Source organism: Gemmatimonadaceae bacterium (assembly GCA_020851035.1).
In the GTDB taxonomy this organism is placed as follows: domain Bacteria; phylum Gemmatimonadota; class Gemmatimonadetes; order Gemmatimonadales; family Gemmatimonadaceae; genus JACMLX01.
The window spans coordinates 1-57,289 of record JADZDM010000034.1 but is presented as its reverse complement, the minus strand read 5'-3'; the positions used below and the strand labels follow the sequence as shown (position 1 = coordinate 57,289).

At 70.0% G+C, this 57,289-nt stretch carries 53 protein-coding genes and 2 tRNA genes (1 of these 55 cut by a window edge); 18 read left to right on the top strand and 37 right to left on the bottom strand.

Annotated elements, in window-relative coordinates:
• The 3 genes in view from IT355_21015 to IT355_21005 are tightly spaced (at most 18 nt apart) and all read right to left on the bottom strand, a layout consistent with a single transcriptional unit that may run on beyond the window.
• On the bottom strand, positions 1-148 hold the 5' portion of the coding sequence (locus IT355_21015; protein MCC7055763.1) for a DUF4397 domain-containing protein. Its footprint begins 638 nt before the window's first position; 148 of the gene's 786 nt are visible here — the first part of the coding sequence; it begins with the start codon at positions 146-148; its stop codon lies off the left edge, out of view.
• A gap of 11 nt (positions 149-159) precedes the next feature.
• Positions 160-1,512: a RagB/SusD family nutrient uptake outer membrane protein gene (locus IT355_21010; protein MCC7055762.1), complete on the bottom strand. Its 1,353-nt coding sequence runs from the start codon at positions 1,510-1,512 to the stop codon at positions 160-162.
• Between the two features lie 18 nt (positions 1,513-1,530).
• Positions 1,531-4,566, bottom strand: coding sequence for a TonB-dependent receptor (locus IT355_21005; protein MCC7055761.1), 3,036 nt, complete (start codon positions 4,564-4,566; stop codon positions 1,531-1,533).
• A 233-nt stretch (positions 4,567-4,799) separates the two neighbouring features.
• Between IT355_21005 and IT355_21000 the strand changes: the two genes are divergently transcribed.
• From IT355_21000 to IT355_20985, 4 genes are read left to right on the top strand one after another with little or no spacing between them, the layout of a single operon-like run.
• Positions 4,800-5,399, top strand: a complete 600-nt coding sequence (locus tag IT355_21000; protein ID MCC7055760.1) for an RNA polymerase sigma factor — start codon at positions 4,800-4,802, stop codon at positions 5,397-5,399.
• Positions 5,392-5,991: an isoamylase early set domain-containing protein gene (locus IT355_20995; protein ID MCC7055759.1), complete on the top strand. Its 600-nt coding sequence runs from the start codon at positions 5,392-5,394 to the stop codon at positions 5,989-5,991. The genes IT355_21000 and IT355_20995 overlap by 8 nt, the downstream gene beginning before the upstream one ends.
• Positions 5,988-6,644 (top strand): hypothetical protein, encoded by a 657-nt coding sequence (locus IT355_20990; GenBank protein ID MCC7055758.1) that lies wholly within the window; start codon positions 5,988-5,990, stop codon positions 6,642-6,644. The genes IT355_20995 and IT355_20990 overlap by 4 nt, the downstream gene beginning before the upstream one ends.
• A 1-nt stretch (position 6,645) precedes the next feature.
• Positions 6,646-7,839, top strand: coding sequence for a hypothetical protein (locus tag IT355_20985; protein ID MCC7055757.1), 1,194 nt, complete (start codon positions 6,646-6,648; stop codon positions 7,837-7,839).
• A gap of 21 nt (positions 7,840-7,860) precedes the next feature.
• On the opposite strand, the gene IT355_20980 is transcribed toward IT355_20985, so the two are convergent.
• From IT355_20980 to IT355_20970, 3 genes are all read right to left on the bottom strand, one after another.
• Positions 7,861-9,501, bottom strand: a complete 1,641-nt coding sequence (locus IT355_20980) for a D-aminoacylase (GenBank protein ID MCC7055756.1) — start codon at positions 9,499-9,501, stop codon at positions 7,861-7,863.
• A gap of 4 nt (positions 9,502-9,505) precedes the next feature.
• A complete protein-coding gene (locus IT355_20975) occupies positions 9,506-10,033 on the bottom strand; it encodes a PepSY domain-containing protein (protein ID MCC7055755.1) in 528 nt (175 codons plus the stop codon).
• A 143-nt stretch (positions 10,034-10,176) separates the two neighbouring features.
• Positions 10,177-10,827, bottom strand: coding sequence for a hypothetical protein (locus IT355_20970; GenBank protein ID MCC7055754.1), 651 nt, complete (start codon positions 10,825-10,827; stop codon positions 10,177-10,179).
• Between the two features lie 339 nt (positions 10,828-11,166).
• Here IT355_20970 and IT355_20965 point away from each other — a divergent pair, with 339 nt between their 5' ends.
• The 3 genes from IT355_20965 to IT355_20955 all read left to right on the top strand — a co-directional run bounded on the left by IT355_20965 (position 11,167) and on the right by IT355_20955 (position 17,142).
• On the top strand, positions 11,167-13,590 hold the full coding sequence (locus IT355_20965) for a nitrate- and nitrite sensing domain-containing protein (protein MCC7055753.1): 2,424 nt from the start codon (positions 11,167-11,169) through the stop codon (positions 13,588-13,590).
• Positions 13,591-13,720: 130 nt separating this feature from the next.
• On the top strand, positions 13,721-14,863 hold the full coding sequence (locus tag IT355_20960; protein MCC7055752.1) for an FIST C-terminal domain-containing protein: 1,143 nt from the start codon (positions 13,721-13,723) through the stop codon (positions 14,861-14,863).
• Complete coding sequence (locus IT355_20955; GenBank protein MCC7055751.1) at positions 14,863-17,142, top strand: EAL domain-containing protein; 2,280 nt, start codon at positions 14,863-14,865, stop codon at positions 17,140-17,142. Before IT355_20960 ends, IT355_20955 begins: the two co-directional genes overlap by 1 nt.
• Positions 17,143-17,151: 9 nt before the next feature.
• On the opposite strand, the gene IT355_20950 is transcribed toward IT355_20955, so the two are convergent.
• From IT355_20950 to IT355_20905, 10 genes are all read right to left on the bottom strand, one after another.
• A complete protein-coding gene (locus IT355_20950; GenBank protein MCC7055750.1) occupies positions 17,152-17,988 on the bottom strand; it encodes a methyltransferase, TIGR04325 family in 837 nt (278 codons plus the stop codon).
• 195 nt (positions 17,989-18,183) lie between these two features.
• A complete protein-coding gene (locus IT355_20945) occupies positions 18,184-19,239 on the bottom strand; it encodes a hypothetical protein (GenBank protein MCC7055749.1) in 1,056 nt (351 codons plus the stop codon).
• Entirely contained in the window at positions 19,236-19,991 is a 756-nt protein-coding gene (locus IT355_20940; GenBank protein ID MCC7055748.1) for a hypothetical protein, read from the bottom strand. The genes IT355_20945 and IT355_20940 overlap by 4 nt, the downstream gene beginning before the upstream one ends.
• 93 nt (positions 19,992-20,084) lie before the next feature.
• Positions 20,085-20,582, bottom strand: coding sequence for a GxxExxY protein (locus tag IT355_20935; protein MCC7055747.1), 498 nt, complete (start codon positions 20,580-20,582; stop codon positions 20,085-20,087).
• A gap of 379 nt (positions 20,583-20,961) precedes the next feature.
• A complete protein-coding gene (locus IT355_20930) occupies positions 20,962-21,747 on the bottom strand; it encodes a hypothetical protein (GenBank protein MCC7055746.1) in 786 nt (261 codons plus the stop codon).
• A gap of 375 nt (positions 21,748-22,122) precedes the next feature.
• Complete coding sequence (locus IT355_20925) at positions 22,123-22,542, bottom strand: VOC family protein (protein ID MCC7055745.1); 420 nt, start codon at positions 22,540-22,542, stop codon at positions 22,123-22,125.
• 26 nt (positions 22,543-22,568) lie between these two features.
• Positions 22,569-22,895 carry a hypothetical protein gene (locus IT355_20920; GenBank protein ID MCC7055744.1) on the bottom strand — a complete coding sequence of 109 codons (327 nt, stop codon included), beginning with the start codon at positions 22,893-22,895 and terminating at the stop codon, positions 22,569-22,571.
• 93 nt (positions 22,896-22,988) lie between these two features.
• Positions 22,989-23,306 (bottom strand): hypothetical protein, encoded by a 318-nt coding sequence (locus tag IT355_20915; GenBank protein ID MCC7055743.1) that lies wholly within the window; start codon positions 23,304-23,306, stop codon positions 22,989-22,991.
• Positions 23,303-24,010: a HupE/UreJ family protein gene (locus IT355_20910; protein ID MCC7055742.1), complete on the bottom strand. Its 708-nt coding sequence runs from the start codon at positions 24,008-24,010 to the stop codon at positions 23,303-23,305. The genes IT355_20915 and IT355_20910 overlap by 4 nt, the downstream gene beginning before the upstream one ends.
• 1 nt (position 24,011) lies before the next feature.
• Entirely contained in the window at positions 24,012-24,833 is an 822-nt protein-coding gene (locus IT355_20905) for a DUF4198 domain-containing protein (protein ID MCC7055741.1), read from the bottom strand.
• Here IT355_20905 and IT355_20900 point away from each other — a divergent pair.
• The 7 genes from IT355_20900 to IT355_20870 all read left to right on the top strand — a co-directional run bounded on the left by IT355_20900 (position 24,832) and on the right by IT355_20870 (position 32,170).
• Positions 24,832-24,981: a hypothetical protein gene (locus tag IT355_20900; GenBank protein MCC7055740.1), complete on the top strand. Its 150-nt coding sequence runs from the start codon at positions 24,832-24,834 to the stop codon at positions 24,979-24,981. The two genes, IT355_20905 and IT355_20900, sit on opposite strands and share 2 nt — an antisense overlap.
• A 119-nt stretch (positions 24,982-25,100) precedes the next feature.
• The gene (locus IT355_20895) at positions 25,101-25,742 is read left to right on the top strand and encodes a HutD family protein (protein MCC7055739.1); all 642 of its coding nucleotides are present in this window, start codon (positions 25,101-25,103) and stop codon (positions 25,740-25,742) included.
• Positions 25,739-26,548, top strand: coding sequence for an N-formylglutamate deformylase (gene hutG / locus IT355_20890; GenBank protein ID MCC7055738.1), 810 nt, complete (start codon positions 25,739-25,741; stop codon positions 26,546-26,548). The genes IT355_20895 and hutG overlap by 4 nt, the downstream gene beginning before the upstream one ends.
• On the top strand, positions 26,545-27,912 hold the full coding sequence (gene hutF / locus IT355_20885) for a formimidoylglutamate deiminase (protein MCC7055737.1): 1,368 nt from the start codon (positions 26,545-26,547) through the stop codon (positions 27,910-27,912). Before hutG ends, hutF begins: the two co-directional genes overlap by 4 nt.
• Positions 27,913-28,305: 393 nt before the next feature.
• Positions 28,306-29,379 (top strand): histidine kinase, encoded by a 1,074-nt coding sequence (locus IT355_20880; protein MCC7055736.1) that lies wholly within the window; start codon positions 28,306-28,308, stop codon positions 29,377-29,379.
• On the top strand, positions 29,379-30,128 hold the full coding sequence (locus IT355_20875) for a response regulator transcription factor (GenBank protein MCC7055735.1): 750 nt from the start codon (positions 29,379-29,381) through the stop codon (positions 30,126-30,128). Before IT355_20880 ends, IT355_20875 begins: the two co-directional genes overlap by 1 nt.
• Before the next feature lie 110 nt (positions 30,129-30,238).
• Complete coding sequence (locus tag IT355_20870; GenBank protein MCC7055734.1) at positions 30,239-32,170, top strand: pyrroloquinoline quinone-dependent dehydrogenase; 1,932 nt, start codon at positions 30,239-30,241, stop codon at positions 32,168-32,170.
• Between the two features lie 170 nt (positions 32,171-32,340).
• On the opposite strand, the gene IT355_20865 is transcribed toward IT355_20870, so the two are convergent.
• From IT355_20865 to IT355_20855, 3 genes are all read right to left on the bottom strand, one after another.
• Positions 32,341-33,285, bottom strand: coding sequence for an NAD(P)-dependent alcohol dehydrogenase (locus IT355_20865; GenBank protein MCC7055733.1), 945 nt, complete (start codon positions 33,283-33,285; stop codon positions 32,341-32,343).
• A 71-nt stretch (positions 33,286-33,356) separates the two neighbouring features.
• Positions 33,357-34,082, bottom strand: coding sequence for a hypothetical protein (locus IT355_20860; protein ID MCC7055732.1), 726 nt, complete (start codon positions 34,080-34,082; stop codon positions 33,357-33,359).
• Positions 34,083-34,345: 263 nt separating this feature from the next.
• Positions 34,346-35,053, bottom strand: a complete 708-nt coding sequence (locus tag IT355_20855) for a hypothetical protein (GenBank protein ID MCC7055731.1) — start codon at positions 35,051-35,053, stop codon at positions 34,346-34,348.
• Positions 35,054-35,275: 222 nt separating this feature from the next.
• On the opposite strand from IT355_20855, the gene IT355_20850 reads away from it, so the two are divergent.
• From IT355_20850 to IT355_20840, 3 genes are all read left to right on the top strand, one after another.
• Entirely contained in the window at positions 35,276-35,926 is a 651-nt protein-coding gene (locus IT355_20850; GenBank protein MCC7055730.1) for a TetR/AcrR family transcriptional regulator, read from the top strand.
• Between the two features lie 365 nt (positions 35,927-36,291).
• On the top strand, positions 36,292-37,299 hold the full coding sequence (locus tag IT355_20845; protein MCC7055729.1) for a hypothetical protein: 1,008 nt from the start codon (positions 36,292-36,294) through the stop codon (positions 37,297-37,299).
• Between the two features lie 92 nt (positions 37,300-37,391).
• On the top strand, positions 37,392-38,009 hold the full coding sequence (locus tag IT355_20840; GenBank protein ID MCC7055728.1) for a hypothetical protein: 618 nt from the start codon (positions 37,392-37,394) through the stop codon (positions 38,007-38,009).
• A 521-nt stretch (positions 38,010-38,530) separates the two neighbouring features.
• Here the strand turns inward: IT355_20840 and IT355_20835 are convergent.
• Positions 38,531-38,604: transfer RNA gene (locus tag IT355_20835), tRNA-Met, on the bottom strand.
• Positions 38,605-38,762: 158 nt separating this feature from the next.
• Here IT355_20835 and IT355_20830 point away from each other — a divergent pair.
• A complete protein-coding gene (locus IT355_20830) occupies positions 38,763-39,299 on the top strand; it encodes an FKBP-type peptidyl-prolyl cis-trans isomerase (protein ID MCC7055727.1) in 537 nt (178 codons plus the stop codon).
• A 363-nt stretch (positions 39,300-39,662) separates the two neighbouring features.
• Here the strand turns inward: IT355_20830 and IT355_20825 are convergent.
• The 17 genes from IT355_20825 to IT355_20745 all read right to left on the bottom strand — a co-directional run bounded on the left by IT355_20825 (position 39,663) and on the right by IT355_20745 (position 56,930).
• A tRNA-Met gene (locus IT355_20825) sits at positions 39,663-39,736 on the bottom strand.
• Between the two features lie 57 nt (positions 39,737-39,793).
• Positions 39,794-40,165, bottom strand: coding sequence for a septum formation initiator family protein (locus IT355_20820; protein ID MCC7055726.1), 372 nt, complete (start codon positions 40,163-40,165; stop codon positions 39,794-39,796).
• Positions 40,166-40,254: 89 nt separating this feature from the next.
• On the bottom strand, positions 40,255-41,535 hold the full coding sequence (eno, locus tag IT355_20815; GenBank protein ID MCC7055725.1) for a phosphopyruvate hydratase: 1,281 nt from the start codon (positions 41,533-41,535) through the stop codon (positions 40,255-40,257).
• 86 nt (positions 41,536-41,621) lie between these two features.
• Complete coding sequence (locus tag IT355_20810) at positions 41,622-42,422, bottom strand: 1-acyl-sn-glycerol-3-phosphate acyltransferase (protein MCC7055724.1); 801 nt, start codon at positions 42,420-42,422, stop codon at positions 41,622-41,624.
• On the bottom strand, positions 42,419-43,381 hold the full coding sequence (gene thiL, locus IT355_20805; GenBank protein MCC7055723.1) for a thiamine-phosphate kinase: 963 nt from the start codon (positions 43,379-43,381) through the stop codon (positions 42,419-42,421). Before thiL ends, IT355_20810 begins: the two co-directional genes overlap by 4 nt.
• Complete coding sequence (locus tag IT355_20800) at positions 43,378-44,988, bottom strand: NAD(P)H-hydrate dehydratase (protein ID MCC7055722.1); 1,611 nt, start codon at positions 44,986-44,988, stop codon at positions 43,378-43,380. Before IT355_20800 ends, thiL begins: the two co-directional genes overlap by 4 nt.
• Before the next feature lie 262 nt (positions 44,989-45,250).
• Positions 45,251-45,607, bottom strand: coding sequence for a hypothetical protein (locus IT355_20795; GenBank protein ID MCC7055721.1), 357 nt, complete (start codon positions 45,605-45,607; stop codon positions 45,251-45,253).
• Between the two features lie 53 nt (positions 45,608-45,660).
• A complete protein-coding gene (locus tag IT355_20790) occupies positions 45,661-46,959 on the bottom strand; it encodes a serine hydroxymethyltransferase (protein MCC7055720.1) in 1,299 nt (432 codons plus the stop codon).
• Positions 46,959-47,414 (bottom strand): ribose 5-phosphate isomerase B, encoded by a 456-nt coding sequence (gene rpiB / locus IT355_20785; protein MCC7055719.1) that lies wholly within the window; start codon positions 47,412-47,414, stop codon positions 46,959-46,961. Before rpiB ends, IT355_20790 begins: the two co-directional genes overlap by 1 nt.
• Before the next feature lie 2 nt (positions 47,415-47,416).
• Positions 47,417-48,496 (bottom strand): Glu/Leu/Phe/Val dehydrogenase, encoded by a 1,080-nt coding sequence (locus IT355_20780; GenBank protein ID MCC7055718.1) that lies wholly within the window; start codon positions 48,494-48,496, stop codon positions 47,417-47,419.
• Between the two features lie 48 nt (positions 48,497-48,544).
• Positions 48,545-49,714, bottom strand: a complete 1,170-nt coding sequence (locus IT355_20775) for an acyl-CoA dehydrogenase family protein (protein MCC7055717.1) — start codon at positions 49,712-49,714, stop codon at positions 48,545-48,547.
• A 1-nt stretch (position 49,715) separates the two neighbouring features.
• Positions 49,716-50,570 (bottom strand): 3-hydroxybutyryl-CoA dehydrogenase, encoded by an 855-nt coding sequence (locus IT355_20770; protein MCC7055716.1) that lies wholly within the window; start codon positions 50,568-50,570, stop codon positions 49,716-49,718.
• On the bottom strand, positions 50,567-51,499 hold the full coding sequence (locus IT355_20765; protein MCC7055715.1) for a CPBP family intramembrane metalloprotease: 933 nt from the start codon (positions 51,497-51,499) through the stop codon (positions 50,567-50,569). The genes IT355_20770 and IT355_20765 overlap by 4 nt, the downstream gene beginning before the upstream one ends.
• Before the next feature lie 39 nt (positions 51,500-51,538).
• Positions 51,539-52,756 (bottom strand): acetyl-CoA C-acyltransferase, encoded by a 1,218-nt coding sequence (locus IT355_20760; protein MCC7055714.1) that lies wholly within the window; start codon positions 52,754-52,756, stop codon positions 51,539-51,541.
• Between the two features lie 549 nt (positions 52,757-53,305).
• Complete coding sequence (locus IT355_20755; GenBank protein ID MCC7055713.1) at positions 53,306-54,820, bottom strand: hypothetical protein; 1,515 nt, start codon at positions 54,818-54,820, stop codon at positions 53,306-53,308.
• A gap of 185 nt (positions 54,821-55,005) precedes the next feature.
• On the bottom strand, positions 55,006-55,983 hold the full coding sequence (locus IT355_20750) for a hypothetical protein (protein MCC7055712.1): 978 nt from the start codon (positions 55,981-55,983) through the stop codon (positions 55,006-55,008).
• Positions 55,980-56,930, bottom strand: coding sequence for a hypothetical protein (locus IT355_20745; GenBank protein MCC7055711.1), 951 nt, complete (start codon positions 56,928-56,930; stop codon positions 55,980-55,982). The genes IT355_20750 and IT355_20745 overlap by 4 nt, the downstream gene beginning before the upstream one ends.
• Positions 56,931-57,289: the final 359 nt, after the last annotated feature.

Below are 57,289 nucleotides of genomic sequence, written 5' to 3'. Positions count from 1 at the left end.
TCACCAGCCGCACGCGCCCCTGCGGGCCGGAGATCAGCGGATCGGCGGCATCCTTCGTCCCGCAGCCCGCGAACAGGGCGGCGGCGGCGAGGATGGCGAGGCTCGGGCGATGCACCACGCGCAGGACTCCGGAAGGGATGAGTGTCATGTCGAGGATCCTCACAGCGGGCACGTGGCGGGGAACGCCGACGGCTCGACGGGATCTGCCGGCACGTTGGGATTCGCGTTGCGGTCACCGATGGCGTACGGCAGCCAGCAGCGCTGGCCATCGACCGGCACGGCGGGGGCCGCCGCGGGGCCGCGGATGGCACTCCGGCGGCGCGTGTCCTCCCACCGCAGCCCGGTGCCGAGGAGCTCGTACCGGCGCTGCACGTAGATCTCGGTGAGGAGATCGGCGGCGGACAGCGGATCGGAGAGCGCCGAGAGACAGGCCTTCGGGTCATCCAGGCCGCGCCCTCCGGTGCAGTCGGTGCGCACGGAGTCGAGTGCAGCCTGTGCCCCGGCGAGGTTTCCCTGGTTGGCGAGGGCCTCCGCCTTGATCAGCAGCGCCTCGTCTGGGAAGTACACCAGCTGCGTGGCGGCCGCGATGGCGTAGCGGGTGCTGAACGGATCCAGCAGCGCGCCGACGCGGCCGGTGAGTGTGGTGGACGGGATGGTGAAGAAGGCGAAGCGCTGGTCGGCGGCCTGCATCGACGAGCGATACTGGCGCCGCACGGCGATGCCGTTCGTGCCACCGGTCACCACCGACCACGGGTTGGCCCCCGGTGCCGGGTAGGTGAAGGCCGAGATGGCCGACGCGCCACTGCGCGGAACGAGGTTGGCCGCCGCGAGGGCGGCGGCATCGTCATTGGCCATGCGTGCATACCGCGCACGGTACACCTGGATCATGTTCGGCAGGTTCACGCCCGGCGTCAGGATCGACGCCGTGAAGAATGCGCTGGCCGGCGTGCCGGCGAGCTGCGCCGCGGCCGAGTCGAGCAGGGCGCGGATGACGGGCAGGGCCTCGGCGCGACCGACGTAGGTGGGCGTGGTGATGTTGAACGTGTTCACCGGCGCCTTCTGGTACGACTGGAACGCCTCGCCGAGCGCCTCCGCCTTCATGGTGTAGGCCAGCGCCTTGAGGCCGCTGCGCGTGCCGGCATCGAACGAGCCCGCCAGCCGGTCGGCACCGGCGAGCAGTTCATCGGCCGTGCGCACGGTGCGATAGATCGAGTTGAACACGTTGTCGGCGATACCGGTGCCAGGCGCCACACTGCCCTGCTCCGCATCGCTGATGGAGATCAGTGCCGCGCTGGTGGCCGCGAACTCGTCAGTCACGAGTCCGGCCATGTACGCATAGTTGAAGTACGAGGTGGCGAACCGGCTCTGGAGCCCGGTCGCGAGGGCGATCACGCCGTCAGGTGACGTGGTGACCTGGCCTGCGGTGGGACTGTTCGGGTTCTGCAGGTCGAGCGTGCAGGCGCCGAGAGACATGGCGGCGAGGGCCACCACGCATCGCTTGATCGTGCGCATGGGTGAGCGTCTCCGCTGTTAGTAGGTGAACCGGGCGCTGACGGACCAGACGCGCGGGATCGGGTAGGCACCGAAGTCGATGCCGCGGTCCGCGGCGGTGGTCTGCACCGAGCCGAGACCGCCGGCGTTGGTGCCGAATGCCGTCACTTCCGGGTCGAAGCCGGAGTACTTCGTCCACACCCACAGGTTGCGGCCGGAGACGGTGAGGTCCACGCCCTCGTGGAACAGCTTCTTCACGGGTGCCCAGTCCACCGTGTAGCTGGCCGAGAGCTCGCGCAGCTTCACGAAGCTGCCGTCCTCGATCCAGTACTCGAAGATGCCCTGGGTGCGGCCGTTGAAGTTCGGGGCCAGCTTGCGCGAGTCACCGTACGGCAGCAGCTCGCGCTCGTACTCCTTGGAGTTGCTGGCCACGCCGGCGTTCTGCGCACGGGTCGAGAGGTTCAGCACGTCGTTGCCGAAGGTGCCGTCGAACAGGGCGCGCAGGCGCAGCTTGCCGCCGAGCGTGACCTCGTTGAGGATGGAGCCCATCCACGACGGATTCGGGTCGCCGATCACCTTGTTCAGCGAGTCGTTGCAGGTGCCGCCGCTGATGGCACGGCGGGCGGCGAGGGTGGCACCCATGTCGGCGGTCTGGTTGCTGCGACGGTAGCGGCCGAGCGAGTCGACGAGCAGCGCGCCGGTCAGGCAGTTGCGGGCGGCGTAGGAGCCGTAGAACACGCCAGCCGGCTCGCCGGTGCGGATGCGGTTCGGGTAGCCGCCGGCCGACTGGAAGTCGAGGATGTTGAGGCTCTCGACCAGGTTCCGGTTGCGGGTGTAGGTGGTGGTGGTCTCCCAGCGCAGGTTCTTCCGGTCCACGTTCACCGTGCGCACGAGCAGCTCGATGCCCTTGTTGCTCATCGTGCCGATGGGGGCGAACTGGCGCGAGAAGCCGGTGCTGGTGGGGAGTGGCTTGAAGAACAGCAGGTCGCTGACGAGGCGGTCGTAATACGTCGCCTCGATCCCCATTCGGCCGCCAAGCGCCCCGACCTCGGCGCCCAGCTCCCACTCGCGCGCCCGCTCGTTCTTGAGCTGCTCGTTGCCGAACGTGACGTCGTTGACGAAGCCGGGACGGCCGCCGAACGAGGTGTTCGAGTAGACCACGAACTGGGAGTAGGCGTTGGTGGCGCCCGGCTGGCTGCCGGCCCAGCCCAGCGCGCTGCGCACGCGGAGGCTGTTGAGCAGGCCGGAACGGTTCTCGGCCACGACGTACGAGGCCGAGAACTTCGGGAAGGCCTGCCAGCGCTCCGCAGGTGCGAAGGTGGACGAGGCGTCGTAGCGGACCGCGGCGGTCAGGAACAGCTTGTTCCACGCCGCCAGCTCCTGCTGGCCGAAGAAGCCGAGCGTGCGGAGCTGCGTGAGGGCCTGGGTGCCGAACTTCACGGCACCGGCGCTGACCAGGTCACCCACCGGCGCGAGGCCGTTGGCGCCCGACTGCGTGAGGTTGATGGTCTGCTGGGTGTAGTTCAGCCCCGCGGTGGTCTTCAGCTCGTACGTGCTGCCCGGGTTCCACGAGTAGCCGGCGACCAGGTCCTGGTTGAGCACGCGCGTGTTCTGGTACACCGACTGCGACTGGCCCGTGGACAGCGCCCCCGTGCCGAGGACGGCGCCACGCGGGATGAACTGGCGCTGCTCGAAGGCGGAGTTGTCGAGGCCCGCCGTGTAGTCCACGAGCAGCTTCGGCACCGGCGTCCAGGTGAGCTTGGCCGAGCCGATGAAGCGGTTGATCGTCTGCGGGTTGCGGATGCGGGCGATCGCGAGCAGGGGGTTGGTGCCAAGCGCCGGCGGCAGCGGGTAGATGCCGTTGACCGGGCGGAAGTCCGTCTGCGTGGGCGCGAAGAACAGCGAGCCCATGATGCCGTAGTCGTTCTGCTCACCGAACGCCTGGAACTGGTTCCGCGTGTTGATGAAGTTCGTGCTCACGTTCGCGATCAGCGTGGACGAGAGCTGCTGCTGCAGGTTGAGCCGCACGCCCTGGCGCCGCGACTCGGTGGACCGGATGATGCCCTGGTCCTCGGTGTTGTTGAGGCTCACGAAGTAGCGCGTGGCGTCGTTGCCGCCCTCGACCGTCAGGTTCTGCTCGTAGCTGGGCGAGCGGCGGAAGATCGCGTCCTGCATGTTGTAGCGCGCGATCGGGTTCCCGTTGACGTCGTACGGGTAGAAGTTGAACGGCTGCTGCTCGCGGAGCTCGTTGGAGGCCAGGCGTGAGGTGAGGGTCACCCGCGGCTTGCCGAGCACGCCGCGCTTGGTGAAGATCTGCACCACGCCGTTGTTGGCGCGTGAGCCGTAGAGGGCGGCCGCCGCGGCACCGCGGATGATCTCGATGCGGTCGATGTCCGCCGGGTTGATGTCCGCCAGCCGGTTCTGCGGGTTGGATCGGCCGCCGAGGTCGGCGAGCTGCGCGGAGCCGTTGTCCACGATCACGCCATCGATGATGTAGAGCGGGTCGGAGCCGGAGATGAAGCTGTTGGTGCCGCGGAGGCGCACCGAGATGCCGCCGCCGCCCGGCCCGCCGGAGTTCTGCGTGATCTGGGCGCCGGCGATCTTGCCCTGCAACGCCTGGTCGACCGTTACGGCCTGCGCCTTGGCGACCACGGTGGAGTCCACGGTGGCGATGCTGGTGCCGACGCGGCGCTTCTCGGTGGGCGACGCGGTGCCGGTGACGACGACCTCGGAGAGGTTGATCGCGCTCACGGTGAGGGCGGCGTCCACGGTCTGCGCGCTGCCGGCGAGCACCTGGACGGTGCGGTTCACCGGCTGGAAGCCGATGCGGCGGATGGAGACCACCCGGGCGCCGACCGGCACGCCGGTCAGGACGTAGTCACCCGTGGCCTGGCTGAGGGCCCCGATCCGGGTGCCGGTGATTTGGACCTGGGCGTCGGCCAGGCCGCGTCCCGAGGACGCTTCCGTGACCTTGCCACGGATGGTGCCGGTGGCAGCCTGCGCAGACAGCAGCACCGGCGTGGCGACGGCCAGCGCGAGGGCGCAAGACGCGCGTCGAACGAAGTGAGAAACCATGCATGTCCTCCGGACGGACAGGGCGAACCACCGCCCCACGGGCTGGCGGGAGTCACCATCCGGAGGGGCGGGCGGGTCAAGGTTACTTTCGCGCGACAGGCCCGGCAATGAGACTTCACCTGACGTGCGCGGGACGGTCTGGCCCGCGCTGCACCACGCATGCGGCCGCGTCCGGTGACCCGACCGGCGGTCGTGGAGTATCACGCGCAACCCAGTGCCCGTCCGCCGACCCGATGCCCCTCTCCCGACCGCACGTCACCGTCAGCCGCCCCCCCCGCACCTCGGCCCCCGCCGACGTGCTGGCGCTGCGCGCCCGTGACGGCGATCCGGGAGCCTTCAGCGCGCTGGTGGAGCTGATGCAGCCGCGCGCCACGCGGTTCGCGCTCCAGATGACCGGCGCCGCGCGTGACGACGTGGACGACATCGTGCAGGACGCCTGGATCCGGACGCACCGGGCCCTGCCCCGCTACGACGCGAGCCGCAGCTTCGAGAGCTGGTTCTTCACGATCCTCGCCAACTGCTGCCGCTCGCTGCGGGTGCGGCTCCGCCGGCTGCAGCTGCGCGCCCAGCCCATGGACGACCAGCTGCGCGACGAGTCGATCGACGCCCTGATGGCCACCACCACCCGCAGTGACGTGGCGCGCGTGTTCCGCGCGCTGGCCACCCTGCCGGCGGCGCAGCGCGAGACCTTCCTGCTGCACCACGTGGAAGGCTTCAGCTACGAGGAGATTGCCGTGATCAGCGGCGTGGGCGTGTCGGCCTGCAAGATGCGTGCAAAACGCGCGATGGATGCCGTGCGCGAGCTCCTGCGCGAGGATGACCCTGATGCCTGACCCGATGGATGACCTGGACCAGCGCCTGTCGCGCGCACTGCACGCGATGCAGGACGTTCCCCCGTTCCCGCGCGAGGCGGCCGACCGCATCGCGGCCCGCGCCATCCTCGCCAGCTCACCGCAGGCCCGGGCCGGCGCGTGGACCCGCCGGCTCGCCGCGGCCGTGGTGCTGATGGCGGCCGGTGCCGCCGTGGTCACCGCCGCGCGACGCACCGCCGTGGTGCAGCGCAGCGAGCTCGCGATGGCGGGCGCGCGCGCCGTGGGTGGCGCGCCGGTGCTGCCGGCGGCGGGCGCCCCGCTGCTGCCGGTGTCGGCAGGCGGCGCCCGCCCGATCATCTTCGAGCTCGACGCGCCCGATGCACGCTCGGTGCAGGTGCTCGGCGATTTCAACCATTGGTCGCGTGACGCGACCGCGATGGAGCGCAGCGCCGACGGCCGCTGGCGCATCACCACCCTGCTGCCGCCCGGGCGCTACATCTACGCGTACCTGGTGGACGGGCACCGCTTCGAGCGCGACCCCGCACGCGACGCCGTCGAGGACCGCGACTTCGGCGTGACCGGCTCCGAGCTGGTCGTGGGCGAGGCCCCGTGAACCGGCTGGCGAGGCTGGCGCTCGTCGCACTCTGCGCCGCGGCACCGCTGCAGGGCCAGGGCGGGATGACCGAGGGTGAACGCGCCGCGCAGCAGCGGATCGACGTGATGCTGCGCGACTTCGACCGGCGCGGACTGCCCACGGCCCTGCTGCGCGCGAAGGTGGCCGAGGGCACCGCCAAGGGCGCGAGCCAGCCCCGGATCGCCGAGGCCGTCGCGCTGCTGGCGTCACGCGTGGACTCGGTCGCACGGCTGCTGGCACCGGCCGTGAGCGTGCCGGAGCTGCATGCCGGCGCCGAGGCGCTCTCGGTGGGTGTGTCCGCGCCATCGCTGCGGACACTGCGCGTGGCGGCCGGCCGGCGGTCGGCGGAACCGTACTTCCTGTTCGTGGTGCGGCTGATGCGGCGCGGCGTGACGCAGGAGCAGGCGGTGCGCGCGGCGCGCTCGCTGATCGACCGGCAGGTGCCCACGAACACCCTGCTCGCCATCGCCGACGACTTCGCGCGCGACGTAGCGGGTGGCGTGGCGCCGGCGGATGCCCTCAACGACCGCATGACCCGACTGGTCGGCGGCGCGGCGGCGTCCCCCGGGATCGGGAACGCGGCGGACGGATTCGGCATGGCCGGCTCCAACAGCACCCGCGGCAAGCCCTGAGATGCGTCGCCACCGTGCCGGCGTGCGGCGTGGGTGGGGTATCGCCGCAGGCATCCTGCTGTCGGCATCTGCCGGTTCGGCGCAGCAGCGCAGCGCCACCGCGCCGACGGCGCCGCCCCGCGCGAGGGTCGTCGGCACCCTGGAGTCCGGCGCCGCCGTGGTGCAGCAGCCGCTCGTGCGGAGCGGGGCGGCATTCTACCTGGCGCCAGGTGCCCAGCTCACGGCACGTGACCTGACGGTCGGCGGCAGCGCCGTGCTGGCGACGGGATCGCCGCAGTGGCAGTCGTTCCTCGGCAGCGGATACTTCCGCTCGCCCGCGCTGCGTGACGTCCGGCTCATCGGCACCGGCCAGCTTCTCAAGACCACCGGCATCGCACACACGATCCACGGCGATCTCGGGGCCGAGTGGCGGCGCGGCACTGCCGGCACCACCGGCGTGCTGCGCGCGCGCGGCGGGCAGATGCGCTTCAGCGGCGCCTGGTACCCTGACCTCGAGGCCGGCGGCACGGTGCTGCACACGCACGGCGCCACGTCGATCGCCCTCGACGGCACCTTCGCCGCCGCGCGGCGTCCCGCGACGCTGCAGCAGCAGCTCGGCGTGCGCGCCGGCGCCGGCGCCGCGTTCACGGCACGCACCCTCGACTTCACCCCGCGCATGATCTGGGAGCGGAGCCGCCTGCGCGCCGATGCGTCGGTCGCACTGCGTGCGGTGCAGCAGGGCGCGACCGGCACGCGCGTCGGCCCGCAGCTCTCGTTCACGCTGCAGACGGCGCGCGGGGTGTCGCTCTTCGTCGGCGGCGTGCAGCGCCTGCCCGACGTGCGCGCCGGCATCCCCTCCGGACGCACGGCGCTGCTCGGCGTGCGCATGGAAGGCCGGCGGCTGCTCGTGCGACCGGTGCCGGCAGCGACGACCGCCGCCACGCTGCTCGTGATCAACGGCACCCTCGTCATCGACAGCGGGCCGACCGACGTGGAGAAGGTCGAGTTGCGCGGGGACTTCACGGAGTGGGTGCCACGCACCTGCGCGCGCAGCGGCTCGCGCCGGTTCACCTGCGGCGCCGCACCGGCCGCCGGCACCTGGCGGGTCGCGATCCGGTCGAACAACGGCAACTGGGTGCAGCCCGCCAACCTCGCCGGCGCCGCGGACGACTTCGGGAGCGTGGACGGCGTGCTGATGACGAACGGCAAGCCCTGACCTCCCGCCGCACCGGCTGCGTCAGCCGCCTGCCTGCCCCACGCTCCGCAGGGCACGACCGCTGCGCTCGCGCGTGCGCACACCATCACGCAGCGCGAGCCGGCCGTTCACGATCACGTGCGGGATCCCGACGGGATACTGGAACGGCCGCTCGAACGTGGCGGTGTCGGCAACGCGTGCCGCGTCGAAGACGGTGACGTCCGCCGCCAGGCCGGGTCGCAGCCGGCCGCGATCAGCCAGCTTCAGGCGATCGGCCGGCACCGCCGTGAGCTTCCGGATCGCCGCCGACAGCGTGAGCACTCCGCGTTCGCGCACATAGCGCCCCAGCACGCGCGGAAAGCTGCCGATACCGCGCGGGTGCGGGCTGCCGCGACGCGTCGGCCCGTCGATGGCGTACGCCCCGCCATCCGTGCACACCATGCCGAGCGGGTGCGCGAGGATCCGCTCGAGGTTCTCCTCACTCATCGCGAAACCCGCCATGCTCACCGTGGCGTCGTTGCGCTGGATGAGTCCCACCAGCGCGGCATACGGCTCCGCCTTCGTGAGCGCCGCCCACGCACCGAGTCGCTTCCCTTCCGCGGCACGATCGACGGGATTGCGCACCGCCGTGACCTGCACGTTGTCCCAGCCGCCGAGCAGCTCGATCTTCGCGCGCACCTCGCGCTCGATCCGTTCCGCCTGCGCGGGATGCCGCAGCCGGGCGAGGAAGGCGGGGGTGCCCCCGTCGCGACTCCAGACCGGGAAGAGGTTGGTGAGGCCCGTCGCATACGCCAGGTATGGGTACCGGTCGAACGCCACGTCGAGCCCCTCGGCCCGCGCGGCCTCGATCTGCGCGAACACCTGCGGCAGCCGGCTCCAGTTGCGCGGTCCCTGCGTCTTGAGGTGCGAGATCTGCAGCGCACAGCGCGCGCCGCGCGCGACGGCGATCGATTCCGCGATCGCCTCCATCAGCCGGTCGTCCTCGTTGCGCATGTGGGTGGCGTAGACGAGCGCACGCGCCGCGAGCGGCCGGCAGAGCGCCACCAGTTCCTCCACCGAGGCGAACGCGCCGGGGGTGTACTCGAGCCCTGAGCTCGCGCCGCACGCACCGTCGGCCAGCGCGCGTTCCACCATGGCCACCATCGTGCGCAGTTCGGTCACCGTCGCGGGACGGTCATCCCCACCCACCACCGCGCCACGCACGCTGCCGAGACCCACCATCGAGGCCACGTTCGGCGATGGCCGGAGCGCCGTGAGGCGTGCGAAGAGCGCCGGGAAGCCGCTGGCCGCACTGCCGGTGGCACGCGAGCTGCCATCGGCGCCCGCGACGAGCGTCGTGATCCCCTGCCGGATCACCGACTCGGCGCGCGGGTCGGCGGAAAGCGACGAGTCACCGTGCGAGTGGATGTCGATGAAGCCGGGGGCCACGGCGAGCCCGCGGACATCGATCTCGATGCTCCCGCGACCGGCAAGCGCCACGCCCATCGCCGCGATCCGGTCGCCCTGGATCGCCACGTCCATCTCGCGGCCGTCGCCGCCGTTTCCGTCGAAGACCGTGCCGCCCCGCAGCACGAGGTCGAACGCCGGGCGCACCGGCCTGACGCGACCGGCGAGGTTCGCGCCCAGCGCCAGCGCGGTGCCGGTGGCAAGGAACTCGCGCCGTGACGACGGGGGGAGGCTCACCGGCTCACGCCCCCGCCGCGGCGGCCTGCCGTCGCCGGCGCTTGACCGAGAGTGGCAGCCAGAACAGCCAGATGCCGCTGGCCAGCATGATCCCGAGCGCGACGCCGGCGGGCAGGAAGAGCCCCAGCTTCGTGACGTCGCCCAGGAAGAAGGAGCCGTCATGGAGCGACTCGATCAGGTCGGAGCGACGATAGCGGGCCTGCAGCACGGCGCCGGTGCCGAGGTCCACCTGCACTTCCCAGTCGCCCGCGACGGTGACCTTCGCCAGGCCGCGATCGGCGCGGATGTCCATCCGCTTGATGTCGTCCCATCCCGCCACCTGCAGGCCCGGCACGGTCTGCACGGCCCGGACGATGCCGTGGAGGTCGAGCGTCGGCGTGGTGCCGGTGCCGCGGATCTCGGGCGGCTGCACCCAGCTCCACTGCTTCTTCACCTGCAGCAACACGCCGGTGGTGATGATCACGGCGATCGGCAGCGCGATGACGGCGCCGGCCCAGTAGTGAATACGACGGGTCAGGACACTGGGACGCACGAGCTGCTCTCCAGACGGGTGACGACGATGCGCGGTGGCCGCGCGGCCTGCGGAGGGGTGACGGCGTCATCCGCCGTCGGCTGCGAGCAACATATCGTCCGGCCCGCCGATGCCGGGTACGGTCGGCCGGCAGCCCGCCGCGCTCAGAGCGCGAGTTCGCGTCCCTGCCGCCAGGCACTCACGCCGGCGTTCGTGTCGTGCAGGAGGAGGAGCGCGTCGGGGCGGCCGTACTGTCGCATCAGGTCGTGCATCAGCGGCGCCTCCCCGCTCCACGGATAGCCGAAGACGACATCGAAGTCGTCGAGGGCCTGGCCGAGCACCAGGTAGCCCGACGCTCCGTCACCGGTGGTGGGCTCGGCGGCCCGCAGCGACCGGCCGGCGGTGGCGGCACCGGGCCGGCGGTAGCCGGTGGGAAGAAAGCTGCCGCAGGCGAAGCGTGCGCTCGTGCCGTGCCGACGGTTCAACCCCACGGCCACCTGGACGAGGTCACGGTCGAGTTCGATTCCACACGCGTCGAATCCCAGCAGGCTGGCCATCACCGTGATCACGCCGGTGGCCGAGCCGAGTTCCAGGAAGCGCTGGCCGGGGTGCCGGACGCGCACGAGTGCCGCGCGCACGACGGCGTAGTCGGCCGCCACGAACGGGTGGAACCCACGGTCGCGCACACGCCGGTCGAACGCTTCGAACAGCGCCCAGCCCTCCTCGCACACCGCGTCGAGGCGCGATGCGAGCGCGGCGTCTGGCGCGGGACCGGCGGGCGGTGGCGCCGCGGCTCGCGTGGGGGCGGATGGCATGCCGCGCAACCTAGTGGCGTGTAATCGAAGTTCCGGACGCAGTCGCCGGTCGGGGCATCCCGGCTGGCGGCGTTGAAAATCCTCGCAATACCGCTGGGTATTGCTGCGGTTTTCGCCTGGCCAACCAGGCGCCCCATCCGGCTGTGTGCTATTCGAGCTGCGATTACACGCCACTGGTGTGGCGATAAGGGTGGTACATCACGCCACGGTCCACCGCCCGGCGGCCAAGTATGAACGTGCGCCAATACAACGATCGTCAAGCCGCCCTGTATCCCTGCCGATAAGTGAGGTGAAGACGCCCTTCGCTGCACCAACGAACACCGGCTGCCCCACCCACCTATGCGCACACTGTTTTCCGGCCTCCGCGGCAAGCTCACGCTTGCGGCCGGACTGCCGTTGCTGATCGCCATCGCCTTTGCCGGCGTCGTGGTGAAGACGCAGTATGGACGCTGGCAGCAGGGCCGCGATCTCGAGCGGATCGCGATCCTCGAGGGCACGACCACCGCACTGATCCACGAGATGCAGGCCGAGCGCGGCCTCTCCGCCGGCTACATCGCCAGCGGCGGCACGCGGTTCGCACCGGAGCTCGCGGCCCAGCGCCTGCGCGCCGACAGCGTGCGCGACCTCTATCGCGCCTCGATGGCGACGACGCGGATCGCACGACTCTCGGCCACTGCGGTCCGCATCGAGTCCGCGATCGACAGCGCCGCCCTCACGCGCGCCGCCGTGGACTCGCGGCAGATCGCGGCGCCGCAGGTCCAGGCGCGCTACTCTGCGTTCATCGCGGTGATGCGGCAGGGGATCAACGACTTCACCAGGGACGTGACGGACGGCGACGCCCGCGTGGCGCTCCGCCAGATCGACGCGGTGGGGCACCTGAAGGAGTGGGCGGCGCGCGAACGCGGGGCCCTCAACTCGGTGCTGACACTCGGCGCGTTCTCCGACAACGACGTGTACCGGGACTGGATCACGGCCGTGGCCGGACAGGAGATCGCACTCGAGCAGCTCCGCAACGGGGCGACCGATGCGGTCGTCGCGCGGCTCAAGGCGATGGCGGTCGCACCGGAGGCGCGACGCATCGCGGCGATCCGCGACGTCGCGTACGCCGGCGTGGGTGGCGCATCGGTGAAGGCGGATCCGGCGGAGTGGTTCAGCACCACCACCGTCCAGATTCAGGCACAGCGGGCGATCGAGGTCGCGCTCACCGACACCGTCGCGGCGCACGCCCGTGACGCCTCCACCTCGGCGCTCACCACACTGGTCCTCGTGCTGGTCACCAGCCTCTGCGTGCTGCTGGTCTCGATCCTCACCGCCACGCAGACCATCCGTCACGTGCTCCGCGTCACGATGCGCGTGACCGACCGTGCGCAGCAGGTGCAGTCGCAGCTGCTGGTGCAGATCCAGGACGTGCTCAGCCGGCTGTCACGCGGGCAGTTCGAGGGCACCATCGACGACGACATCCCGCTCCTCGCCATCCGGAGCAATGACGAACTGGGGACGATGGCCGGGAGCCTGGACGGCATGATCACCGCCTCGCGCGGCACCGGCGTGGCCGTGGCGCTGGTGCAGGACACGATGCGCTCGCTGGTGAAGACCAGTCGCCAGATGGCCGATTCCGCCGTAGCCGGCTCGCTCACCGTGCGCGCCAACCCGGATGAGTTCGAAGGAGAGTTCCGGGAACTGGTGCAGGAGCTGAACCGCATGCTCGACGCGATCGAGACGCCGCTCTCGGAGGCCAAGCGTGCGCTCGAGAAGATGGCGAACCGCGACCTCGAGGTGCGGATGCTCGGCACGTACCAGGGGGACTACGACGCGATCGCCCAGTCCGTGAACACCGCCGCCGAGCAGCTCTCGGTGGCGATGCGGCAGGTGCGCCAGTCGGTGTACCAGGTGTCGGACGCGTCGGAGGACATCGCCTCCACCAGCGAGACGCTGGCGCACAATGCGCAGCGGCAGGCGCAGGCCATCGAGGCCGTGGACCACGCCGCGCAGGATCTGGCGCAGCTCGCGGAACGGGTGGCGGCGAGCGCCTCGGAGGTCACGGCGCTCGCGGGCTCCGCGCGCGCGAACGTCCAGGACGGCACGCGGGTGGCGAGCGACCTGGGTGAGGCGATCACGCGCATCAAGGAATCGAGCGACGCCACCAGCCGGGTGGTCAAGACGATCGACGAGATCGCGTTCCAGACCAACCTGCTGGCGCTGAACGCGGCGGTGGAGGCGGCCCGCGCGGGCGACGCCGGCCGCGGTTTCGCGGTGGTGGCCGAGGAGGTGCGCGCGCTGGCCCTGCGCAGTGCGGAGGCCGCCCGGAGCACCAGCGCGATGATCGAGGCGGCGGTGCAGGACGCCGATCGCGGCGTGACGCTGCGCGACGACGTGCAGCGCGTGCTGGGTGCCATCGCCACCGCCGTGGAGCGTGTGGACGAGATGGCGGCCGGGATGACGCGCGAGATCACCTCGCAGCGCGACCAGGTGCGCGACATCACGGGACGCATGAGTGAGCTGAACAGCCTCGCCCAGAGCGTGGCCGCCGGCGCCGAGGAAGGGGCGTCGGGTGCCGAGGAGATGCGGGCGCAGGCCGCGCGACTGGGCGATGCCGCGAAGGGGTTCAAGACGCGCGACTGGGCGAACCGCGATCGCCGGGAGCCGACTGGTCGCGGCGGCGCGACGAAGCGGCCGCCGGTGCCGGCGGCCCGTCCCCCGGCACGGCCGGCGCCGGCGCTCGAGGCACTGGACGAGCCGGTCGATGAACTGATGGGCTTCTGACCCGGCTGCGCGGCCGGCACCGGGGGCCGCGATGGTGAACAGCCGTTCTCAAGTTCCCCGGCGCACAGTCGAAACTCACCCTCCACACTGGCGGCGCCCGCCCTGCCAGTTCCCCTCTTCCCGGCTGTCCATGCGCGCCTTCTCCCACAGGTGGTCACCCGTCTCCGGCTGGAGCGACGGCACTGCGGCGGATCCGCAGGGCGCCGTGCAGCTCCTGCTGGCGTTCGGGCCTGTGGACGCACCGCCGCAGTCGTGGTTCGACGATGTCGCCGCGCGCTGGCCCAACGCGCGCCTCGTCTACTCGACGGCCGGGGGCCAGATCGACGGGCTGGACGTCGTGGACGCCGACGTCGTCGTGACCGGTCTGGCCTTCGAGCGCGCGCGCGTGCACGTGGTGCAGCATGACGGTGCCGGCATCCTTCCGTCGGCGGCGATGGGCAGTGACCTGGCCGCGGAACTGGCAGGACTCGCCGAGCTTCGCCACGTCCTGCTCTTCCTCGATGGCCTGTACATCGATGGCTCCGAATTCACGGCGACACTCACGGCGGGACTGCCCGCCGGCGTGTCGGTCTCCGGCGGACTGGCCAGTGACGGCGTGGCGTTCGTCCGCACCGGGGTGGGTGTGGACGGGCCACCCGCGGAACGACGTGTGGTGGCCGTGGCCCTCTGCGGCGCCTCGCTGGCGATCGGCACCGGCAGCGCCGGTGGCTGGGAGCCGTTCGGCCCCGAGCGCGTGATCTCACGCGCGTACGGCACCACGGTGCTCGAGCTCGACGACCAGCGGGCGCTGGACATCTACCGGCGCTACCTCGGCGACCTCGCCGCGGAGCTGCCCGGCAGTGCCCTGCTCTTCCCCCTCGCGCTCACCGCCGCGGACGGTGCGCCGAGTGTCGTGCGCACGATCCTCGGCATCGACGAGGCGGAAGGGTCGCTGCGGTTCGCCGGCGCGATGCCGCAGGGGTACCGGGTGCGGCTGATGCGCTCCACCAACGACAGCATCCTCGACGGCGCCCACCTCGCCGCCAGCGCCGCCCGCGCCGAGATGGACGGCGTGGAGCCGGCCGCGATGTTCTGCGTCTCGTGCATCGGCCGTCGCGAGGTGTTGCGCAGCCGCGTGGAGGAGGAGGTGGAGGAAGTGTCGCAGCTCGCTCCGGGTGCCGTGATCACGGGTTACTACAGCAACGGTGAGATCTCGCCACCGTCCGGCGCGGCCGGCCAGCGCGCGCTGCTCCACAACCAGACGATGACCATCACCGCGATCGGCGAGCGCTGATGCATCCGGCGCTCGCACGTCCGGTCCGGAGGCACCTCGGGGCGACGCCGCTCACGCCGGCGATGCAGGCCGTGCTCGATGCCGCCAGCCTCGCACTGGAGGACATGCAGCGCGACCGTGCCCTCTCGTCACGGACGATGGACGAGCTCTCGATGGAGCTCGAGGAGCGCTTTGCCAAGGTGCGCGCCTCGGAGGCGCGGTACAAGCGGCTCTTCGACGGCGTCCCGCACCCGACGTTCGTGCTGCGGCGCTCGGACCGGGTGGTGCTGGACTGGAACGCCGCGGCCGAGCGCACCTTCGGCTGGGCGTCCACCGAGGTGGCCGGCACGGCGGTCGATGCGTTGCAGCTCTGCACGATGGGGTGCCGGTTCCTGTCCAACCTGGCCGGCGACGAGCCGATCGAGGCGATGGGCGTGGTGGAGACACTGCTGCATGCGCGCGACGGGCGCACGGTGGAGTGCGAGGTGCAGGGCCTCGACATCCTCCTCGCCGACGTGCCGGCGGTGCTGGTCATGGTGCGCGATGTCACGGCGCAGCGCGCCGCCGAACGGGCGGAGCGCGACAGCTCGGCGCGATTCCAGGCCTTCTTCGACTACGCCGGCATCGCGATCCAGGTGCTGTCGGTGGACGGCACGATCCTGCAGGCGAACCCCGCCTGCCGCGACATGCTCGGCTACACGCCGGACGAGATGGTGGGCGCGCCGATCGAGCGCTTCCTCGCCCCGGAGGACGTGAAGGGGATCGCGAGCGCCTGCGCCGAGCTGATGACGGCGGCACGCGAGTCGGTCACGTTGGAGCAGCGCTTCGAGCACAAGGACGGCACGATCGTCTGGGGGCAGCTCACGGTCGCGCGCGTGCAGGCGGGGATCGAGTCGCGGCTGATGGTGATGCTGCAGGACGTGACGGAGCGGAAGCGGATGGAGGAGGAGCTCGTGCGCCGCGCGTTCCAGGACGACCTCACGGGCCTCGCGAACCGTGCGCTCTTCCACGACCGGCTCCGCCACGCCCTCAAGCGCCGCTCGCGGAACCGGTCGTTCGTGGCCGTGCTGCTGCTCGACCTGGATGGCTTCAAGCGCGTCAACGACTCGCTCGGCCATGCCGCCGGGGACCAGCTCCTGCGCGCGGTGGCCCAGCGCATCACCGTGGCGGTGCGGGCCGGTGAGACGGTGGCCCGGCTCGGCGGCGACGAGTTCGCGATCGTGATCGAGTCGGTGCAGGGCGAGGAGGAGGTGCACCAGCTGGCGGACCGGCTGCTGCGCGTGATCTCGCGGCCGGTGACGGTGGCCGATCGCGAGGTGGTGGTGAACGTGAGCATCGGGATCGCGCTGGCCACGTCAGGCGAGGCCGGCGACGCCGTGCTCCGCAACGCCGACGTGGCGATGTATGCCGCGAAGAACGCGGGCAAGCAGTGCGCCCGCCTCTTCGACCCGAGCATGCTGGCGCGGGCGCAGTCGTGGCTGGAACTCGAGCAGGACCTGCGTCGCGCGGTGCTGCACCACGAGTTCGAGCTGCACTTCCAGCCGCTGATGAACCTGCAGACCGGTGCGCTGCGCGGCTTCGAGGCGCTGCTGCGTTGGCGGCACCCGCGCCGCGGCCTGGTCTGGCCGGCGGAGTTCCTCGCGGTGGCCGAGGAGACAGGGGTGATCGTGCCGATCGGGCGCTGGGCGATGCGCGAGGCGTGCTGCTACGCCGCCGGGTGGGCCGAGCGCGCCGGCGACACACCCAGCATCTCCGTCAATCTGGCCCCGCGCCAGCTCGAGCACGAGCACCTGCTGGACGACGTGAAGTCGGCGCTGGCACAGTCGGGGCTCGATCCGCACCTGCTCGTGCTGGAGATCACCGAGAGCCAGATGATGCGCGCGCCCGACACGGCGCACGCGACCTTGCAGGCCATCCGCGCCCTCGGCGTGCGCATCGCCATCGACGACTTCGGCACCGGCTACTCGTCCCTGAGCCAGCTGCAGTACTTCCCGGTGGACGAGCTGAAGATCGACCGCACCTTCGTCGCGCGCATGGACCTCGGCGAGCGCGAGGCGTCGTTCGTGCGGACGATGATCACGCTGGCGCACTCGCTGGGCGTGGACGTGGTGGCCGAGGGCATCGAGCGGAGCACGCAGCAGAAGGCGCTCACGCAGCTCGGCTGCAACGCCGGCCAGGGGTTCCTCTTCAGCCACCCGCTGCCGATCAACGACGCGCTGATCTACCTCGCCACCCACGACGATCCCGTCCTGGCCGAGGAGGCGCGGGCCAACACCCGCGCGCTCGCCAGCGGCGAGTGAGGCGGCCGGTCAGCCGGCCAGCCCGCGGCCCCCGCCCTGCCGGCGGCGCAGCACCGCACCCACGTACCCCTTCACGCTGTGGTAGCTGCGGAACTTCACGGTGCAGTGCTTCTCGGCGTTCACCCAGCGGTCGACCACGTCGTATCCCAGCGCCGCCAGGTCGCTGAAGAAACTGTCGCCGTGCTGCACGTGGTACGGGCAGAAGGCGGTCTGGATGCTCTGCACCGTCCAGAAGTCGGTGTGCTCGTGCATGGGCACGACGTTGATGAGGATCCACTCGGGCATCGCGGGCAGCGTGCGCAGCTGCTGCGCGAGGGGCACCTCGAGATACTGCAGGCAGCCGGCGGTGAACAGCAGGTCACACTGCGCGGCGCCGGCGAGGCTGTCCGTGACGTGCAGCGCCCGGCGCGTGTCGCGCTTCGCGGCGATGCCAGCTGCCGCGTCGAGCACGGCCGGCACGTCGAACAGCTCCCAGCGCAGCGCGTCGGGGTAGTCGACGTACTCCTGGTAGGCGTAATAGCTGATGCCGACGTGCCCGCCGAGGTCGAAGACCCGCGTGACGCCGGCGGCGAAGAGCTTCTGCAGCCAGAGCATCGCCGGGTAGTCACCAGGGTAGACCCGGTCCATGCGTTCGTGATAGAGGCGGGCAGACGCCTCGTTGTCGTAGCCGAGCGGCAGCGTGTCCGGTGCTGCCGCCGCCGCCGCGGCGTACGAGCGGAACACCCCGTGACACATGCCCGGGAGAGCGCCCGAGGCAAACAGCCGATCGAAGCGTCTTTCGACGATGGTGGAAATGCCGGGCGCGGCGAGCGCGGAATCCAGCAGGCGATGCAGCGCTGCGCTCATCGGTACGGCTCGTGCGGGGGGAGATCAAACGACGGGAGGCCCTGGCTTCACGGCGCCGGTCCACACCCAACCGTTGAGCTTGATAGTGCGGTGGTCATCCTGCAACCCCCGGGCCACGGTTGCGACCGTCACGTGACGGTCCCGGGTGGGCCCGGGTCCGGCGCCGGGCGGGGTCGGTGGGGAGGCAAGCGCCCCTCAGGGACGCCGGATCGCCTGCACAGCCGGCGCCGGCGCGGCGGGCGTCGGCACCGCCCCAGGGGCGGCCCGCACCCTCGCAGCGATCCAGACGGCGGACGGGGTGACCGCCAGGCCGCTGGCGGCGACCTCCAGGGCCACGGCCCGGCCGGCCACGGGCACTGTGGTCTGGACGGCCACCGGCAGGTGCACCGGCCGGAAGAACTTCTGCGGGATCCGCACCCGGAAGCCACGGGCCACGAGGGCCTGGATCCGCTCCGACGCCCGAGACTTGTCCACCGCGTACCCGCACAGGCCGCCGCGGCTGCCCAGGATGGAATCGAGCGCGGCGACGGACCTGGGCGATGGGTCCACGAAAAGACGCATCGAGAGATCCGGGAAGTCGGGGTCGGCGTACACCGCCCCCTCCACCGCGCTGAGCGTCAGCCGTCCACGTGCAACGTAGGTGCGCGCGCGCACCTGCCCGGTGACGTCGCGGGTGACGGTCATGTCGCCGCAAACCGGGCCGGCCAGCCCCTTCGACTCCCAGCCCGCGGTGATGCGCGTTACGCCGGTGCCGTTGGCCACGCGCACGGGCAGGACGAGGCGGATCACGTCGCCGCCGAACGTCATCTCCGGGCTGCCGGGCTGCAGGCGCCCGCGCACGCCGTCGAGGGTCATGTCGAGCGAGTAGGTACCCACCCGGCGGCGCCCGAGGATCCCGAGCCTCGCGCGCACGTCGCCATCCTTGTGCAGGCGCATGCGCGGGAGCCGCAGGTCCACGTCGTGGAACCATCCGGTGATCACGCTGCGCACGATGGTGTCCACGAACGGCGTCGGCAGGCCGATCACGATGTCACCCTCGGGCCTGCCGTCGAGCAGGTCGCTGGTGCCGACGACGTCGAACACCACGGCTCGCAGCGAGTCGCGCTGGCGGGTGAGCTGCGCGATCTCACGACGCACGGTGGCGGGATCCTCGCGCTCGGTCCGGAGCCGGAAACGGATCAGCATGACGAGTGCCCCCGCCATCGCGAGCACCACGGCGCCCGCCAGGATGCGAAGGATCCGATGCTTCACGGTGCGGTGACTGCCGCGCTGAACCCACCGAGCTCCACGCGCAGCACGATCCAGAGCCGGTTCTGGAAGGCGATCACGCGCAGCGCCTCGACCGAGATCGGCGCCGAGCTGGGCTCGATCGACAGAGCCCCCTCCGGGCCGAAGCCGGGCAGCGCCATCCGCTCGTCCAGTCGTACGGGCACGGCAACGGTGGGCAACCCGGAGGTGAGTTCGGGCAGGCTGCGCTCCACGATGCCGCGCAGCACGGCGATCACGAGAGGATCGAGCGGCGCCGGCGCGCCACTTGGCGTCTCGAGGCTGGCATCATCGACGCTGATTCGCGCCCGCAGGGCATGCGTGGAATCCACCACGAACTTGTCGAGTGCGCCGCGCAGCGTGACCTGCGCGGCAATCTGCGGGAACGCGGTCCGCCGCACGGTGCCGGTCAGGTCAACACGGGCGACGTTCGCGCGGAACTGGACGGTTGCGCCGGTGAGCGTCACGACGGCGCGGTTGCGGATCTCGATGGTGAGCGGAAATGCGGCCTGCACGAGCGACCGCAGCAGTGAATCACTGACAGTGATCACGACTTCGCGCGAGCGATCGATGACCTTGCCGGGTGCGAGCTTCTCCAGTGCGCGGAACCCTGCCACTTCGCGCCGGAGCTGGTCCCGTTCGAGGATGCGCTCGAGCTCGATCGGGTCCGGTCGCCGGCACGCGGTCGCAACAGCCAGCAGGAGCAGCACACGGACGAACGCGACGGAGCGTGGCATCAGGCGCAAGCTACACTGCGTCGCACGCATCACGTGCCGTCGCGAACCATCCCTGATGTGTCACGCATGCGGCGCGGCGTTCGCGGCGGTGCGTCACCCATGTCCCGTCCCGTGCAGGTACTGCACACCATCGACCTCGACGGGCTGCGTGGCACCGAAGTGCGTCGGCAGCCGTGTCCCGGTGAGCGGCGGATGGTTCGCGATGCGTTTCATGCCGAGCCTGAGGAGCGGGGCGCCGAAGTTCAGGAGCAGGCCGGCAGGCAGGTTGGCGAGGCGCACGTACGTGACCACCTGCTTGACGTGCGACTTGAGTGTCTGCTCCACCGACTTCACCTCGACCAGGAGCTGGTGGCCGACCAGGATGTCGGCACGGAAGCCGACCGGAAAGTCAGCGCCGTCGTAAGAGAACCGGATCGGGACCTGTCGCTGCACATCCAGGCCCTGCTTCTGCAGGGCGCGGGCGAGCAGCGTCTCGTAGACCGACTCGAGCAGGCCGGGGCCGAGGTCGCGATGAAGCCTGAGGGCGGAATCGACGACGATGCCTGACATGCGAGCGAGGTCGCGGACTTCGAGGTCGGTCAGGTGGACCATGGTGTGATGGCGATCCGGATTTCCGGGTTGCGCGTGCGGTGCTGGTGTCGATGTGGCTCCGGGAACCGCGGGTTCCCACGGAGGCACGGAGACCACGGAGGGCACGGAGGGAAGGCTTCGTGAACGGCGGTGAGGCGCTGCCTTCGGTGTGCTGCGCAAAGATCGTCCTCACACGCACGAGCATACTGGATATGTGCGCGCCCTGCCCACCGAATTCGCGCAGCACCACTCGAATGCGCGCGACCGCCGCTTCGCGCACGCAGTTCCCCCAGCCGTGCTGTTCTCCGTGACCTCCGTGCACGCCGTGGCTCCGTGGGAACCAGCGATTCTACTCCGCGCACGAGAAGCACCCACCAGCACACGAATCCCCGCGCTCCCGCTACCGCACCTCGAGCGCCGACCGCTGCGCGTCCGTCCGGTAGGCACGCTGCACCGCCACGCCGCCGACCGGAGCGACGGAGACCAGGCCACCATCCGGGTCGTGCCGGAACGCACACTGCACGGTGTCGAAGATGAAGGCGCCGCCGAGCGGGAAGTCCTGCTCCAGCAGCGCGGTGAAGGCCGCGAGTTCCGGTGGTTCGGCGTGCAGCGGCAGGATCACGTCACCGTGCATGCGGCGCGCCATGTAGCGCCAGTCGCTCAGCTCGAGTGTGTTCCCCACCCAGTCCAGCCCGAAACACAGGTCGGCGACGTCCAGCGCCTCGAGCACGGCACCGAGGTGCGTCAATTCGTCGATGTGGTCGAGGAAGAACCCCTCGAGCCCTTCCGACTCCCGGGCCCAGTCCCGGAGCCGCGCCTGCCGCTCGGCGGAGTGGTACACGCGGATCACGTTCGCCTCCGTGTCCACCGTCCCCCCCGACTCATCGAACGTCAGCTCCACCGCCCCGGTGTCGAAGGTGTACGGCTGGCAGTAGCGCAGTCCCGAGAAGAACACGTCGTACGGCAGCTCCTCGAGCCACGTCTCCTGCTCCACGACGCGACCATCGGTGAACTCGATGACCGCGTAATCCGCCGGCTCGCCGGCATCGTTGACGTAGTCCACCCCGAAGTGCACGCGCCGGATGCCGAGTCCGCGGAGCGCATTCGCGGTGCGCGAGAGGGCTGCGTGGTGTTCGCCACTGAACACCTTCAGTTCGGCGCGCATGGCGGGCGTGACGTCGATCATGGCGTCTCCTGCGCCTCCGGTTCGGGGAAACGGTGCCGACCGCGACGTCCCGACCCGGAAACGGGCGGTGCGACGGATCCCGGCACAGCCACTCCTGGCCGTGCGCGGTCTGGACGGGCAGTATAGCCAGCCCATCAGTACCGGCCAATTCCGGCGGGTTCGGGGTGAGCAGGCTCGCCCCCTGGCGGCGTTAACGTCTCGTGGCCGCGCGCGTCTGCCGTGTCGTCCACGTCACCACACGCCACAGCACATGGAGCGAGCCATGCCGGCCTCCACGCCGTCGCACCGCCTCAGCATCGCCCTGACCACCGTCCTGCTGATCCTGGGCTCGCTGGTCGTCGGCTGACCGTCGGCGCGGCCCCGCCCCGGGCGAAGTCAGGCGCCGGCAAGCGGGTGGCCGGCCCGGTACTCGACCAGGTCCCAGCGATTGCCGTAGAGGTCCTCGAAGACCGCCACGGTGCCGTAGTCCGCCTCGAGCGGCTCCCGGACGAAGCGCACTCCCCGGGCCCGCATGCGGTCATAGTCGCGCCGGAAATCGTCCGTTCGCAGGAAGAGGAAGACGCGACCGCCCGCCTGGTTGCCGATGAAGGCCGCCTGCGCGGGCGTCGAGGCGCGCGCGAGCAGCAGCATCGCGCCGCCGGCATCGCCGGGCGGCGCCACCAGCACCCAGCGCTTGTCCTGCGCCGGCTGGTAGGTGTCCTCGATCAGCGTGAAGCCCAGCACGCCGGTGTAGAACTCGATTGCCTCGTCGTAGTCCCGGACGACGAGCGCGATGTGCACGAGAGATTGCCGCATGGGTGTTCCGGCGGTGGCGCGACCCGTCAGTCGTGCGTGGTGAGGACCTTCAGGAGGTCGCCGTCCTCGCCGTAGCACTCGGCAGTGCACGCGATCCCGGCGTCGCGACAAAGTTGCACGATGCGCGACGCATTCGTGAGTAGTGCGGCGACCGGGCCGTGCAGCAGGAACGGCTGGGCGCCTTCCAGCACCAGCTCGCACCAGTCGGTGCGCACCATGTAGCTGCTGCGGGAGGCGTGGCGCACCCGCCAGCCATGGTCCGCGAACAGCGCCGCGACCTGCGGACGCGTGAGTGGCGTCACCAGGACGGCGAAGAAGTTCGTTCCATCCGGCAGGGGGTCCTGCTCAGGCACGGCACCATCGTGACGGCATGCCTCGAAGGTGCCCCGTCCAGCGAATTGCTCAAGTCCGGGTGACACCGGACGCGGCCCGGTTGACGCGCCGCGTCAGTGATCGGATCGCGCGGCGGTGGAGTCAGCGCCCGACGCTGCGGCATCACCGGTCGGACGTCCTTCGGCCGCCGCCGCGATCGAATCCGCCGCCGCCTGCGCCGCCGCGTTCGCTGCGGCCTCCTCGGCAATCGCCATCTTCACCTCGCCCATCTGCGTCAGGCCGAGCAGGCGACCGATCCCGGTGGGGTCCTTCCCGTACTCTGCCGGCAGCACGCAGGTCACCAGCAGCACACCGGCCACCGCCAGGGCGATGAGTGTGGCGCGCAGCAACGAACCGCCGCTGGGTGGGGCGGGCGTGACGGGGGTGGTCATGAGGCGGGTTTCATGATCAGGTAACCGGCCAGCTGGTACCCGGTGAGCAGGAAGCCCGCGGTCATGATCACGACGTTCGCGCCGAACGCCATCGACCGGAACGACCGGGTGCGACGCCAGTGGTTCATGACCAGCAGGATGGCGCTCAGGGCGAGCACCTGCCCGAGCTCCACGCCCACGTTGAAGGCGATCAGGTTCGGCACCAGGCCATCCTCCGCCATGTGGAAGTCGAGGATCTTCGTCGCCAGCCCGAAGCCGTGGAAGAACCCGAAGACGAGCGTGGCGGCGCGCGCATCCGGCGCCACCCCGAACCAGATGCGGAAGGCGCCGAGGTTGTCGAGCGCCTTGTACACCACCGAGAGCCCGATCACGGCATCCACCAGGTACGCGTTCACGCTCACCTGCGTGAGCACACCGAGCAGCAGCGTGGTGGAGTGCCCGATGGCGAAGAGCGTCACGTACAGCGCCACGTCCTTCAGGCGGTACAGGAAGAAGATCACGCCGAGCAGGAACAGCAGGTGGTCGTATCCCGTCACCATGTGCTTGGCGCCCAGGTAGGCGAATGGTCCCAGCAGCACACCGCTGCTCTGCTGGATGAAGCCGCGGTCACCCGCCGCCACACCGTGTGCCAGCAACGGCGTCACACCGGCAGCGAGCAGCACGGCCAGCCGCGTGCCGTCGCGGAGCAGCCGGCACGACCGCACGTCAGCGCACCGCGAACGTCAGCGACGCCCACTTCGAGTGGTGGTTCGCGGCCGCGTCGTTCGCCACGCGCGTCATGTTGATGAACTTGACGTAGTAGGTGCCCGTGCGATCGAGGGGGATGCGCACGATGCCCGAGGCGTCGGATCGAGTGTTCCGCTGGGCGACGCGGCCGTTGCTGGCCGAGAGGCCACCGTACTGCACGAACTGGTTCGCCGCCGGCCGGCCGTCCACCAGCGCGCGCACCTGGAGCACGTCACCAACCTTCATCGCATACGGATTCGCCAGCGGCACCAGCTCCGCCGGGTAGCCCAGCACCGTGCCGAACGCCGGGCCCGTGGTGGTCCCGACCTGCACCAGCGCCTTCACATGCTTCTCGTAGCGCTCCTTCGAGCGTTCGTCGAGGAGCTTGCGGGCGCGGCGATACGCCAGTTCGTCGGGAATGCCGTCGGAACTCAGGTAGGCGTTGAACTCCGGGCCGCTCATCTCCAGGACCCGCGGCTTGGTCGAGACACCGAGCACGTACGTGCCAGCCGCGCCGGTGCGGATCGGGAACACACTCGTGTCACCGCTGGCATTCCAGACCGAGACGTCGAGTTTCGCACGGCCGGCCGGCGACACGACGGCGATGTCGTTCAGGCGGTCGGGGGTGATCGAGTTCTCGGAGAGGATGAAGGTGCCGTTGAAGAGCCGGACGTTCGCCGCGGTGTTGGGGGCGAGGAAGAAGGCCTCGAGGCGCAGGAACATGTCGTGCGCCAGGAGCGGTGCCGCCACCAGCAGCAACGCACCGGTGACGAAAAGGCGACGGAGCAGTGAGCGCGTCATGACGAAGCGGAAGGGGGTGTGGGGCGGCCTGACACGGCAGGTCGCGACGGTGCGGCTGCGGAGTCCGGTGGTGCAGGCCCGCCCTGCGACGCCTGGCGGAAGGTACATGCAGCCGGAGGCCGGTGGCGAACGGAGCCGGCCCTGGTGAGCTACGCACCCGCCGCCCGCACGGATCCCCGGCCCCCGCAAACGACGGCCCGCCGCCAGCGCTGCTCCGCAGCCACTCCACCCATGCCAAAGGCCGTGCCTGGGGCGCATCATTCAGCCATGTGCGCTCCCCTCCATTCCATGCTCTCCCCCGACGATCCGGATCCCCGCGTTCGCCCGCTGATCCACACCGTGCAGCTCGGGGACGTCACGCCGCAGCCCTGGAAGAACGGTGGCGGCTCCACCCGGGAGCTGCTCGCCTGGCCGGCGGCCGACAGCTGGCTGCTGCGGGTGAGCGTCGCGCACATCGGGCGGGACGGCCCGTTCAGCGCGTTCCCGGGCGTCGATCGGTGGTTCGCGGTGCTGGAGGGTGCCGGCGTGGCCCTCACACTCGGTACCGACCAGGTGCAGCTCACGGGGGAGAGCCAGCCGCTGGCCTTCGACGGTGCACTCGCGCCAGACTGCACACTGACGTCCGGCGACACGCACGACCTGAACCTCATGGTGCTCCGCGTGCGCGCGCAGGGTGCGATGACCCGTGCCGTGATCGGGGTGGAGCGGCGCGCCGCGTCCCGCATCCGCGCGGTGTACACGCAGGAGCCGGCCGAGTTGCACAGTGCCGACGCTGCCCCCCTGGCACTGCCCGCAGGCACCCTGGCGTGGAGCAGCAACGCTCGCGGCGTCGTCTGGCGCCTGGAGGCGGGCGACCCGGCAGCGCGGGCCTGGTGGATCGAGGTGCAGCCACGGGAGGAGACACCGTGAGCGCGGCGACGGTGGTGCCCGACACGCACGTCCTGCACCGGGGCAACACCGCCCTGCTGCTCAGTTTCCCCCACGTCGGCACCGTGATTCCCGCCGACCAGGTGCACCGCTACACCGAACGTGCACTGGGCGTGGAGGACACCGACTGGTTCCTCGACCGGCTGTACGACTTCGCGCGGGAGCGGGGCGCGACGCTGATCGTCCCGCGCTACAGTCGCTACCTCATCGACCTCAATCGCTCCAGCGACAACGCGCCCATGTATCCCGGGCGCAACAACACGGAACTCTGCCCGACCCGGCACTTCACCGGTGACGCGCTGTACCGCGAGGGCTGTGCCCCGGACGCGGCCGAGGTGGCGCGCCGGATCGCGGCGTACTGGGCGCCGTACCACGGCGCGCTGCAGGTGGAACTCGATCACATCCGCGGCGTGCACGGGCATGCCGTGCTCTTCGATGCCCACAGCATCCTCAGCGAGGTGCCGTGGCTGTTCGAGGGTCGGCTGCCCAACATGAGCGTCGGCACGGCGGACGGCGCCAGTTGTGCGCCGTCACTGCGCGAGGCGCTCGGCCACGTGTTCGCGTCGCAGGCGGCGTTCTCGCACGTGCTGGATGGCCGCTTCAAGGGCGGGCACATCACCCGGCACTACGGCCGGCCGGACGACGGGGTGCACGCCGTGCAGCTCGAGATGGCGTTGCGCTCCTACATGCACGAGACGCAGCCGTACACGTGGAACTCCACGCTGGCCACCGGCGTGACGCCGCTGCTGCGCAACGTGGTCGACACGATGCTCGCGTGGCGTCCATGAGCGGCGGCGTCTTCTGGGCGGCGCGGGCATGGATGGGAGGCGGCTGGGCCGAGGATGTGACGTTCAGCACCAACGCCGCGGGATGCTGGGCGCAGGTGGAGACCGGCACGCCCTGCCCTGCCGGCGCCGAGGTGATCGCGGGCCCGGTGCTGCCGGGGATGGTGAATGCGCACAGTCATGCGTTCCAGCGTGCGTTCGCGGGGCTGTCGGAGCGTCGTGACACGGCGCGTGACGACTTCTGGAGCTGGCGCGACCGCATGTACGACGTGGCGTTGCGTATCTCGCCCGCGCAGCTCCAGGCGGTTGCCACGCACCTGTTCGGCGAGCTGCTGGCGGGCGGGTACACGCACACCGTCGAGTTCCACTACCTGCACCATGCGCCGGACGGGCGTCCCTGGTCCGCCACCGGCGGCAGTGACGCCGCGATGAGCGAGGCGCTGGCGGCGGCGGCGCAGGCCACCGGGATGGGGCTCACCATCCTGCCCGTGTTGTACGAGCGCGCCGGGTTCACACAGCCCACGCTGCGCGACGACCAGCGCCGCTTCGCCACCGACGTGGAGCGCGTGCTGCACCTGCGTGACACGATCCGCGGCTGGCGGCTGCCGGACGTGGACGCGGGCGTTGCGATGCACTCGTTGCGTGCGGCGACGCCGCCGTCGATCGCGGCCCTGTCGCACGCGTGCGCGGGGGATGCAGCGCCGATCCACCTGCACGTTGCCGAGCAGGTGGCGGAGGTGGAGGAGTGCCTGGCGGTGACCGGCCGGCGTCCCATCGAGTGGCTGCTGGCCTCGTGCGCGCTCGATGCGCGCTGGCAGCTGGTGCATGCCACGCATGCCACACCCGCGGAGATCAGCGGCGTCGCCGCGACGGGTGCCGGCGTGGTGCTCTGTCCCGGCACCGAGGCGAACCTCGGTGACGGCCTGTGCGACCTGACGCGCTGGCTCGAGAGCGGCACGCCGCTGTCGCTTGGCAGTGACAGCAACGTGGTGCGGAGCTGGGCGGAGGAGCTGCGGCTGCTGGAGTACGGGCAGCGGCTCGGGTTGCGGCAGCGGAACGTGGGGGCGGCGCCCGGCGTGGCGCCGAGCACGGCGGCGCGGTTGTTCGGTAGGATGCTGACGGGTGGAGCGGCGGCGGCGGGGCGTGCGCGGTGGGGGTTCGCGGTGGGGGCGCGGGCGGATCTCGTCGAGCTCGACGTGGCCGATGACGCGTTGTGCGGGATCCCGGTGTCGCGCCTGCTGGACGCGGTGGTGTTCGCGTCGCCGGTGCGGCCGGTGGGGCGGGTGCTGGCGGGTGGGCGGTGGCGGGTGGCGGGGGTGGGGGTGCGGGAGCGGTACGTGGGGGCGATGGGGGCGTGGTGGGGGTGAGGCGTTCATGGGGACGGGGATCTTGAGTTCAAGGGGACGGGGATCTTGAACAACCCGATCCGCTGCGACCGGCCACGAGCGGGGGCTCGCCCGAAATCGTAAACATGCTGCGCACGATGCACTGGTGGATCGGGCGTTTCACGGAGCCGCTGCGCCACGCGTTATCGCCCGCCGGATCCCGATCCTCGCGCCGCGCGCGCCCGCGTCGCCGCACACGGCCGCAAAGAGCACGCCTCAGGCAACGCCGTCGGTCCGCTCATCCCGCCATCGGTCCCTGATGTCCCACGAAGGGCTGGCGCGCGACGGCTGCGGCACAAGATTGCGCTCGTGACTACCGCTTCGCTCCCCATACCCGTGGTGCCGGACCGCCAGCCCCCGTCAGCCGCTTCCCGGTTGAGCTGGTCCCGCTTCTGGCGGGTGTCGGCGATCGCCCATCTCAGCGTCCTCGTCCTGCGTTTCAGCTACGTCTGGCTCGACGATCTGGTGCGGCAGTCATCTGGGACCTTTCCAACGCGATTCATCGAGGAAGTGACCGGAGCACTCGGCTTCTTCCTGCTGAGCGGCGTGGCCTTCCGGGAGTGGCTGCGCGCGCCACTCCGCGGTGCGGCGTTCTGGGAACGTCTCCCCGCGTACCTGCTGCTCGGCCTCGCGATCAGCGCGGCCAACACGAGTTTCATGTGGGCGTCACGCACCGCCGTGTTCCCGCACGTCGGTCTCGGCGCGTACGACTACGGGCGGATGCCGCTCCGCTACCTGATGGAGGCGCCATCGGCCCTGGTCGGGTTCGCGATGATCCTGGGCGCGCTCTGGCGTGCAGAAGAGATCGTCGAGCAACGGCAGCAGGCCATCGCGCACGTCAGTCTCCAGCGCGCCCTGGCGGAAAGCCAGCTCCGGAGTCTCCGACTGCAGTTGCAGCCGCACTTTCTCTTCAATGCGCTGAACACCATCGCGGCGCAGCTCCACGAGGACCCGCGCGGTGCAGACCGTCTCATCGGGCGACTGTCGGAGCTGCTGCGTGTCTCACTTCGCGCCACCGATGTGATGCTCGTGCCGCTGCGCGACGAGCTGGCACTGCTCAGCGCCTACGCCGACCTGATGCGGGCGCGGTTCGGTGCGCGTCTCGACCTGCAGGTGGATGTGGAGGGCACATCCGGCGATGAGATGCTGCCGCCGCTGCTTCTGCAGCCATTGGTGGAGAACGCCGTCCGGCATGGTGGCCTCGAGCGCAACGGGCAAGCGCGGATCGCCGTCACGGCGAGGCATGGCGACGGGCGGCTCGTGCTGCGGGTACACGACGACGGCCCGGGCGTCGACGATGACCGTGACCTGCTCACAGCCGGCAGCGGGCTCTCGACCACGGCGCGGCGCGTCGAGTTGCTCTTTGGCGCAGGCGCAACCCTCCTCGCGCACAACGCCGACGGTGGTGGGTTCGAGGTGGTGATCACGCTCCCGGTCCGCACCAGGTGATGCGCGTCCTCCTGGTCGATGACGAGGCGCCGGCGCGCGCACGACTGCGCCGGCTCGTGGATGAGATGCCCCCCGACATGGATGTCACGGTCGTGGGCGAAGCCGAGGACGGCGAGCAGGCGGTCGAGCAAATCGGCGACCTGGGGCCCGATGTCGTCCTGCTCGACATTCGCATGCCGCGCCTGGACGGATTCGGGGTGGTTGACACGATGGGCGACGCGATGCCCCTCACCATCTTCTGCACGGCCCACGACGAACATGCGCTGGCGGCCTTCGAGGCGCGTGCCGTGGACTACCTGCTGAAACCGGTGCAGCCGGAGCGCCTTCGCGCGGCACTGGAGCGGGCACGGCACCTGCTCGCCGGCAGCGCGACAGCCCGTCGGCGCGGCATGCGCGCGGTGGCGGCCATCGTCGAGTCGGGAGGTCACTTCCTCCTGAGGCTCCTGGTCCACGACGACACCCGCGCCTGCCTGCTGCCAGTCGAGCGCATCGACCATATCCGCGCCGAGCGGAACTACTGCGACATCCGCTCGGGCGGAAGGACTTACCGGGTGCGCCGCACACTGAGCTCGCTCGCGGCGAGGCTCGACCCGAAGCTCTTCCTGCGCATCAACAAGAGCGACATCGTGCGACTCGATGCGGTGCGTGAGATTCAGCCCTGGTCGCACGGCGACTACCGCGTCGTGCTGCACGATGGCACGACACTCAGCTGGAGCCGCCGCTACCGAGCCGCGGTCGAGTCGCCGTAGCCGCGCGGAAGGAGCCGGTTGTCCCGCAGTGCGTCCCTGCTGTCCCGCATCACTCGCTCGCCAGGCGCAGACGGCGGATCCTTCGCCATCCACCCGAGCCGAGAGACCGCATGCGCAATCCTTCCTTCGCGAGCCTGCTGGCACTGTGCGCCACCAGCAGCTCCATCGCCGTCGGGCAGCAACTCCCGGCCACCGAATGGCCGGCGTACGGTGGCGATCCAGGTGGCAGCCGCTACTCGTCGATCGCGCAGATCGACAGGGGCAACGTCGCGACCCTGCAGCGCGCCTGGACGTTCAACACCGGAGAGCGCGAGCCGGGTTCGCGTTCGTTCGAGGCGACGCCGATCCTCGTCGATGGCACGCTCTACCTGAGCACTCCGCTTGGCAAGGTCTTCGCGCTCGACCCGGTCACCGGGACGCAACGCTGGCGCCATGACGCCCGGGTCAGCCCGCGCCACGGCTTCGGCGACTTCACCTCGCGCGGGGTGTCGTTCTTTCGGGACGGGAACGCGGACGCAACGGCGGCGTGCCGGAGCCGCATCATCGCACCGACCATCGACGGGCGCCTGCTCGCACTCGACGCGCGTGACGGAACCCCCTGCCGCGACTTCGGCACCGACGGCGTCATCTCCCTGCGTGAAGGGCTGCGCAACAGGCCGTTCGAGTTCGCGGAATACGAGGTGACCTCGCCGCCGGCGATCATTGGCGGGCTGATCATCGTGGGGTCGGCCATTGCCGACAACAACCGCACCGATGCAGCAAGTGGCGAGGTCCGTGCGTACGATGCGCGGACCGGCGCGAAGGTCTGGAGCTGGGATCCCGTTCCACAGGACCCGAAGGATCCGGCGTACGCGACCTGGCGTGGTGACGATGCGCACCGAACCGGCGCGGCCAACGCCTGGAGCGTCATCGTCGCGGATACGGCTCGTGGTCTCGTCTTCGTTCCGACGTCCGCGCCCAGCCCGGACTACTACGGTGGCAAGCGCCTCGGCAGGAACGACTACGCCAACAGCGTGGTCGCCCTGCGCGCGGCAACTGGTGCCGTGGTGTGGCACTTCCAGACCGTGCACCACGATCTCTGGGACTACGACAACGCAGCGCCGCCCGCACTCGTCGATGTCATGGTCGACGGTCGCCTGCGTCCGGCCGTCCTGCAGGCGACGAAGACCGGTATGCTCTTCGTGCTCGATCGCGAGACGGGAGTGCCACTCGTGCCGGTGGAGGAGCGCGCGGTGCCTGCGAGCGACGTTGCGGGGGAGGAAGCGTGGCCGACACAGCCCTTCAGCACCATCCCACCGCTCAGCCCACATCGGTTCGTCGCAGGCACCGCGTTCGGCGTGAGCCCCGCGACGCGGGAGTTCTGTCGTGCACAGGTGGCGAGTCTCCGCAACGAGGGCATCTTCACGCCGCCGAGCCTGCAGGGGACGCTCGCCTTCCCATCGAACATCGGCGGGGCGCACTGGGGTGGCGTGGCATGGGACGCGACGCATCGTGTCGCGATCGTGCCCGTGAACACGGTTGCGGCGCTCATTCGCCTCGTTCCGACCGAAGGCACCGACATCGCGGCGCTGCGGCGCGATGCCACCGCACGTGGCCAGCAGGTCAATCGGTTGCGTAATACGCCGTTCCATCAGGTGCGAGGACTGCTGTTCGGTCCCGATGGTGTGCCATGCACGCCGCCACCCTTCGGCAAGCTGGTCGCCGTGGACATCGCTGCCAGGCGCATTCTCTGGGAGACGCCCATTGGCAACCCGGCGGCAGGGCACCGGGAGGGACCGGCACTCGGTTCGCCGAATCTCGGCGGTGCGATCGTGACGGCGGGCGGGCTCGCCTTCATCGGCGCGACACTCGACCAGAAGTTCCGCGCGATCGACGTCGCGACGGGGCGAGAGCTCTGGAGTGCGGTGCTGCCGGCCGGCGGCAAGGCGACACCGATGACGTACGTCGGCGCGAACGGCAGGCAGTACGTCGTGATCGCAGCCGGCGGCGATGGTGGCCGTTTCGGCTCCGGCGACGCGCTCGTGGCGTTCAGCCTGCCCTGACACCGGCGGTGCGGTCACGGGCGGAAGGCACGTGAGGCAGGCGACAGACGCGGAGCCATCGAGACAGGCTCGATGTCTGCTCTGCCCCGATTCGCACCAGCGGTCACCCGGCAGACGGCCTCGGGATGCACAAGCCGGGCGCGCCGTTCCCTGGGGGCCGGCGCGACGCGCTACGGTGCGCTGTTCGCCGGTCGTACCTCGTCATTCACCGTCACCACCACGCTGCCCCGCTTCCGCCCGCTCTCCACCCGCGCGTGTGCTGCGACGATCTCGGTGAGCGGCAGGCAGCGGTCGATCAGTGGCGTGAAGCGGCCTGCAGCCGCCATCGTGACGATGGTGTGGAGGTCTTCCCTTCGTTCGGTCACTGGACCAGCGACGACGCAGTGGCTGCTGGTGAGCCGAACCCACGGCGCGCGGAGCATCTCCGGGAGCGTGGCGAGGACCGCGAGGTGCTTCCCGCGCGGCATGAGCGCCTGGCGCACCCGCGCGTACGGAGCGTTGCCGACGGTGTCCGCGATCAGGTCGTAGCGAACCCCCTCGGCGGCGAAGTCGGTGGCGGTGTAGTCCACCACATGCGTGGCCCCGAGGTCCCTCACGAGTGCGGCGTTGGCGCCGCTGCAGACTGCAGTGACCTCGGCGCCAGCGGCCACCGCCAGCTGCAGCATCGTCGAGCCGACGGTTCCCGACGCGCCGTTGATCACGATCCGCTGACCGCTGCGCAGTTCCGCGCGGCGGAAGAAGTCGAGCGCGGTGGTGCCACCGAAGGCGAGCGCCGCGGCCGACTCGTACGCCAGGTGCCGCGGCTTCGGAACCACCACCCCGTCGGCGGCGACGCAGCAGAACTCGGCGTGCGCGCCAAGCCGGGTTCCGGCGGACGCGACCACCGCGTCGCCCACCGCGAAGGTGCGCACCCGAGCGCCGACCGCGACCACGTCACCGGCGAGTTCGCTGCCAAGGATCGGCTGCCGCGGTGCCGAGAGGCCAAAGGCGATCCGGCTCATGAGGCCGAAGCGGTAGGGAATGCTGAGGCTGCGCAACCGCCAGTCGGCTGACGTGACGGTGGTGGCGCGCACGCGGATGAGCAGGTCGTTCGGGCCGGGGACGGGAGTGGGCACATCCCCGATCGACACCACCTCTGGCGGCCCATACCGCCGGCAGACTGCGGCGCGCATGTGAAGCGGCAGGGTCACCTCTTCGACTTGCTCGTGCGCCATCCGAGTGAAGCGGTCATGCCGAGTCGGAAGGCAAGGAGGTTGGCCGTGGAGCGCCTGGGGGCGAACACGAGCGACCCGTCGGCGTTGTCGGTGATGCCGCCCTCGAGCAGGTATTCGCGCTCGCCATGTCCCTGATAGGCGACGCCGAAGTCCAGTGCAACGTGGCGGCTGATGGGGAGCTCCAGGCCGGCTCCAGTGCTCCAGGCGAAGCCACTGTTGCCGAAGTTCTCGTCGCCTGCGATGAGGTCGGGCAGGATCCCGCCGCCGATGGTCGAGACAGTGGCGAAGCGACTCGTCCCCACCAGGCCGTGCCCGTAGGCGCGCAGCTTGCCGAGCTGGTAGGCAATCTCCGGGCCGACGCCGACGAAGAGGATGCCGTTGACGGTGTTCACGCGCACCTCGACGCGGCAGCCGGGGGTCCTGGCGAGGCAGGTGCGCTTGCTCTCGTTTCCGTAGTTGAGCCAGCCGGCCTGCACACGGAGCGCGACGAGGCCGTCCTTGTCGAGGCGGACGCGGAGGTGTGCCTGCGCGCCAGCGGCATAGCTGACGTCCTGCTGGAAGTCGCCGGTAGGGCGGCCCAGCTCGGCGGCGACGCCGAAACTCCAGCGGGGGACACCCGCGATGCCGGAGGCGACGGGGGTCGCCTGCTGGGCGGCGAGCGGGGTGGCGAGGAGGAGGGCTGCGATCAGGTGGCGCATCACGACACGGGGATAGGAAGGTTTCTGGACGGACGGTGCATGCACACCGTACAGCGTGGGGTGTTGTCGGGCGTGGTGCGCCGTCGACGGATGACCTGCTGCTCGTGGACTGGAAACGAAGTTCGGGCTTCAGTCAGTCGCCGTGACATCCCACCGGCCGACGTTGGAAATCCTCGCAATACCGCTGGTACGGCTGCGGTTTCCGCGCTGGCAGCCGGGCGCCACGACGCCCTTCATGTTGTCCCGACGCCATTTTCGATCCACTAGAAGTTGAACCCGAAATGCAGGCCCGGCTCTCCGTAGAAGAAACGTGACCATCGGTCATCGACCAGCTTGAACGCCGGAGGCATCGTGGACTGGTAGGGACGGTGCGTGATGCCGATCGACGGCTGCAGGAACATCCGGTCCTTGAACAGCTTGATGTGATACCCGACCGAGTACGTGTTGAAGACCTGGAACCCGTCGTCGATCTTGTGTCCGTCTTCATCGGCGAAGGTCTGGAAGGACGGCATCACATCGGCCCGGATGAATGCACGCTTCCACACGAATCGCTGGTAGTTCACTGACACGCCGCGATCGGTGATGTGGCCTGGGAATCCCTCGCCTGGGGCTTCGAAGGACTTCCCCCACGGAATGCCGATCGGCCAGCCGTATCGCCAGGTCTTGAACTCGAGGGACACGACATCCCTTCGCGTCACGCGGTATCCGGCGTTCAGGTAGATCAACTTCGGCGGATTGTCGTCGGGCACTGCATTCGCCAGCATGAACAGGGTGCTGCCGAGATAGAACTTCCGGTAGGTACTGTCCCGTTCGGAGTATTGCGCCTGTGCCGGCTGGGCGGTTGCGGTGATCAACAGCATGGCGACGCAGAGGTGTCTCGTGTGCATGTCTGGTGTAGTCCTGTGACGCTGCCGGGCGAGCCGGGCAGGTTGCGTGAGCACGTTCGGCGGCGTGAAGGAGCGCGCCTTCACCGGTCCTGTCCTGCATGTACGCCCTGTCCTGCGCCGGTCGCGATGATCGTGGGATGAACGGCGGGGCGGGCGCGGTGGTCAGGGCGAGGGCAGCGACGAGGGGCGCATCACGATCGCGGCCCCGCTGCCCTTACAGTGTACGCTCCAACGTACAGCGTACGGTTTCCCGGGGCAAGGGTGGCGGCGGTTGCCTGTCGGGTCCGCCGGGGTTATCTCCCCCGCATGCCCACACCCCGTCGACGGTCGCCCCTCACCCGGGAGCGCATCCTGCGTGCGGCCGTCCGCCTGGCCGACAAGCAGGGCCTCGACGCGCTGTCGATGCGGCGGCTGGCGACCACGCTCAAGGTCGAGGCGATGTCGCTCTACACGCACGTCGCCAACAAGGACGATGTGCTCGACGGGATGGTGGACCTGATCATCGGTGAGATCACGTTGCCCACCCCCGGCGGCGACTGGAAGACGGCGATGCGCGCGCGCGCGACCTCCGCGCACGCGGTGATGCTGGCGCACCCCTGGGCGCCGATGCTGGTGGTGTCGCGGATCAGCGTGGGCCCCAACATGCTCCGCTACATCGACGCCACGCTCGGCACCCTGCGCCAGGCCGGGCTGTCGTGGGCCGAGACGGATCGCGCGTGGAACGCGATGGACAGCCACATCTACGGCTTCACGCTGCAGCTGCAGAACTTCCCGGTCGATCCCGCGGAGTACGCCTCGGCGGCGGCGAACTACCTGCCGATGCTTCCCGCCGACAAGTACCCGTACATGCACGAGATGTCGAAGCTCGTGGCCGACGGGTTGCACGACGGGACGCACGACTTCGCGTTCGGGCTGGAGTTGATCCTCGATGGCCTGGATCGATTGCGGGCGCGGTAGGGGTACCCAACACATCGCGCGCACGCCCCCGCGTCCGTCGTGCGCTCCCGATGTGAGGACGCGCAGGAGGGCGTCTGCCGCACGCGCCAGTGCCTCCATCGGTCGAGGGCGCTTCAGTCCCGCGCAGGAGAACGGTGGGATGCCACGACTGACGGCGGCACGACATCAGGATCGTCGCGACGGGCATCCGTCTCACGGCATGCGACGACATTCAGATACGCTGCAATCACTGCATCGCGCCTGAAGCGAGCCCTGCCGAGTGCCCGCTGGCGCGTTCTATTGACAAAATGCCACGCAGCCCTGATGGTGGCGCGTCTGCCCCTGGCGGTGTGCCACGGCGATGGCACCATCACAACGGCCATTCCATGACGATCCAGTCGCTCTTTGCGCCCACCGACACGCTGCTCGTCACGCGACTGGCGCTCGACTACAGCGACGATCTCGGCAGGGTTCAGGCCAGCTCCCTCGAGATCAACGGCTTCTGTGCGGCAAAGTCGCCGAACGACCTGCGCATACGAATCAACGTCGGGCTGATCACCCAGCTTGTCGGCTTTGACCTGGACGTCAACGTCACCTTCGTTGGGCAATGGGTCGACGCGAGCACGGTGCGGTGGACAGCAGATCAGGTGATCGACGCATACATCGCAGAGTTCGACGCGACGGTGGATCGCTTCCGTGGTGCGTTCACCACCCGAGTGTCCGAGGTGAGCCCCCCGGAATCGCGCAAGGGCTGCGATGGGCTGGTCAGGCAATACCGAACAGAGCTCGCCACCATCGGCGACGGGAACGGTTTCGATCTGTTCGTGCATGGCAACGTGTTCGGCATCGGCGTGAACGATTTCGTTCGGGTGAAGAACTTCGTGTTCCACGCCACGGGCGGTGTCTACAGTGTGCTGCGGGCGACCGTCCGCGCGAAACAGAACCACTGCCACTCGTCCATGACTGAAGGTGCCAAGGCTCAGTTTGCAGCGCTCGTGACGGGCGCCAGTGGGTTCCCGCTCGCGTACCAGTGGAGCGTGCAGGGGGCAACGACGCTTGCAGTGACGGCGGCAACGTTGGACGTCCAGCTGCCTGCACTTGCGGCCCCGGTGACGATCGGGCTGCTCGTGACGGACGCGAACGGCCTGCAGGCGGCGAGCACATTGAACGTTCGTGTCCTGACTGCGCAGGAGGCCGCGTTCCGGGATGCCGTGTGCCGACTTCTCGAAGAGACGCGGCGCGCCTGGTTGCGACGGCCGACATTCGACCCCCGCGACCCCTTGCGCGCGGGGCAGCTGATCCCCGAGAGAGACCGGCAGCGCTACGACGAGCTCGCGCAGACCCTGATCAAGATCGGGCAGGGCTTCAGGCGCACGATCACTGGTGCAAAGTAGCCGACGGTCCGTCGAGCGACCCGTCGCGATGGGCTGCACACGTCGCATCCGCGCCTGCACCACGAGGAGCGACATCTTCCGAGGGAACTCACATGGGCGATCGGCTCGGGCAGTGCAAGACACAGACCGTCACCAACCCTGACCAGCTCAAGAACGTCACGCAGGACTTCTGCGAGAATGTTGCCGACGGGACCTGGACTCCGAACACGCCGCCTGTCGATGGCGGTGGTGGTGGTGGTGGTGGGTTCTGTGCGGTCCGGACGATTCTGGCGAGGGCCCTCGCTGAAAACCTCATGCAACTCGGCGCGTCGTACGACCTCACGTACCAGTTTCGCGACGACCTGCTGTACACATCCAGGACTGGCCGCCGATTCGTTGAACACTACTATCGCCACGCCGAGGAACTGTACGTCATCGTGGTGAGTGACCCGAAGCTGCTGGGCTCATGCATTCTTCTGTGGGGTACCCTGCACCCATTCCTTCGGCAGATGCTGACGTCGCTCGACACGCCGCCGGATGCGCTGCAGGCACGGCTGCGCAAGATGCGACTGACCAAGAAGCACCTCGCGCTCATCGACGGCGTGATCCGGGACTTCCTGGCATCCAAGCCTTCCCCTGCGCTCGCCGAGGCGCTGCGTGAGTTCCAGAACACCGCACGCGAATTCGCGTCGTTGACTCCGCGCGAGGTGGTGGACCGACTTCGGTCGTAGGACGCCATCCGGGCGGGATGGATACGTCGATGGGCAGATCGCGCATGTTACGCAGTCAGGCGGATCCTGCAGCGAACACTGAGCGCTGGGTGACGGTGCGCACCACGCGATTTCCGCGCATGGAAGTCCGTTCGACTCATGTCACGATCGGGCCCGCGGCTGATCTGACCTCGTCTGGGGTAGTCACTCGCAGCGAGGTGCCGTCGGCTCAGCGCTCATGGCGGCGCTCGAGCACGGACAGACTTGTCCCCGCGGCTACCGCACCAGGGCAGCCTGCTGTCATCCCAAGAGGGGTGACACCAGACAGTGGGCAAGTCAAACCGGTGATGCCAACGGCGAACAACGGGGTGCACCTGAGTTCGGCTGATGGGGCGACACCACTGGTCCCGTGTCCACAAGCGAGGGGCGCCAGTCTTCGGCGACCTGCTTGCGCTCGACCAGCGGGTGGTAGCGCACCGGAACAATCCCGAACCGACGCCCGTCCACCGTGTAACACCCTGACCCTCAACACCTCGAACCAATAGCAGGGGCGGGACTCGAACCCGCGACCCCGGCATTATGAGTGCCGTGCTCTAACCAGCTGAGCTACCCTGCCAATCCAGCCGCAAAAGATACCGCGCCCCGGCCCCCCGGGGCAACCGCACTTATTCCCTCCCCCACGCCGCCATACGTTCCTCTCCTTACCGACGCCAGACGCCCGACCATCGACGCCACCGTCGCCCCCCGCCCGCACCACACCCCACGCCCCGTCCCATGCCCCCTGCCGTCGTCCGCTCCCGTCGCCCCGCCGCGACGTTCGCCGTCCTTGCCGCCGCCGCACTCCAGGGCTGCTCCATCGACTCCAAGCTCCCCGAGTACACCGACCCGGCCACCCTCACCTACGCCACCTCCACCGGCGTCACCTCGATCGCCGCCATGACCCGCGTCAACGCGCAGGTCTACACCCAGGACATCACCGCCGGCACCGGACGCACCGTCGTCGCCGGTGACAGCATCGCCACCTACTACAGCGGCCGCCTCAGCGGGGGCTACCAGTTCGACTCGCGCGCGCGACCCAGCACCCCGTACATCGCCGTCCTCGACACCACCGACCTCGTGCGCGGCGTGATCAAGGGCTGGATCAACGGCATCGCCGGCATGAAGGTCGGCGGCACCCGCCGCATCGTCATCGGCCCGGAATCGGCCTACCGCTTCTCCACCGTGCGCGACGAGTTCAACACCGTCATCATTCCGCCGAACTCGGTGCTGGTGTTCGAGGTCGAAGTCACCGACGCCGCCCCGCGGCAGTAGGACCGCGGTACCGGCAGCAGATCCGTCAGCAGGGAAACGGACTCACCGGCATCACGTTCCGCGACCGAACCGCCGAAACCCGGGGACACTCGATGGAGTGTCCCCGGGTTTTCCGCGTCTGAACCGACGAAGAGCCGGGGACACTCAATACAGTGTCCCCGGGTTTTCCCTGCTCTTCCCAAAGCCCTCCGCACTCACGCGCGCCGACCACCGCAGGCCACAACGAACCCTTTGCGCCCTTCGCCCCTTTGCGCCCTTGCGTTCACGCTGTTGCCCTCCGAGCACCAACCGAACGCCCCCCCCCGACTCCACGTTCCCAAGAACGAAAACGGCCCGCCACGCGAGTGACGGACCGTTTCGTTATGGCGGGGGCGGGATTTGAACCCGCGACCTTCGGGTTATGAGCCCGACGAGCTACCAGGCTGCTCCACCCCGCGGCAGACCATAAGGATAGTCACATGCCGCCCGGAGTCAACCGCCCAGACCCGGATTTCTCAGGGCGACGGCACCCGGGCCGCACTGTCCGCACTCACCGCCGAGGAGTCGGGCCGGAGCACGTGATACACCAGCTCCCGGTCACCCTTCACCATCCCGAACTCCTCCCGTGCGATCCGCTCCTGCACCGCCGGGTTGGTCATCACGTCCCGCTTCTGCAGGCTCAGCGAATCCGTCACCCGACGCAGCGAGTCGATCGCCACCTTCGTCTCGTCGATCCGGCGCCGCACGCTGAACAGGTCACTGGTGCCGTACTCGCCCCCCTCCACCGCGAAGTAGAGGATGAAGAGCCAGAACACGGCCTTCAGCGCGAACACCAGCGGCCGGCGCTTGCGCGGCGGATCGTCACCCGCCACCGGATGGCGCGCCACTCAGCGCCCCCACCCGGCGACGGCGCGCCCGCCGACACACGCGCCGACACACGCACCCACACGCACGACCGCGTCCGCACCCAACTCCATCACAGGCCGTACACCCCGCCGCCCGGATACTCGGCCGCGTCACCCAGCGCCTCCTCGATGCGCAGCAGCTGGTTGTACTTCGCGATGCGGTCCGTGCGGCTGGCCGAGCCGGTCTTGATCTGGCCGGCACCCGTCGCCACCGCCAGGTCGGCGATGAAGGTGTCCTCGGTCTCGCCACTGCGGTGCGACACGATGCTCGCATAGCCGGCGCTCTTCGCCAGCTCCATCGCCAGCAGCGTCTCGGTCAGCGTGCCGATCTGGTTCACCTTGATCAGGATCGAGTTCGCGACGTCGTTCTCGATGCCCTTCGCCAGGATCTCGCTGTTGGTGCAGAACAGGTCATCACCCACCAGCTGCACCTTCTGCCCGAGCTGCGCCGTGAGCGCCTTCCAGCCGTCCCAGTCGTTCTCGGCCAGGCCGTCCTCGATGCTCACGATGGGATACTTCTCCATCCAGCCGGCATACATGTCGATCATGCCCTGCGCCCCGAGCTTGCCGGCCTTGCTCTTCTTGAAGTCGTACGTGCCGCCGCTGAACAACTCGCTGGCCGCGCAGTCGAGCGCGATGGCGATCTCCTGCCCCGGCGCGAAGCCCGCCGCCTCGATGGCCTCGATCACGAGCTTCAGCGCATCCTCGTCGGTCTTGAGGTCGGGGGCGAATCCACCCTCGTCACCCACACCCGTCGCCAGGCCACGCTTCACCAGCACCTTCTTCAGCGCGTGGAACACCTCCGCCCCCATCCGCAGCGCATCGCGGAAGGTCTCGGCGCCGATCGGCACGATCATGTACTCCTGGAAGTCCACCGTGTTGGTGGCGTGCGCGCCGCCGTTGAGGATGTTCATCATCGGCACCGGCATCGTCCGCGCCATCGGGCCACCGAGGTAGCGCCAGAGCGGCATGTCGACGTCGTCGGCCGCGGCACGTGCCGTCGCCAGCGAGACGGCGAGGATCGCGTTGGCGCCGAGCTTCGCCTTGTTCGGCGTCCCGTCCAGCTCGAGCATCGCGTTGTCCACGCCCATCTGGTCCTGCGCCGACATGCCGGCCAGCGCGGGCGCGATCTGCTCCTCGATCGCCTGCACGGCATTCAGCACACCCTTGCCCAGGTAGCGCGACTTGTCGCCGTCACGCAGCTCCACGGCCTCGCGCTCGCCGGTGGACGCGCCGCTCGGCACGGCCGCACGGCCCACGACGCCGCTGTCGAGCGTCACGTCGGCTTCCACGGTCGGGTTGCCGCGGCTGTCCAGGATCTCGCGCGCGGTGATGTCTACGATGGTCGACATGTATCGGTTGTTCGGTGAAGGTCGGGAAGAAGTACGGCAACGGCGTCGGATGCTGCGTCGTGCATGCTGCGGGAACGGGTGCGGCGCTACGGCGTGGCGGGCGTGCCCTGCGGATCGGCGGTGACGGTGGCCGCCACGTCCTCGGTGCCGAGTGCGTTGCCACGGTCGCTCTCGATGCCGTAGACCGACGACATCGTGGCGGCCATGCTGCTCCACACCTGCGCCACCAGCCGCTCACGGTCGGAGTACGCGAGCCCCTCGGTGGGAATGGGCTCGAGGAAGTGCAGGTGCACCTTGCCGGGCCGCACGATCCAGCTCCCGCGGCCCATCACCTCGCGCGTGCCCATGATCACCACCGGGATGATCGGCACGCCGGAGGCGATGGCGAGCACGAACGGTCCCTTCTTGAACGGTCGCAGCGCATAGTCGGCCCCGCGGGTGCCCTCGGCGAAGACCACCACCGACGCCCCCTCCTTGATGCGCAGCGCCGCCTTCTCGTACATCTGGAAGGCCGCGCGACGGTTCTCGCGCTCCACGAAGATCGTCCCGACGCCGAGGGCGCCACGGCCGAAGATGGGGATCTTCCGCAGCTCGTCCTTGGCCACGAAGCTCCAGCGCGGCAGCACGCTGGCGAGGGTGAACACGTCGTACCAGCTCACGTGGTTGGCCACGTACACGCAGGCGTTGTGCTGCTCGATGCGCTCGGGGTTGTGCACCACCCGCCGGACGCCGCCGGCGAACACCAGTGACCGCGCCCAGAACCCCTGCACCGTCTCGTAGATGCTGCCGTGCCGCATCGGCACGCCCAGGTACGACGCAATCACCACCACGGCGACCACCGGAATCGTGACCAGCACGAGCATCAGGGCCGCAAGGGGAGTCATCATTGCGGCGAAAGGTGGTCGTAACCGGCTGGAGGGTCAACGCGCCGCGGCCCGTCGTGCACCACCACGCCAGCCGGCTCGGTGGGGGTGGCGGCCATCACGAGCCCGATCGGCGTGAGCGACCCGATGCGCGCCGCCTTCGCAGCCGCCGCCATCCCGGCGGGCCCGGTGAGCAGGAGCTCGTACTCCTCGCCGCTGGCGAGCGCCTCCAGCGCCAGCACCCCGCCGAGGATGGGCACGCTGGCCAGCTCGATCGAGAGGCGCACGCCGGAGGCGGCCGCCACGTGGCCCGCGTCGGCCACGAGGCCGTCCGAGAGGTCGATGGCGGCACTGGCCCCGTTCCGGGCACACCAGGCCCCCATGCCAAGCCGCGCAACGGGCTTGGCGAACCGGGCCCGGTGGGTGGCACGCGGCGCCGCGCCCTTCAGCCACGACTGGAGCGCCGCGCCCGGGCCGCCGAGGCTGCCGGTGACGTAGATGGTGTCGCCGGGCCGGGCCCCGTCACGCCGCATGGGCTCCACGGCAGTGCCCAGCACGGTGATGCTGAGCGTGAGCACCGGCGCGCGGGTGGTGTCGCCGCCGATGATGGGTGCCTTCGCCGCCGCGCACGCGTCACCCACCCCCTGCAGCACGTCGTCCAGCGCACCGTCCCAGCTGGCCGGCGCCCCGAGGGCGATCAGCACGCCAAGCGGATCCGCACCCATCGCCGCGAGGTCGCTGAGCGCGGCCATCGCGGCGCGCCAGCCGATCTCGCGCGCCGAGAGCCACGCGCGACGGAAGTGCACGTCCTCGGTGGTCGTGTCGGTGCTCACTACGAGGCGCGTGCCGCCGGGCACGTCGAGGATGGCGGCATCGTCGCCGATGCCATGTGCACGTGCGCCCCACTGCCGCACCCAGCGCGCGATCGACGCGAACTCGCGACCGGGACCGAGGGTGACCTGCGTGGGTGGAAAGACGGTCATCGAGTGGGCACGGCGGGAAGGCACAGGAGCTGGTGCGACAGGCGCGGTGCGCGCGCGCCGTCGGACACGATGGCGGGCCAGGTGCGCGACAGCTCCTGCAGGAACAGGTCCATCGTCACGCCACGCCACCCTGAATGATACTGAACCGAGCGCTCCGCGGCCGTGCCGTGCACGAACGCCGCCATCGCACCGGCGCGCAGCGGCGTGATACCCTGCCCCATCAATGCACCGGCGATGCCGGCGAGCACATCACCACTGCCACCCATCGCGAGTGCGGGGTTGCCGCTGGCCGACACGAGCGTGGTGCCGTCGGGGTCGGCGATCACGGTCGGCACACCTTTCAGCAGCACTGTGGCATTCAGGCGGTGCGCGAGCACCAGTGGCGCCGCGAACGGGTCGGTGGGCGCGGTCCCGGGTGCGAACAGGCGCGTGAATTCCCCGACATGCGGCGTGAGCAGCGCCGGCCGGCCACGCAACGCGAACCGCAGCGCATCGAGCGGATCAGCGCAATCCGCCCGCGCATCGTCGCCATCATCCGCGGCGGCACCCTCCTGCCAGGCGAACGCCGTCAGCGCACCGGCATCGAGCACGACGGGACCGGCGTACGCGTGCAGCAGGCGCAGCAGGCCATCCCGCACGCGCCGTCGTGCCGCCCCGGTGGCACCGTCCAGGCCGGGCCCTATGACCATCACGTCAGGCCACGACAGGTCGGCGGCGCCCAGGTCATGTGCAGGCCGGGTGAACACGGTGGCGAACGGCACGGCCACCTGCAGCGCCGTGGCCGAGGCCGCGCTCACGTCGGCACGCACCATCCCGGCACCACTGGCGTGCGCCCCGCGTGCCGCCAGGATCACCGCGCCGGCCATGCCGTCGTCACCGCCGACGATGGCGACGCGGCCGCGGGTGCCCTTCCAGGCGTCGGGCGACAGGTGCGGAAGCCACTCGTCGACCATGGCGGCCTGCATCACGTGCGGGGTCCCGTGATCGGCCGCCAGGAGCCCGATGCCCAGCACATGCAGCTCACCCACGAGGTCGCGGCGCAGCAGCTGTCCGCGCTTCACGCTGCCGAAGCTGAGTGTGTGGGCACACGGCACGGCACCGTTGTCGGCACCGTTGTCGGCACCGTTGTCGGCGCCGGTGGTGGCATCGAGGCCGGAGGGCATGTCGATGGCGACCACGGGCTGCGCGCGGTGACGCATCTCCGCGACGGCCTCCGCCACACTGCCGCGGAGCGCGCCACTGGCACCGGTGCCGAGCACCGCGTCGACGAGCATCGCCTCGCTGCCAGTCGGCACGGCGAACAGCCCGTCGCGTTCGGCGTCGGCGCGGGCACGACGGGCGTCCGGAGTGCGCGGCTCAGCCGCCACGTGCACCGTGACGTTCCATCCGAGCGCGCGCAGCAGACCCGCCACCAGCCATCCGTCGCCGCCGTTGTTGCCCGGCCCGACGTACACGGCCGCGCTCCGCTCCGGGCGCGCGTCGAACCACCGCACCGCAGCCTCGGCGGCGCGATGCATCAGCGTGAACGAGTCCGGCAGCGTCGCGATCGTCCGCGCGTCCAGTGCCTTCGACTGCTCCGCCGTCAGGACCGGGATAGACTCGGGCATCGATGCAGAGGAGAGGTCGTCGACAGGGTTCACACGGGAATCGCGGAGGATGCGGAAACGGTCACGACGCTGTGCACCATTCGACACGGCTCGCCGTGACGGGCTGGCTGGATCAGCGAGGGCGGGCGCGCGTTTCCTTCACGACATCAGCAGCGACGTCGTTGTAGCTGTCAACCAGCGACGTGACCACTTCCGCACATTCCGCGTTTCCGCGTGAGCCTTGTCGACGATTCCCCACGCCCGCAGACGCCCGAGGCGGGCGTCAGCCCTGCGGCACGTTCCGCCAGGGATACCCCGCCTCGAATGCCTGGTGGAAGTCGAACGCGTCCGCGAAGTCCTCGCGCTGGTCGTGCGGCTGCTTGATCAGCATGCCTAGGTCCACCAAAGCGAACACGATGTCGCCGAAGTGCACCGACTCCCGGATCCCCCAGTGGTCGAGCACCAGGCGCGACAGCACGCCATAGCGCTCGATCGCCAGGTCACGACAGGTCTCCGCCAGCTCGCGGCCCGAGATGTGGCGGCGCTCCCCGAGGCGCTGCTGGCACTGCTCGAGTGCCGCCAGCACGAAGAGGAACGCATGCTCATGGAAGCGAGGTTCGCGCAGGCGAATCTGCTCCATGATGCCGTCCTTGAACGCCAGTTCCGCCACGTCTCGCTACCTCGGCTGCTGCGTCAGACGCCGGCGCCGACCGGCGCCGGATAGAGCGGGAATCCGGCGGCGAGCTCCTTCACGTCGGCATGCACCGCGCGCAGGTTCGCCTCGTCCTCCGGGGCGCGGAGCACACGGTCGATGAGGTCGGCGATGCGGTGCATCTCCGGCTCCTTCATGCCCCGCGTGGTCACCGCCGGCGTGCCGATGCGGATGCCGCTGGTCACGAACGGCGACTGCGTCTCCTTCGGCACGGTGTTCTTGTTCACGGTGATGCCGGCGTGGTTCAGCGCGTTCTCGGCCAGCTTGCCGGTGAGCGTCGCCACCCCGCGCGAGCGCAGGTCCATCAGCATCAGGTGATTGTCGGTGCCGCCCGAGACGATCGAGCCGCCGCGGGTGATGAGCTCGGCCGCGAGGGTCTGCGCGTTGCGCACGACCTGCCGGCAGTACTCGGTGAACTCCGGCTGCAGCGCTTCGCGGAACGCGACAGCCTTGGCGGCGATCACGTGCTCCAGCGGGCCGCCCTGCGTGCCGGGGAAGGTGGCCTTGTCGATGGCCTTGGCGTGCTGCGCCTTGCAGAGGATCAGGCCACCGCGCGGACCGCGGAGCGTCTTGTGGGTGGTGGTGGTGACGACGTCGGCGAACGGCACCGGGTTCGGGTACACGCCCGTGGCGGCCAGGCCGGCGAAGTGCGCCATGTCCACCATGAACAGCGCGCCGACCTCGTCGGCCGCATCGCGGAACGCCTGGTAGTCGATCACGCGCGAGTACGCCGAGTAGCCGGCGATCAGCAGCTTCGGCTTCTTCTCGCGCACCACGCGGCGCATGGCGTCGTAGTCGATCAGCCCCTCGTCGGTCACGCCGTAATGCTGCGCGTCGTAGTTCAGGCCGGAGAAGTTCACCGGTGAGCCGTGCGTGAGGTGCCCGCCCTGCGACAGGTCCAGGCCCACGATCGTGTCGCCCGGCCTGAGGAAGGCCAGGAACACGGCGGCGTTCGCGCTCGCGCCCGAGTGCGCCTGCACATTGGCGTGGTCGGCACCGAAGAGCTGCTTCACGCGGTCGATGGCGAGCTGCTCGACCTTGTCCACCACCTCGCAACCGCCGTAGTAGCGCTTGCCCGGCAGGCCCTCGGCGTACTTGTTCGTGAGCGGCGACCCCATCGCTTCCATCACGGCCGGCGACACGAAGTTCTCACTCGCGATCAGCTCGATGCCGTCATTCTGGCGGACGATCTCCGACTCGATCAGCCCGGCGATCTCCGGGTCGGCGGCGCGGAGCGCAGCGCCCGGTGGGCAACGATCCCAGTCATTCCACTGCTGCATCACGCCGTCCCCTCTTCCGTAGCCCGTTCGATCTTGGCGATCCGGCGTTCGTGCCGGCCGCCGTCGAACGGTGTGTTGAGCCATGCCTCGAGAATACGGACCCCTTCCTCGTCACTGATGCAACGCGCGGGGATGACGAGGATGTTCGCGTCGTTGTGCTCGCGCGACAGCTTCGCCACCTCGGGGGTCCACGCGACCGCGGCCCGCACATGCGGCCAGCGATTGGCTGCATAGCTCATGCCGAGCCCGGTTCCGCACAACAGGATACCGCGTTTGGCCTCGCCGGAGGAGACCTCCCGGGCCACGGGGTGGGCGTAGTCGGCGTAGTCGGTGGAAGCGTCCGAGTCGGTGCCCTTGTCCTCGACGTCGAACCCCATGCCCCGCAACGCCTTGGCGAGATGCTGCTTCATCTCGAACCCGGCGTGATCGGAGCCGATCGGAATGTGTTCCGCCATGGTCAGGCCTCGGACTTGTTCGGGAAGGGGGGCCAGGTGCGAACCATGCCGCGGACGGACTGGATCCGGCGCTCGGCCAGCCGGTCGGCGGCGACATGACTGGTCACCCCGTCCGCCCGGGCAATATCGAACACCCCAAGGATAGTCTGGTAGATCTCGTCAGCCTTCCGGAGGGCCCGGGAGCGGTCCCAGCCGGCCAGCTCGCCGTAGACGTTGATCACCCCGCCGGCGTTCACGACATAGTCGGGGGCGTAGGTGATCCCCCGCTCCACCAGCATGTCGCCGTGGCGGTTCTCGAGGAGCTGGTTGTTGGCCGCCCCGACCACCAGCTCCACCCGGAGCTGGGGAATGGTCTCGTCGTTCAGCCCGCCGCCCAGCGCACAGGGGGCGAAGATGTCGGCGTCCTGCTGGAGCAGCTCGGCCACCGACACGGCCCGCGCCCCGGTCTCGCTCACCACCCGCTTCACCCGCTCGGCGTCGATGTCGGCCACGATCAGGATGGCACCGACGGCCGCCAGCTCGCGGGCCAGGTTGTACCCGACGTTGCCGCACCCCTGGATGGCCACGGTGCGGCCGGAGAGGTCATCGCTGCCCCAGCGGTACTTCGCGGTGGCCTGCATGGCGCGGAACACACCGCGCGCCGTCACCGGCGACGGGTCACCCGAGGCGTTGTGCAGGCCGGCGACGTAGTTCGTCTCCATGTGCACGAAGTCCATGTCCAGCGTGCCGGTGCCCACGTCCTCGGCGGTCACGTACCGGCCGCCGAGCGAGTCCACGAAGCGGCCGTGGGCGCGGAAGATCATCTCGCGATTCGGGGTGCGGTTGTCGCCGATGATCACGCTCTTGCCGCCACCGAGGTTCAGGCCGGCCACGGCGTTCTTGTAGGTCATCCCACGGGCCAGCCGCAGCGCGTCGATTATGGCCTCCTCGTCACTGGCGTAGTTCCAGAAGCGGGTGCCGCCGAGCGCAGGGCCGAGGGTGGTGTCGTGGATCGCGATGATGCCGCGATAGCCGGTGGACTTGTCGTGGGCGAGCACGAGCTGCTCGTGGCCCATCGCGGAAATCGTGTCGAAGAGCTTCATGTATGAGGGCTGTGACGGGGGCCGCGCACGCCGGCGCGCCCCGGTCGTTCAGGTGCGGGGATAGAGCTCGCGGGCGATGACGATGCGCTGCACTTCGGAGGTGCCTTCGTAGATCTCGGTGACCTTGGCGTCGCGGAACAGGCGCTCGACAGGATAGTCGGACACGTAGCCGTACCCGCCGAACACCTGGATGGCGTTGGTGGTGGTCCACATGGCCGTCTCGCTGGCGAGCAGCTTGCACATGGCGCCGTACTGCGTGATGGGCTGGCCGGCATCCTTGGCGCGCGCGGTGGCGTGCAGCAGGGCGCGCGCGGCGGTGATGCGGCTGGCCATGTCGGCCAGCTTGAACTGGACGGCCTGGAAGTCCTTGATCGGCGTGTCGAACTGCCTCCGTTCGCCAGCGTAGGCCCGCGCCGCCTCGGCGGCCGCGGTGGCGATGCCGAGCGACTGCGCGGCGATGCCAAGGCGCCCGTGGTCGAGCGACTGCATGGCGTAGATGAACCCCATCCCCTCCGCGCCGACGAGCCGGTCACCGGGCACGCGCATCCCATCGAAGTTCAGCATCACGGTGGGGCTGGCCCGCATGCCGAGCTTCTCCTCCTTCCGGCCGACGGCGAAGCCCGGCAGGTCCGGGGTGAGGATGAAGGTCGAGATGCCCTTGCTGCCCTTGCGCGCATCGGGCGTGTCGGTGCGCGCCATGCAGAGGATCACGCCGGCGTGGGTGCCTGACGTGACCCAGCTCTTGCTGCCGGTGATGATCCAGTCGTCCCCATCGCGCACGGCCTGCGTGGTGAGCGAGCTGGCATCACTGCCGGCGCCCGGCTCGGAGAGCGCGAAGGCGCCGAGCAGTTCCCCGCGCGCCATCGGCGGCAGCCAGCGCTGCTTCTGCGCCTCGCTGCCGTAGTTCAGGATCATCTGCGTGGGGAGCGAGTTGTGCACGCTCATCATCACGCCCACCGATGCGTCGTGGGTGGAGATCTCCTCGAGGGCCATGAGGTAGCTCAGCGCATCGAGCCCGAGTCCGTCGTACTGCTCGGGGATGAGCATGCCGAGGAAGCCCAGGTCACCGAGCTTCTTCACGAGCGTGGGCTCGAAGTGGCTGTCGCGGTCCCACTGGGCCGTGAACGGCGTGATCTCGGCGGTGGCGAACTCGCGGGCGGTGCGCACGATCTCGCGCTGCTCCTCCGTCTGCGGGAAGATCGCGGGTGACGGGAACATGTCAGGCTGCCGGGTAGGTGTAGACGCCGCGGCCGCTCTTGCGCCCCAGCCAGCCCGCATCGACGTACTTCCGGAGCAGCGGGCAGGCGCGGTACTTCGGGTCACCGATGCCGTCGTGCAGCACGTCGAGGATGGCGACGCAGGTGTCGAGGCCGATGAAGTCCGCGAGCGTGAGCGGCCCCATGGGGTGGTTCATGCCGAGCTTCATCACGGTGTCGATCGACTCAGCCGTCCCCACGCCTTCCATCAGGCAGTAGAAGGCCTCGTTGATCATCGGCATCAGGATGCGGTTGGCGATGAAGCCCGGGAAGTCGTTCGCCTCGCAGGGCGCCTTGCCGACGGCCTTCGCCAGGGCGACGGTGCGCGCGGTGGTCTCGTCGCTGGTGGCGATGCCGCGGATGACCTCCACCAGCTGCATCACCGGCACCGGGTTCATGAAGTGCATCCCGATCACGTCGGCCGGCCGCCGCGTGCGGGCGGCGATCTGCGTGATGCTGATGGAGCTGGTGTTGCTGGCCAGGATCGCACCTTCCGCGGCGATGGCGTCGAGCTTCGTGAAGATGTCGAACTTGAGCGCCACGTTCTCGGTGGCGGCCTCGATGATGACGGTGGCGCCGGCGGCGGCATCGAGTGACGTGTCGGTGGTGAGGCGCGCGAGGGTCGCGGCCTGGGCCCCGGCATCGATGATGCCCTTCTTCACCTGCCGGTCGAGGTTCTTGGTGATGGTCGTGAGGCCGCGTTCGAGCGCGGCGGCGCTGACGTCGATGATGGTGACGGGAAAGCCCGCCTGCGCGAAGACGTGGGCGATGCCGTTGCCCATCTGCCCTGCGCCGATGACCGCGATGCGGTCGTTCATGCCTGGTGCTCCCGGCGGTCCAGCGGACCGGCCGTGTTGAATGAAACCGGGGTGGGCGCTGCGAGGCCGGGGGCCGCGCGCCGCGAACGCTTCGTGACCTGCGAGAGCACCGTGAAGGTGCCGATCATCCCGACGGCGGCGACCACGCCACCCTCGGGGCCCCACGCCCCGCCCGACAGCCAGTCCGGGCCGGAGTCCACCAGGCGGTAGCCGGGCGTCTCGAACGGCAGCCCGCTCACCGCGGTGTGGAATCCGGCCGACATGGTCCAGTTCCACGCGAAGTGCGCGGCCCACGCCGCCGCCAGGCTTCCAGTGACGAGTCGCACGCCCGCGAGGAACACCCCGGCACTGACGACGTTCGCGATGGCCAGCGGCGTCACCCCGGGGTTGCCGAGGTGCAGCGCCCCGAAGGTGACCGACGTGAGGGCGACGGCCACCGGCCACCCCCAGCGCTCCCGCAACACCACGAAGGGGTAGCCGCGGAACATGAGTTCCTCGGTCATCGCTGCGGGGGCGAGGATCACGACCGAGAGGAGCAGCGCGCGCAGCACGCCGCCGGCCGGCGCGTCGGTGAAGGTGAGGTCACCGCGGAGCACCAGCAGCGCGATCGGCACACCGATCGCCACCGCACCGACCGCCGCACCGGCGAGCAGCAGCGACGGACGCCACGCTCGCAGGTCGAGCGCCACCCGTGCCCAGCCGCCGTGCTCGAGCGACGAGACGGCGTACCAGGTCGCCACCGCAACCGCCGCGCACTGCAGCGCCGCATTCACCCACGGTGTCACGACGGCGGGCAGCAGCATCTGCACCAGCGGCACGCCGACGTTCGACGCGGCGATGCCGGCCAGCAGGAAGAGCACGATGCGCCAGCCCCAGCGCAGGTGGCCGGGCCGGTCGTACACCGCGCGATCGAGGAGCGTGTCGCTCACGGCGTCGGGACGTTCGGGACGGGTGCCGCGGGCGGCGGGTCAGGCCCGCTCGACCGACAGCGCGACGGCGTCGCCACCGCCAAGGCAGAGCGTCGCCAGGCCGGTGGCCACGTTGCGATCGATCATCGCATGCAGCAGCGTGACGAGCACGCGGGCGCCGCTGGCCCCGATGGGATGCCCGAGCGCGATCGCGCCACCGTTCACGTTGACACGATCCCAGTCCCAGCCGAGTGCGCGTCCGTCGGCCAGCGCCTGCGACGCGAAGGCCTCGTTGGCCTCGATCAGGCCGTAGTCGCCGATGGTGGTGCCCTGCTTCTTCATGAGGTTCTGCACGGCGGTGACCGGCGCGAAGAACAGCTCCTTGGGATCGACGGCACCGGTGGCGTAGCCGCTGATGCGGGCGAGGATGTTCAGGCCGTGGGCGCGGGCAACGGACTCGCTGGTGACGACCATGGCCGCACCACCATCGTTCAGCGACGACGCGTTGCCGGCGGTGACGGAGAGCTCGGCGGGGGTGAGTTCCCCGGGGGCGTCCTTCGCGAACGCCACCTTGAGCGCGGCGAGCGACTCGGCCGTGGTGTCGGCGCGCGGGCTCTCGTCGGCGGCGACGACGGTCGCCCCCTTCCGGCCGGGGATGCTGACGGGCGCGATCTCGTCGGCGAACTTGCCTGCCGCCTGAGCGCGCACGGCCTTCTGGTGGCTCTCCGCCGCGAAGGCATCCTGGTCCGCGCGGCTCACGCCGCCCTTCACCGCAGTGTGCTCGGCGTGGCCGCCCATGTGGCAGTGATAGCTGGCGCAGTACAGGCCGTCGCGGATCATGCCGTCCACGAGCGTCTGGTCCCCGAGCTTGATGCCGCCGCGGATGCCGTACATGTAGTGCGGCGCGTTCGACATGCTCTCCTGGCCGCCCGCGACGAGGATCTGCCGGTCGCCGGCCTTGATGGCCTGGGCGGCGAGCATGACGGCCTTGAGTCCCGAGCCGCAGACCTTGTTGATGGCGAGTGCCGAGGCCGTGACCGGGACGCCCCCGAGGAGGGCGGCCTGCCGGGCGGGGGCCTGGCCAGTCCCACCCTGCAGGACATGGCCCATGATCACTTCCTCGACCAGCTCGGCCGGCACGCCACTGGCCGCGAGGGCCGCGGCGATGGCGTGTCCGCCGAGCTGGGGTCCGGTCAGACTGCTGAGTCCGCCGAGGTACTTCCCGATGGCCGTCCGCTTGGCGGCGACGATGACGGGGGTGTGGTCAGGGGATGCCATATGGGGGTCGCGCGTGGGGTCCGTCGATCAGGGTGCGTGAGGCACCGGGAAACCCGAAAGATAGCCACCGGACCGGTGGGTACCCTGTCGGGAGCTCGCGGGGTCTGCGGAAGCGCGAGAGATCGAGGTTCCCGCGCGGGGGGACGTTGAGGCGCGCGAGATCGAGGTTCCCACGCGGGGGGACGCGAGGCGCGAGAGATCGAGGTTCCCACGCGAGGGTGACGTGAGGCGCGAGAGATCGAGGTTCCGACGCGAGGGTGACGTGAGGCGCGAGAGATCGAGGTTCCGACGCGAGGGTGACGTGAGGCGCGAGAGATCGAGGTTCCCACGGAGACACGGAGACCACGGAGCGCACGGAGGACTGCAACAGCCATTTGAAGGAACTGCTCGCGCGGATACGGGGGCTGCCTCGCGCGAGCTGTTCCCCAAAGTCTTTCCTCCGTGACCTCCGTGATCTCCGTGACTCCGTGAGAACAAGTCCCCCTGCCCGCTCACCGACACCACGCACACCCGGCACCACGAACCCCCGGCACCGTCCCCTCATGCCGGCTATCGCAGCGTCAGCACCACCACCGACTTCGCCGGCAGCTCCAGGGTCAGCATCCGGTCACGGACACTCGCGCCGGTGAACGGTGCCGGCGCCAGCGCCGTGGGCGCAGCGAAGGTGTTGTGTGCATTCATGTCCGCCGAGGTGAGGATCCGTCCTGTCACGCGGGTACCGGTCACCCCATCGAGCCGCACGCGGATCGGCGCGTCGGCAGTCGGGTTGAGGTTGACGAGTGCCACGTGCACCGCCCCGTCCTTCGCGCGCGCCGCCGACGCGCTCACGCCGGGCACCGACTGCGCACCGCGCACGTAGCGCGGGGCCTCGACGCTGATCGGCAGCTCCGTGGCCCCCTGGAACACCGCATACATGTCGAAGACGTGATACGTCGGTGTGAGCACCATCCGGTCCTTCTCGGTCAGGATCAGCGCCTGCAGCACGTTCACCATCTGCGCGATGGCGGCCAGGCGGACCCGGTCGGCGTGGGCGTGGAAGATGTTGAGCGTGAGGCCGGCCACGACGGCATCGCGCAGCGTGTTCTGCTGGTAGAGGAAGCCGGGGTTCGTGCCGCGCTCCACGTCGTGCCACACGCCCCACTCGTCCACGTACAGCGCGACGCGCTTCGCCGGGTCGTAGCGGTCCATGATGGCCGAGTGCTTCGTGACCATCTCCTCCATGCGCATGGCCTGCACCATGGTGCCCATCCAGAGCGCCTCGTCACCACCGGTGGCGGCACCTTTCCGGTCCCAGTTGCCGGTGGGCACGGTGTAGTGGTGCAATGAGAGGGCATCCATCTGGCCGGCGGCGCGCTCCATCAGGACCTCGGTCCAGTGGTAGTCGTCGCCGCTGGGACCACTCGCCACCTTCACGATGCGCGGCACCTGCGGCGAGCGCACGAACTCGGCGAAGTTCCGGTACTGGTCCGCGTAGTGCTCGGCGGTCATCGCTCCGCCGCAGCCCCAGTTCTCGTTGCCGACCCCGAAGAAGTCCACGGGGAACGGCAGGTCGCGTCCGTTGCGGCGGCGCTCGTTGGCGATGGTGGACCTTGTGGGCGAGGTGAGGTACTCGAGCCACTGCCCCATCTCGACCACCGTCGCGCTGCCGACGTTGCCGGCGAGGTAGGTCTTGGCGCCGACCTGCGCGGCGAGGTCGAAGAACTCGTGCGTGCCGACCGCGTTCGACTCCTCGACTCCGCCCCAGAGCACGTTCACACGGACCGGGCGCGACGCGAGTGCGCCCACGCCGTCGCGCCAGTGGTAGTCATCGGCGAAGCAGCCGCCGGGCCATCGGATCACCGGCACCCTGATCGCCCGGAGCGCCGCGACGACGTCGTTCCGGAAGCCGCGCGTGTTGGGGATCGGCGAGTCGGGACCCACCCAGACGCCGTCGTAGATCCCGCGCCCGAGGTGCTCCGCGAACTGGCCGTAGATCTCAGGAGCGATCACCGCGCCCGGCTGGTCGCCACGCAGCGTCCCGGTGGCGGGCTGTCCGCGCGCCACACCGGCGTCGAACGCAAGCACGCATGCCAGGACTCCGGCCCGGATGCTGATGGACGGCACCCCGAGAATCGACACCGATCGGCCTCGCTGCAGTGCAGGATTGAGATGCGCCAGCGGCTCCGCCGTCGCTGGCGATGTGCCGGGAGAGTATCAGCGCGCGCGGGCCGATGCACCCGGCATCAGGGGTGCGTGCCGCCGCCGACCGCTCAGAACGTGAACGGCACGAGCTGGATCTGCCGCGTGAGCAGCACCTGGCCCCGGCGCCCCGGGATCCACGCCAGCTTCGTCTCGCCCCAGCCGAGGAATGCGCCGAGACGTGTGCGGTCTTCCCACGGGACGGTGAGGGTGCCCAGCCGGTCACTGGCGACGGCAGCACCGAGCGAGATGTAGGGCGGCTTGATCAGGCTGCGCCAGCCCGGGGTGCCCCAGCTCCGCGCGAAGTTGTAGTGCCGTACCCCGAGTTCGGATGCTGCCGCCGGCATCGCGCGCCCGCCGGCGACGGTGGCATACGTCGGCACATACGCCGTGATCACCTCCCACGGTGACGGCCCGCCTGTCGCGGAGCCGCGGAAGCCGCGCACCCATCGTTGCGCGGCGTAGTTGAGCAGCACCTCCACGCCGTTGAGCTTGGGTGACTGCGGCCCGAGCTTGCGTTCGTAGTTGGCGAGACGCTGGAGCGTGCGGTCGCGCGCACTCAAGAGGAACAGCAGCCGCGCGGTCTCGGTGGCGCGCACGAAGTCGCGATTCACCGAGTCGCCGACGGCGGCCAGGACCACCGGCCTCACGTCGGCCTGGCGCAGCCGGCCGGCGAGCAGCTGCATGGCGCTGTCGAGCGGCGCCGCCTGCACGGTGCGGTAAGCTTCCTGGCGCAGCCGCGCCACCGCCGCCAGCGGGGCGGCGCCGCTCGCCGTCAGCTCGCGGAGCCGGAGCGCGGCCACCCGCGGGTCGCAGACGCGGTCGAGCGCGGCATCGAACAGCGCCTCGTCCGGCTGCAGCGCCGCCAGGACGGCTGGGGCGCGGAGGACACTGCGCGTGGCGGAGCAGTAGTCACCGACGGTGATCGAGTCGGCGCGGGCCAGCAATGATTCGTCGCCGGCCGCCTGCGCGGAGGCGGCGACCGAGGTGAGCCCCAGTGCGACGGCCACGCGTCGCAGCACCTGCGCGCAGCGTGCGCGGGTGTTCATGCCAGCGCCTCGCGCAGCAGCGCGGACTGGCCCGTGACGTACGCACTCCACGAGTGCGGGTCAGAGACGGGGTTGCCCGTGCCGAGTCCCGCCACCAGCGCAGCCACCGGATCGGCGCCGAGCAGAGACTGCGACACGATCGTCGTCTGCTGGCCGGGCACGTCCATGTAGCCCCAGTCGTGTCGCTGGCCGAAGAGGTGACCGCCGACGGGGTCCTGTGTGCCGGTGACGGCGACGAAACGCCGGGTCGCCGCCACCTTCCGGCGCCCGACACGTTCGGACGGCAGCGAGAGGCCGGCCGGGTCGAGCGTGGCGAGGTCGCCGGGCGACGGCACCAGCGGTGCGAGGTCCCCGGCGACGGTGCGGATCAGCGTGACGGGGGAGGCCATCAGCACCACGCTGGCGAGCTGGGTGCCGTCGGTGCCCGGGCGCAGCCGATACGAGGGTTCGCGGGCCATCGCGTGCAGCAGCTCGTAGGTGTGGAAGCAGCCCATGCTGTGCGCGATGATGCTCACGCGGTAGTCGAGCGGATCCTCGTTGCGGGCAAGGGCGGCGGCGCCGGCATCGAGGAAGACCTGCTGGAGCTGCACGATCAGTGCATCACGGATCGCGCGGCGTGTGTCCTCGTGCAGCACCGGCCACAACACGTCACCGCCGTACTCGGCCAGTCGCGCGCCGGCGTCGGCGTTCCCGAATCGCGACGACACCGCACCGGCCAGCGCCCGCACCGCCACCTCGAGCTGGAGCTTGCGCTGCGTCCAGTCGCTGATGAAGTCGTAGTTCAGCGTGTAGACGGCGAGGTCGTTGGACAAGGCACCGAGCGCCGAGTGCAGCTCGAGCAGCGGGAACGGGGCGGCGGCGGCACTGGCATCACCGATGCCGTGAACCAGGAGCACCGCCTGCCGGCCCGGCCAGTGCTCGATGTGCTGCGTGACGAAGGCGCACATGCGATCAGCTCCTTCGCTGTCATGTGGAGGGAACCCAGGCTGCCGCTGAGTGACGTCACGAAGGACGTAGCAATCCCGTCCACGTTCTCGCGAGCGGGCTCTGGTGTTCAGTGCGGCATCGTTGGAGGGCACGGTGGGCTGAGCGCGCGGCTGCAATCATCCGTTGTTGGTGCGCAACGTGGGAGGTCGGCTCGCGGGGGTCGTGGGCATTGGCGCGATGGGTCGGTGGGGCGCGGGGTATCGGGGTTCCCACGGAGTCACGGAGCCCACGGAGGGCACGGAGCAGGGCGCTGGGGGAACTGCGCTCGCGGAGGCAGTGGGTCGGTGGGGGATGGGAGTGGGTCGTTTCCACGGAGGCG

Excerpts from the sequence above, each read along its gene's own strand:
- IT355_20810 (MCC7055724.1), bottom strand. The coding sequence starts at position 42,422 with ATGATGACTCCCCTTGCGGCCCTGATGCTCGTGCTGGTCACGATTCCG.
- IT355_20985 (MCC7055757.1), top strand. The coding sequence starts at position 6,646 with ATGCGTCGCCACCGTGCCGGCGTGCGGCGTGGGTGGGGTATCGCCGCA.
- IT355_20830 (MCC7055727.1), top strand. The coding sequence starts at position 38,763 with ATGCCCCCTGCCGTCGTCCGCTCCCGTCGCCCCGCCGCGACGTTCGCC.
- rpiB (MCC7055719.1), bottom strand. The coding sequence starts at position 47,414 with ATGGCGGAACACATTCCGATCGGCTCCGATCACGCCGGGTTCGAGATG.
- IT355_20960 (MCC7055752.1), top strand. The coding sequence starts at position 13,721 with ATGCGCGCCTTCTCCCACAGGTGGTCACCCGTCTCCGGCTGGAGCGAC.
- hutF (MCC7055737.1), top strand. The coding sequence starts at position 26,545 with ATGAGCGGCGGCGTCTTCTGGGCGGCGCGGGCATGGATGGGAGGCGGC.
- eno (MCC7055725.1), bottom strand. The coding sequence starts at position 41,535 with ATGTCGACCATCGTAGACATCACCGCGCGCGAGATCCTGGACAGCCGC.
- IT355_20925 (MCC7055745.1), bottom strand. The coding sequence starts at position 22,542 with ATGCGGCAATCTCTCGTGCACATCGCGCTCGTCGTCCGGGACTACGAC.
- IT355_20790 (MCC7055720.1), bottom strand. The coding sequence starts at position 46,959 with ATGCAGCAGTGGAATGACTGGGATCGTTGCCCACCGGGCGCTGCGCTC.
- IT355_20780 (MCC7055718.1), bottom strand. The coding sequence starts at position 48,496 with ATGAAGCTCTTCGACACGATTTCCGCGATGGGCCACGAGCAGCTCGTG.
- IT355_20750 (MCC7055712.1), bottom strand. The coding sequence starts at position 55,983 with ATGAACACCCGCGCACGCTGCGCGCAGGTGCTGCGACGCGTGGCCGTC.
- IT355_20845 (MCC7055729.1), top strand. The coding sequence starts at position 36,292 with ATGACGATCCAGTCGCTCTTTGCGCCCACCGACACGCTGCTCGTCACG.
- IT355_20930 (MCC7055746.1), bottom strand. The coding sequence starts at position 21,747 with ATGATCGACGTCACGCCCGCCATGCGCGCCGAACTGAAGGTGTTCAGT.
- IT355_20970 (MCC7055754.1), bottom strand. The coding sequence starts at position 10,827 with ATGCCATCCGCCCCCACGCGAGCCGCGGCGCCACCGCCCGCCGGTCCC.
- IT355_20875 (MCC7055735.1), top strand. The coding sequence starts at position 29,379 with ATGCGCGTCCTCCTGGTCGATGACGAGGCGCCGGCGCGCGCACGACTG.
- IT355_20775 (MCC7055717.1), bottom strand. The coding sequence starts at position 49,714 with ATGTTCCCGTCACCCGCGATCTTCCCGCAGACGGAGGAGCAGCGCGAG.
- IT355_21005 (MCC7055761.1), bottom strand. The coding sequence starts at position 4,566 with ATGGTTTCTCACTTCGTTCGACGCGCGTCTTGCGCCCTCGCGCTGGCC.
- IT355_20760 (MCC7055714.1), bottom strand. The coding sequence starts at position 52,756 with ATGGCATCCCCTGACCACACCCCCGTCATCGTCGCCGCCAAGCGGACG.
- IT355_20850 (MCC7055730.1), top strand. The coding sequence starts at position 35,276 with ATGCCCACACCCCGTCGACGGTCGCCCCTCACCCGGGAGCGCATCCTG.
- IT355_20745 (MCC7055711.1), bottom strand. The coding sequence starts at position 56,930 with ATGTGCGCCTTCGTCACGCAGCACATCGAGCACTGGCCGGGCCGGCAG.
- IT355_20940 (MCC7055748.1), bottom strand. The coding sequence starts at position 19,991 with ATGCCACGCTCCGTCGCGTTCGTCCGTGTGCTGCTCCTGCTGGCTGTT.
- IT355_20995 (MCC7055759.1), top strand. The coding sequence starts at position 5,392 with ATGCCTGACCCGATGGATGACCTGGACCAGCGCCTGTCGCGCGCACTG.
- thiL (MCC7055723.1), bottom strand. The coding sequence starts at position 43,381 with ATGACCGTCTTTCCACCCACGCAGGTCACCCTCGGTCCCGGTCGCGAG.
- IT355_20860 (MCC7055732.1), bottom strand. The coding sequence starts at position 34,082 with ATGCGCCACCTGATCGCAGCCCTCCTCCTCGCCACCCCGCTCGCCGCC.
- IT355_20800 (MCC7055722.1), bottom strand. The coding sequence starts at position 44,988 with ATGCCCGAGTCTATCCCGGTCCTGACGGCGGAGCAGTCGAAGGCACTG.
- IT355_20900 (MCC7055740.1), top strand. The coding sequence starts at position 24,832 with ATGACGAAGCGGAAGGGGGTGTGGGGCGGCCTGACACGGCAGGTCGCG.
- IT355_20905 (MCC7055741.1), bottom strand. The coding sequence starts at position 24,833 with ATGACGCGCTCACTGCTCCGTCGCCTTTTCGTCACCGGTGCGTTGCTG.
- IT355_20840 (MCC7055728.1), top strand. The coding sequence starts at position 37,392 with ATGGGCGATCGGCTCGGGCAGTGCAAGACACAGACCGTCACCAACCCT.
- IT355_20965 (MCC7055753.1), top strand. The coding sequence starts at position 11,167 with ATGCGCACACTGTTTTCCGGCCTCCGCGGCAAGCTCACGCTTGCGGCC.
- IT355_20795 (MCC7055721.1), bottom strand. The coding sequence starts at position 45,607 with ATGGAGCAGATTCGCCTGCGCGAACCTCGCTTCCATGAGCATGCGTTC.
- IT355_20955 (MCC7055751.1), top strand. The coding sequence starts at position 14,863 with ATGCATCCGGCGCTCGCACGTCCGGTCCGGAGGCACCTCGGGGCGACG.
- IT355_20770 (MCC7055716.1), bottom strand. The coding sequence starts at position 50,570 with ATGAACGACCGCATCGCGGTCATCGGCGCAGGGCAGATGGGCAACGGC.
- IT355_20895 (MCC7055739.1), top strand. The coding sequence starts at position 25,101 with ATGTGCGCTCCCCTCCATTCCATGCTCTCCCCCGACGATCCGGATCCC.
- IT355_20915 (MCC7055743.1), bottom strand. The coding sequence starts at position 23,306 with ATGACCACCCCCGTCACGCCCGCCCCACCCAGCGGCGGTTCGTTGCTG.
- IT355_21010 (MCC7055762.1), bottom strand. The coding sequence starts at position 1,512 with ATGCGCACGATCAAGCGATGCGTGGTGGCCCTCGCCGCCATGTCTCTC.
- IT355_20935 (MCC7055747.1), bottom strand. The coding sequence starts at position 20,582 with ATGGTCCACCTGACCGACCTCGAAGTCCGCGACCTCGCTCGCATGTCA.
- IT355_20950 (MCC7055750.1), bottom strand. The coding sequence starts at position 17,988 with ATGAGCGCAGCGCTGCATCGCCTGCTGGATTCCGCGCTCGCCGCGCCC.
- IT355_21000 (MCC7055760.1), top strand. The coding sequence starts at position 4,800 with ATGCCCCTCTCCCGACCGCACGTCACCGTCAGCCGCCCCCCCCGCACC.
- IT355_20870 (MCC7055734.1), top strand. The coding sequence starts at position 30,239 with ATGCGCAATCCTTCCTTCGCGAGCCTGCTGGCACTGTGCGCCACCAGC.